This window comes from Bradyrhizobium sp. USDA 10063 (genome assembly GCF_054063735.1).
Genome location: NZ_JBSSGP010000002.1, coordinates 8540200 through 8597870 on the forward strand (window position 1 = coordinate 8540200; position 57671 = coordinate 8597870).

37 protein-coding genes and 10 pseudogenes (3 of these 47 cut by a window edge) are annotated in these 57671 nt (G+C 58.3%); 20 read left to right on the forward strand and 27 right to left on the reverse strand.

Annotated features, from left to right (window positions below; translation table 11 throughout):
- Positions 1-15 (reverse strand): annotated as a pseudogene (locus ACVJGD_RS41990) (transposase); its annotated part reaches 562 nt to the left of the window's first position; the annotation flags it as partial.
- Between ACVJGD_RS41990 and ACVJGD_RS41995 the strand changes: the two are divergent.
- From ACVJGD_RS41995 to ACVJGD_RS42010, 4 genes and pseudogenes are all read left to right on the forward strand, one after another.
- A protein-coding gene (locus ACVJGD_RS41995) for a hypothetical protein (protein ID WP_456640612.1) crosses the window boundary here: on the forward strand, positions 1-313 show its 3' portion. 8 nt of this gene lie to the left of the window's left edge; 313 of the gene's 321 nt are visible here — the last part of the coding sequence; its start codon lies beyond the left edge, outside the window; its stop codon occupies positions 311-313. The pseudogene ACVJGD_RS41990 and the gene ACVJGD_RS41995 overlap by 23 nt on opposite strands.
- Before the next feature lie 1546 nt (positions 314-1859).
- Positions 1860-8345 (forward strand): amino acid adenylation domain-containing protein, encoded by a 6486-nt coding sequence (locus ACVJGD_RS42000; protein ID WP_456639573.1) that lies wholly within the window; start codon positions 1860-1862, stop codon positions 8343-8345.
- Positions 8338-9765 (forward strand): MATE family efflux transporter, encoded by a 1428-nt coding sequence (locus ACVJGD_RS42005; RefSeq protein WP_456639574.1) that lies wholly within the window; start codon positions 8338-8340, stop codon positions 9763-9765. The genes ACVJGD_RS42000 and ACVJGD_RS42005 overlap by 8 nt, the downstream gene beginning before the upstream one ends.
- A gap of 208 nt (positions 9766-9973) precedes the next feature.
- Positions 9974-10099, forward strand: a pseudogene (locus tag ACVJGD_RS42010) (transposase); the annotation flags it as partial.
- Positions 10100-10251: 152 nt separating this feature from the next.
- On the opposite strand, the gene ACVJGD_RS42015 reads toward ACVJGD_RS42010, so the two are convergent.
- From ACVJGD_RS42015 to ACVJGD_RS42030, 4 genes and pseudogenes are all read right to left on the reverse strand, one after another.
- A complete protein-coding gene (locus tag ACVJGD_RS42015) occupies positions 10252-13344 on the reverse strand; it encodes an efflux RND transporter permease subunit (protein WP_456639575.1) in 3093 nt (1030 codons plus the stop codon).
- A gap of 622 nt (positions 13345-13966) precedes the next feature.
- Positions 13967-15346, reverse strand: coding sequence for an ISNCY family transposase (locus ACVJGD_RS42020; RefSeq protein ID WP_456639576.1), 1380 nt, complete (start codon positions 15344-15346; stop codon positions 13967-13969).
- A 41-nt stretch (positions 15347-15387) separates the two neighbouring features.
- On the reverse strand, positions 15388-15747 hold the full coding sequence (locus tag ACVJGD_RS42025; RefSeq protein WP_456639577.1) for a DUF6788 family protein: 360 nt from the start codon (positions 15745-15747) through the stop codon (positions 15388-15390).
- Positions 15748-16829: 1082 nt separating this feature from the next.
- Positions 16830-17162, reverse strand: a pseudogene (locus tag ACVJGD_RS42030) (outer membrane protein); the annotation flags it as partial.
- Between the two features lie 65 nt (positions 17163-17227).
- On the opposite strand from ACVJGD_RS42030, the gene ACVJGD_RS42035 reads away from it, so the two are divergent.
- Positions 17228-17587 (forward strand): hypothetical protein, encoded by a 360-nt coding sequence (locus ACVJGD_RS42035; RefSeq protein ID WP_456639578.1) that lies wholly within the window; start codon positions 17228-17230, stop codon positions 17585-17587.
- Positions 17588-17751: 164 nt separating this feature from the next.
- Here ACVJGD_RS42035 and ACVJGD_RS42040 read toward each other — a convergent pair.
- From ACVJGD_RS42040 to ACVJGD_RS42060, 5 genes and pseudogenes are all read right to left on the reverse strand, one after another.
- Positions 17752-17875: pseudogene (locus ACVJGD_RS42040) on the reverse strand (SOS response-associated peptidase); the annotation flags it as partial.
- 9 nt (positions 17876-17884) lie between these two features.
- Complete coding sequence (locus tag ACVJGD_RS42045; RefSeq protein WP_456639579.1) at positions 17885-18040, reverse strand: hypothetical protein; 156 nt, start codon at positions 18038-18040, stop codon at positions 17885-17887.
- Positions 18041-18081: 41 nt separating this feature from the next.
- Positions 18082-18204, reverse strand: a complete 123-nt coding sequence (locus ACVJGD_RS42050; protein WP_456640613.1) for a hypothetical protein — start codon at positions 18202-18204, stop codon at positions 18082-18084.
- Positions 18205-18821: 617 nt separating this feature from the next.
- The gene (locus ACVJGD_RS42055; protein ID WP_456639580.1) at positions 18822-19013 is read right to left on the reverse strand and encodes a hypothetical protein; all 192 of its coding nucleotides are present in this window, start codon (positions 19011-19013) and stop codon (positions 18822-18824) included.
- 1053 nt (positions 19014-20066) lie between these two features.
- On the reverse strand, positions 20067-20429 hold the full coding sequence (locus ACVJGD_RS42060) for an H-NS histone family protein (protein WP_456639581.1): 363 nt from the start codon (positions 20427-20429) through the stop codon (positions 20067-20069).
- A gap of 479 nt (positions 20430-20908) precedes the next feature.
- On the opposite strand from ACVJGD_RS42060, the gene ACVJGD_RS42065 reads away from it, so the two are divergent.
- The 5 genes from ACVJGD_RS42065 (at position 20909) to ACVJGD_RS42085 (ending at position 24890) form a co-directional block, all read left to right on the forward strand.
- Positions 20909-21160 carry a DUF3551 domain-containing protein gene (locus ACVJGD_RS42065; protein WP_456639582.1) on the forward strand — a complete coding sequence of 84 codons (252 nt, stop codon included), beginning with the start codon at positions 20909-20911 and terminating at the stop codon, positions 21158-21160.
- A gap of 893 nt (positions 21161-22053) precedes the next feature.
- Positions 22054-22233, forward strand: a complete 180-nt coding sequence (locus ACVJGD_RS42070; protein ID WP_456639583.1) for a hypothetical protein — start codon at positions 22054-22056, stop codon at positions 22231-22233.
- A gap of 539 nt (positions 22234-22772) precedes the next feature.
- A protein-coding gene (locus ACVJGD_RS42075; RefSeq protein ID WP_456640512.1) for an IS630 family transposase occupies positions 22773-23757 on the forward strand; the annotation gives its coding sequence in 2 pieces (ribosomal slippage) (positions 22773-23167 and positions 23166-23757; 987 coding nt in all).
- A gap of 48 nt (positions 23758-23805) precedes the next feature.
- A complete protein-coding gene (locus tag ACVJGD_RS42080; RefSeq protein ID WP_456639584.1) occupies positions 23806-24081 on the forward strand; it encodes a globin domain-containing protein in 276 nt (91 codons plus the stop codon).
- A 245-nt stretch (positions 24082-24326) separates the two neighbouring features.
- Complete coding sequence (locus ACVJGD_RS42085; protein ID WP_456639585.1) at positions 24327-24890, forward strand: hemerythrin domain-containing protein; 564 nt, start codon at positions 24327-24329, stop codon at positions 24888-24890.
- A gap of 1741 nt (positions 24891-26631) precedes the next feature.
- On the opposite strand, the gene ACVJGD_RS42090 is transcribed toward ACVJGD_RS42085, so the two are convergent.
- The 3 genes from ACVJGD_RS42090 to hemN form a co-directional block, all read right to left on the reverse strand.
- Complete coding sequence (locus ACVJGD_RS42090; protein ID WP_456639586.1) at positions 26632-27375, reverse strand: carbonic anhydrase; 744 nt, start codon at positions 27373-27375, stop codon at positions 26632-26634.
- Positions 27376-27385: 10 nt separating this feature from the next.
- Complete coding sequence (locus tag ACVJGD_RS42095; protein ID WP_456639587.1) at positions 27386-27520, reverse strand: sunset domain-containing protein; 135 nt, start codon at positions 27518-27520, stop codon at positions 27386-27388.
- A gap of 2186 nt (positions 27521-29706) precedes the next feature.
- Positions 29707-31059, reverse strand: coding sequence for an oxygen-independent coproporphyrinogen III oxidase (gene hemN / locus ACVJGD_RS42100; RefSeq protein ID WP_456639588.1), 1353 nt, complete (start codon positions 31057-31059; stop codon positions 29707-29709).
- Positions 31060-31370: 311 nt separating this feature from the next.
- Between hemN and ACVJGD_RS42105 the strand changes: the two genes are divergently transcribed.
- The 3 genes from ACVJGD_RS42105 to gmd all read left to right on the forward strand — a co-directional run bounded on the left by ACVJGD_RS42105 (position 31371) and on the right by gmd (position 34956).
- Entirely contained in the window at positions 31371-31901 is a 531-nt protein-coding gene (locus ACVJGD_RS42105) for a hypothetical protein (protein ID WP_456639589.1), read from the forward strand.
- A 384-nt stretch (positions 31902-32285) separates the two neighbouring features.
- On the forward strand, positions 32286-33551 hold the full coding sequence (locus tag ACVJGD_RS42110) for an IS256 family transposase (RefSeq protein WP_456639464.1): 1266 nt from the start codon (positions 32286-32288) through the stop codon (positions 33549-33551).
- 319 nt (positions 33552-33870) lie between these two features.
- A complete protein-coding gene (gene gmd, locus ACVJGD_RS42115) occupies positions 33871-34956 on the forward strand; it encodes a GDP-mannose 4,6-dehydratase (protein ID WP_456639590.1) in 1086 nt (361 codons plus the stop codon).
- 539 nt (positions 34957-35495) lie between these two features.
- On the opposite strand, the gene ACVJGD_RS42120 is transcribed toward gmd, so the two are convergent.
- Positions 35496-35933, reverse strand: coding sequence for a hypothetical protein (locus ACVJGD_RS42120; protein ID WP_456639591.1), 438 nt, complete (start codon positions 35931-35933; stop codon positions 35496-35498).
- A gap of 857 nt (positions 35934-36790) precedes the next feature.
- On the opposite strand from ACVJGD_RS42120, the gene ACVJGD_RS42125 reads away from it, so the two are divergent.
- The gene (locus ACVJGD_RS42125) at positions 36791-37018 is read left to right on the forward strand and encodes a phasin family protein (RefSeq protein ID WP_456640560.1); all 228 of its coding nucleotides are present in this window, start codon (positions 36791-36793) and stop codon (positions 37016-37018) included.
- Between the two features lie 70 nt (positions 37019-37088).
- On the opposite strand, the gene ACVJGD_RS42130 is transcribed toward ACVJGD_RS42125, so the two are convergent.
- From ACVJGD_RS42130 to ACVJGD_RS42140, 3 genes are all read right to left on the reverse strand, one after another.
- On the reverse strand, positions 37089-38171 hold the full coding sequence (locus ACVJGD_RS42130) for an IS630 family transposase (protein WP_456639308.1): 1083 nt from the start codon (positions 38169-38171) through the stop codon (positions 37089-37091).
- Positions 38172-39171: 1000 nt separating this feature from the next.
- Entirely contained in the window at positions 39172-39408 is a 237-nt protein-coding gene (locus tag ACVJGD_RS42135; RefSeq protein WP_456639592.1) for a hypothetical protein, read from the reverse strand.
- A 171-nt stretch (positions 39409-39579) separates the two neighbouring features.
- Positions 39580-39813 (reverse strand): hypothetical protein, encoded by a 234-nt coding sequence (locus tag ACVJGD_RS42140; RefSeq protein ID WP_456639593.1) that lies wholly within the window; start codon positions 39811-39813, stop codon positions 39580-39582.
- A gap of 653 nt (positions 39814-40466) precedes the next feature.
- Between ACVJGD_RS42140 and ACVJGD_RS42145 the strand changes: the two are divergent.
- Positions 40467-40702 (forward strand): annotated as a pseudogene (locus ACVJGD_RS42145) (transposase); the annotation flags it as partial.
- 368 nt (positions 40703-41070) lie between these two features.
- Here ACVJGD_RS42145 and ACVJGD_RS42150 read toward each other — a convergent pair.
- The 6 genes and pseudogenes from ACVJGD_RS42150 to ACVJGD_RS42175 form a co-directional block, all read right to left on the reverse strand.
- Complete coding sequence (locus tag ACVJGD_RS42150) at positions 41071-41412, reverse strand: XRE family transcriptional regulator (RefSeq protein WP_456639594.1); 342 nt, start codon at positions 41410-41412, stop codon at positions 41071-41073.
- 217 nt (positions 41413-41629) lie between these two features.
- Entirely contained in the window at positions 41630-42544 is a 915-nt protein-coding gene (locus tag ACVJGD_RS42155) for an SWIM zinc finger family protein (protein ID WP_456639595.1), read from the reverse strand.
- Positions 42545-45253 (reverse strand): DEAD/DEAH box helicase, encoded by a 2709-nt coding sequence (locus ACVJGD_RS42160; protein WP_456639596.1) that lies wholly within the window; start codon positions 45251-45253, stop codon positions 42545-42547. It lies immediately after the preceding gene.
- Positions 45254-45334: 81 nt separating this feature from the next.
- Entirely contained in the window at positions 45335-45712 is a 378-nt protein-coding gene (locus ACVJGD_RS42165; RefSeq protein WP_456639597.1) for a hypothetical protein, read from the reverse strand.
- A gap of 9 nt (positions 45713-45721) precedes the next feature.
- A pseudogene (locus ACVJGD_RS42170) lies at positions 45722-46091 on the reverse strand (ATP-binding domain-containing protein); the annotation flags it as partial.
- Positions 46092-47346: 1255 nt separating this feature from the next.
- Positions 47347-47557, reverse strand: a pseudogene (locus ACVJGD_RS42175) (GCG_CRPN prefix-to-repeats domain-containing protein); the annotation flags it as partial.
- A 1946-nt stretch (positions 47558-49503) separates the two neighbouring features.
- On the opposite strand from ACVJGD_RS42175, the pseudogene ACVJGD_RS42180 reads away from it, so the two are divergent.
- The 3 genes and pseudogenes from ACVJGD_RS42180 to ACVJGD_RS42190 all read left to right on the forward strand — a co-directional run bounded on the left by ACVJGD_RS42180 (position 49504) and on the right by ACVJGD_RS42190 (position 52741).
- Positions 49504-50459: pseudogene (locus tag ACVJGD_RS42180) on the forward strand (amino acid ABC transporter substrate-binding protein).
- Between the two features lie 12 nt (positions 50460-50471).
- Complete coding sequence (locus ACVJGD_RS42185; RefSeq protein ID WP_456639598.1) at positions 50472-51665, forward strand: amino acid ABC transporter permease; 1194 nt, start codon at positions 50472-50474, stop codon at positions 51663-51665.
- A 92-nt stretch (positions 51666-51757) separates the two neighbouring features.
- A complete protein-coding gene (locus ACVJGD_RS42190) occupies positions 51758-52741 on the forward strand; it encodes an amino acid ABC transporter permease (RefSeq protein ID WP_456639599.1) in 984 nt (327 codons plus the stop codon).
- Between the two features lie 89 nt (positions 52742-52830).
- On the opposite strand, the gene ACVJGD_RS42195 is transcribed toward ACVJGD_RS42190, so the two are convergent.
- Entirely contained in the window at positions 52831-53991 is a 1161-nt protein-coding gene (locus tag ACVJGD_RS42195) for a group II intron reverse transcriptase/maturase (protein ID WP_456639600.1), read from the reverse strand.
- Positions 53925-54317: a hypothetical protein gene (locus ACVJGD_RS42200; protein WP_456639601.1), complete on the reverse strand. Its 393-nt coding sequence runs from the start codon at positions 54315-54317 to the stop codon at positions 53925-53927. Before ACVJGD_RS42200 ends, ACVJGD_RS42195 begins: the two co-directional genes overlap by 67 nt.
- A gap of 580 nt (positions 54318-54897) precedes the next feature.
- Here ACVJGD_RS42200 and ACVJGD_RS42205 point away from each other — a divergent pair.
- A complete protein-coding gene (locus ACVJGD_RS42205) occupies positions 54898-55650 on the forward strand; it encodes a phage integrase N-terminal SAM-like domain-containing protein (RefSeq protein ID WP_456639602.1) in 753 nt (250 codons plus the stop codon).
- A gap of 394 nt (positions 55651-56044) precedes the next feature.
- On the opposite strand, the pseudogene ACVJGD_RS42210 reads toward ACVJGD_RS42205, so the two are convergent.
- Positions 56045-56419: pseudogene (locus tag ACVJGD_RS42210) on the reverse strand (IS3 family transposase); the annotation flags it as partial.
- A gap of 199 nt (positions 56420-56618) precedes the next feature.
- Positions 56619-56741, reverse strand: a pseudogene (locus ACVJGD_RS42215) (IS6 family transposase); the annotation flags it as partial.
- A gap of 338 nt (positions 56742-57079) precedes the next feature.
- On the opposite strand from ACVJGD_RS42215, the gene exbB reads away from it, so the two are divergent.
- Positions 57080-57671: the 5' portion of a tonB-system energizer ExbB gene (gene exbB / locus ACVJGD_RS42220; RefSeq protein ID WP_456639603.1), read on the forward strand. Its footprint extends 230 nt past the window's final position; 592 of the gene's 822 nt are visible here — the first part of the coding sequence; it begins with the start codon at positions 57080-57082; its stop codon lies beyond the right edge, outside the window.

Consider the following 57671-nt stretch of genomic DNA (forward strand, 5'->3'; position numbering starts at 1 on the left):
ACTCGTTGTTATTGATGACGTCGCCTCGATTGTTTTGCCAAGCCACGCCTTCCTTGACGTAGGCCAGCGTGAGGCCCTGCGCGCCAAAAGCGTAACCGAGGCGACCGTCTCCGGTGACAAAGACGTTTGGACTCGCCTTGCAGTTTGCGCAGAGTACTATGCCGGAGGCGGTGAGGCAGGTATTTGTGCCGTTGGAGACAGCGCTGCTGGCATCGAGTTTGAGGCCAAACACCCAGCTATTCTTCTGCCAGTTGTAGCCGATCTGGCCGCCTGCCCGGACCATGGGAGTATCGACGCCGCCGCCATAGACTGACGGAACGTGGAGATTACTGAAGGACTTTTGGCCGTAACCACCGCCGGCGTGCCCGCCAATATATCGTCCGGACCCGCTCCACAGGGCCGGTTGCAGTTGTACTGCTGGCTCAAGGTCCGCCGGATTGGCTGCACCCCTTGCGACCAGCTCAATCGTTGTCGCTCCCCGAAAACGAACTCCAGATCGCATCAAACACTCCGCGCCGCTTTCCCGATCCACAACCGAGCGCCTTCGAGCTGGCATCGGTGATGGCACCGCGAATGAAGCAAGCACCGTGCCGCTTGGAAATTGCGGGGTCTTCAGTTGCTTCGTACCGGGTACATGCGTCAAGTTGTGGACAATGGTCTTAAAGCTGACAATCGCGCTGCAGCGTCCGACAGTATGCTGCGCACCCGGAAGCCGCCTTTTTCGGTGCAGAAGGAGAGTCTTGTTGACCTCGACAGAATTTCGATCTCACCTATCGAGGCTCATGCGAAACCGTGAAAGCCAATGAATATTACCGACGAGCGGCGTCGGCCTGGACGCTGAACCCGTCTACCCGCACAGGGATCGCACCGACTACGCCGCGGTTATCGAAGTCCGGCTTGTGAGAAAAATCGTCACGAGCGATCAGTCACGCAACGCGGCACGCGCGGAAGGGCTCATCATCAGCGTCTTCCAGCTTACCGTGAACACCCCGCGATAATAACAGTCCGGCTCCGGCTTCGCCGCAGTGCTAAGCGGCTTTGCCGCAACATTATTCGTATCGGCTCTGCTGTAGGCGGCGAGACGGAAGCTTCTTTGACGCGCGAAAAGGGGTTGCCGAGCATGCATCTCGTGGAGGCTAAGCGAAGGCGCTACCCCCGCAATTCAATTTCGGTTCGGAAGGCCGTATCGGAGCGCGCTTTCGGTTAGACTGGACGTCGCCTGCGCGTCCAGAGCCAAACGTTTCTGAGCGCGTTTTCGTGCGCACCAAGGCGGACGACTGCGAACATCAGCAAACCAAGGACCTCGCGACGGATGGTTCGGCACGCCCACGACTCGTTACGCTGCCCATAGCTATCTCGTTATAGCCAAGAGCGTCAAAATCTTTGAGCGCTTAACGACTGCCCTTCAGCGGCTATGCATACAACGCCGGCCTCGTGGAAAACGGCAACACGCCTCTGGGTTGGTTCTTGCACAATCGATGTCATCGCTTGGGCGCCGCAGGCGACCTGCGCCCCGGCGAGCGCCAAGTCCGCTTCCATGAGGAGAGCCCAACCATAGTCCGGGCGTCTACAAATGTAAGAAATCACAAGCCGGAACGAGTTTCTGGACACGTTGTTTGCGGGTGCCATGCAGACTATCGCGTGTCTACTACAAGATCCGGTAGATGCGAACGCCAACTTGAGGCCCTAGCGTCCGGCCGTGTTCCCCTGCCGATCATCGAGGAAACAGAAGTGAACGGAAAGGACGAGAAGCTAACAAACGGGCAAAACGGCACTATGACTGGCAGAACCAGGGTGGCTACGCAATGCACACCTCAATCAGGATCCTCGGTGTTCTGATTTAAGGGCCGCAGAAGGCGATGAATGGCGGGACGCGTATGCCTACGGAAAATCGATCAGGCAAAAATCAGCTTGTGGAACGTCAACCGATCGACGCGATTACGGCGATCGATCGCCTTGCAAGATCGGATCCGGAGAGGGTAGCGCTGAGGTACGGCGCAGACGAACTTACCTACAAGGCGCTGCGTTTAAGATCGGATGCTCTCGCAAGGATGTTACGAGAGCAGGGCGCTCACGGCGCGGTGGTCGGCTATTGGGGTGAGCGGGACCTCGACTGGGCAACGGCGGTAGTCGCAATTTTGAAGGCTGGATCAACGTACCTACCGCTCGATCCATCGTTACCGGCTTCGCGCACATTGTTCATGATCGAGCAGAGTCGCTGTGCTCTGATTATTGGCCAAGACCAGCTGGATTCGGTCAGCTTATTCCAGGCGAACAGCAAAGGCACCACGCAATTCGTGGCGATAGAGGCAGCGCTGCGCGAGGCCCAGACGTCGTCTGTTGTGCCATCATCGAGCGAGGATGGACTCGCCTACATTCTGTTCACGTCTGGTTCGACGGGCCAGCCCAAGGGCGCAATGATCGAGCGCGCAGCCCTAAACAATCATTTGGTGGCAAAGATTGATGCTCTAACACTCACTCGGACGGATTGCGTCGCGCAGACGGCATCGCACTGCTTTGACATCTCGCTGTGGCAGCTTCTGGCAGGGCTTTGCGTCGGAGGCTGTATCGCGATCATTGACGATGCGACACTGAAATCGCCAGTATCCCTTCTCCAAGCAATTCAAGGATACGGCGTGACGGTTGTTCAATTCGTTCCGTCGATGCTTGCAGCATTTGTTGAATATCTGCAGTCGCTTGCAGCGGCCGAGCGAGCTCTGGACAGTTTGCGGATTATTTCTACGGTCGGAGAACCTCTAACACCCGGACTAGCGCGCGCGTGGCTTGCCTTATATCCCCAGGTCCCCATTCTCAACCACTACGGGCCGACCGAGTGCGCGGACGGCGTTACGCATCATCTGGTTTCCGTACCGCCTGCGCTGGCTGCCCCCTATGTGCCGATCGGCAAACCGATTTCTAACCTTGAGGTTTATATCGCCGACGGACCGCGGCTGTGCAACACGGGAGAGGTTGGCGAAATCTGTGTTAGCGGCGTTGGTGTCGCTGCTGGTTACGTCAATGACGATGTCCGCACCAAGGATGCCTTTGGGCCGAACCCGTTCTCAAACGACCCGTCGTTCCAGTGCCTATACAGGACAGGTGATCTCGGGCGCGTTCGTTCCGATGGCCTCTTGGAATGTCTCGGTCGACGGGACCGTCAGGTCAAAATCCGCGGGCACAGAATTGAGCTGGGAGAAATCGAGGCCCGCCTCTCCGCTCATCAATTGGTACGTGGCGCCGTCGCGGTCGCCTCCGTCTGCGCAGGCGTAAAGCTTACGGCGAGAGACATAACCAGGGCCGACGGGGAAACTGGATCGAGACGACTCATCGTGTATGTGTCAGCTCCGGCTGAAGTGGGGGAAGGCGAGCTTCAGAACTTTCTTGCCGAAGCGCTTCCCACCTACATGCTCCCAGAAAGGATCATCCACGTCGCCGGTATTCCACTGACCAGAAACGGAAAGGTCGATTTTGGAGCATTGCCGGACCCGACCAGTGTTCGACCTCCATTGCCGACGCCATTCGAGGAGCCGCAAACAGAGCTCGAAGCCAAGCTGTGTCAAATTTGGTCCGGCGCTCTGCGTATTGAGAACATTGGCGTGAATGACCAGTTCATAAGCCTCGGCGGAGACTCGCTCCGGGCAATGCGCATATTGGGCCAGTTGCAGACCCTGCTCGGAGTGAGAACGGATTTCAGGCTGGTCCTGAATGGAACGATCCGATCTCTTGCGGCTTCGATCTCGGCCCGAGTCGAAACCAAACCGTGCACAGCCCCGACGTACGGAAAGCTTACGCGATCGCCTCTGACTCGAGTTCAGGAGCACCTATGGTTTCTCTCGCAGCTCGATCCGTCTGCCAGGAACTACATCATTCAAGGCGGCCTGCGAATAAGGGGCATCATCGATCTGGCCGCGTTCAGTCGCGCCTGGACCGATGTCGTTCAGTCCCATCAGGCACTTTCGGCACGCTTTATCGACGAGGACGGTCCGGTTCAGCTTTTTGATGCTCCGCAATGCGCAAGTCTTGAATTGGCTGATGCATCTCATCTCACGGCGCAGGAAGCTGAGGAGCTGATCGCAGAGTTACGGCGAACAGAGCTGAACGGCAGCTTTGATCTCAGCCAAGGCCATCTGTTTCGCGCGCGCATGATCCGTTTTGGCCCTGACAACCATCTCATACTGATCACCGCTCACGAAATTATCATCGATGCTTGGTCGATTTCTGTTCTAATCAGGGACCTTCGACGAAGGTACGTAGATGCCGCGGCGTTTTTGCCAGAGAGCCGCGCGTCGCTCTCGACCTACGCGGCCTGGGAAGCACAACACACTACTCCAGAGGCGCTGGCCAACCAACGCAGCTATTGGCGTCGTCAGATTGGTGATGATCCGCCGTTGCTTTCGCTAGGAACGGGACGAGCGCGGCCGCAGACAAATTCCTACCGCGGCGCGTCCCATGCGGTGCTGCTTGGCAGCGAGCTCTCCAATCAGGTACGGGAGTTTGCGCGCCGACATAGGTGCACCACGTCGACGACACTCCTCGCATGCTTCAAGCTGCTGCTGCGGATGTATAGCGGTCAGGACGATATTATCGTTGGCATACCGCACGTTGTACGGGATCAACCTGGCAGTGCCGAAATTGTCGGCTTTTTCCTGAATATGCTGCCAATCCGCACCGCGCTCGATGTCGGCCAGTCCTTTGCGGTTCATGCCTTGCGCATCCAGGGCCTGGTCAGCGATGCCATCGCAAATTCGGCATATCCGTTCGGCTGGATGGTAAGGGATACCCGGCTATATCGCGAAGCGGGACGATCACCGATCTTCCAGGTCATGTTCAACATGTACTCCGAGGCCGCGGAGCCACTTGCCGAACATGAGTTGGATCTGACATTCCGCGAATATGAGACCGGCTATGTAAAGTTCGATCTGACATTGTACGCACAAGATCAGGGCGATGAAATTGCCCTCCAGCTAGCGTATGCGGAAGACATATTTTCCAGCGATCTGATTGTCCGCATGGCCGACAATCTGCGCTGTCTGATTGCTGCCTGCATTGAGAAGCCGCTTGCGCCCATCAAAGATCTGAGCTACCTCAGCGCGTCAGACGTCACTATGCTGGACTCGCTGGATGGCTCGGCGCCGCCATATGAGACTGAATGTCCGCTTGTCGAAGCGTTCGAGCAAATCAGCGTTTCTAATCGCAGCCAGGTGGCATATTTTGGTGATTTCGGTGAGATCACATTCGGCCAACTGCGTGAGCGCGTAACAGCTATCAGGTCGCTACTGCGGGCTTCGCACGTGGGGGCTGGCGATATGATCGCCATGCTGGTCGACCGGTCGCCTGACGTGGCCGCTGTTATTCTTGCGGCACGAGCCTTGCAGTCCATTGTTGTCCCTATATCGCCGGATTATCCGCGTGATCGGATCGAACATATCCTGCGAGATAGTCAGGCAAAGCTTTTGGTTCACGCAAATACCTCTGACCTTGTTTTTGACATGCCGTCGATTTGTCTATTGACCCTAGAAGGGTGCGGCGCGCCTGCGCACGATTTCGAGTGCAGCGACAAACTATCAGATCAGGGAATTGCGAGCCTTATGTACACGTCGTCCTCAACCGGGATGGCGAAGGGGGTTCTTATACCGGAATCGGCAATTCTCAATCGACTGAACTGGATGTGGCGACGCTTTCCCTTCGCCAATACCGACGTGATGGTTGTCCAGAAGTCCGCATCACTTGTTGCGTCCGCTTGGGAGTACTTTGGGGGGCTTCTGAAAGGTGTGCCCGCGCTGATCCTAACCCAAGAGCAGTTGCTGGATCCAGATCTGTTGTTGTGCACGTTGGCGAGACGTCGCGTGACACACTTATTTGCCTCGCCGCCACTCCTGTCCGGCGTCATTGCTTCCCAAGAACGGCACCCGCGACCGACCGCGTTGCGGTTGGTCACAAGCAGCGCCGAACCGATGCCTTCCTCGCTCCCCGTTCGCTGGCGTGCGCATTTCCCGGAGGTGCCGTTGTGGAACTTCTATGGTGCTACGGAATGTGCATCCAATGCAGCAGTCTACGAAACATCGGATGGCTACGACGGCCCGTCGCTCGTCCCCGTTGGGCGCCCAATCGATAACGTCAAACTCTACGTGCTCGATGCCCAGTTAAAGAGAGTCCCTGTCGGAGCCGCCGGCGAACTGTGCATCGCGGGACGCTGCGTGAGCGCTGGGTACTGGCGGGATCAAGATCGGACCAACCGCTGTTTCGTGCCGAATCCGTATGATGACGGACAATACAGCATTCTTTATCGAAGTGGCGATATCGCACGCATCTCAACCAGGGGCCTTCTCGAGATTTACGGCCGATCGGACAACCAGATCAAAGTACGGGGCTTTCGCATCGAGCTGGAGGAGGTCGAAACGGCCCTTGAGTCTCATCCGGCAATCGCAAAGGCCGCGGTCGTCGCAGAAGGCATGGATAACCCTCGTCGCTTGACCGCTAGCGTGGTTCCGGCTCGCGACAGTCTAAGCTCTGGAGATATTGTCACCCACCTGCGCCACACATTGCCGTCCTACATGATTCCCGCCGCTTTCCGTTTGGTGGAGAGTATCCCCCTTACGGCGAGCGGAAAGATAGATCGTGCTCGCCTGTCGTCCGTTCCTTACCGGGAGGTCGGGTCTGTTCCATCTGCTGAGCCTCGCACGAGGAAGGAGCGTATTCTTGCTGAGATCTGGCAGGATCTATTAGGTGCCAAGTGGGTTGAACTCGATCAGAGCTTCTTTGATATCGGCGGAGACTCTCTTCTGAGCGTGCGCTGCGTCACGCTGGCGCGCAAAGCCGGGCTGAATCTTACTGTCGACCAACTCTACCGAACACCGACCATCAGGGAATTGGCGGCAGACGAAGCGGCGGTTACACTCCATACCTTCCCTTCCGCGGATGGCTCATTGCCAGTGACCCCCGCAATCTCATCTTGGAACCGTCTTGTCGGCTTCGATGAGCATTTCAACATCGGTGATCTCTTCTTCTTGCCCGGCGGCGTCTTGAATATCCGAATGCTGGAGCGCGCCCTTGCCCACGTCATGGAAAGGCACGAGGGCCTCAGACTCCGTATTGCCCGAACCGACGATGGTCTACGTCCGACAATCGGACCTTGCGTGGCCGAACGGCTCGTGGAGGAGATCGATCTTGTCGGAATGACCGGCCTACAGCAGCGTAAGGCAATCGAGAGCACCTCAGCAAGACGTCAACATATGTTTCGGTTCGACGGCCAGACGCCTCTTGTTAACGTCACGGTGTTCCGCACATCGGAAAGCGACGATTACTATCTGCTGATCCTGATGCATCATTTTGTAGCGGACGGGATAGGCTATCGATTGTTCCTGGAAGCATTGGATGCGGCGTACAACGCCCTTGCCTCAGGCCATGCCGTGAGTGGTCCCGAGAACATACAAATGCTCTCTCCATGGTTGAAGCGCCTTGAGCACTACGCGAACAGCGAAGCGCCAGCCGAACTCGAATACTGGGAAAGGATTGACTACCATCAGTTCAATTTGCACATCAGCGACACTTCATCGCGCGGCCCGAGCTTTTCGAAGGTGACCGCGAGAGCGCTTCACTATGCGCGCGTTGAAGGTGGCATGGATGAAGCGAATTGCCTATCCCTTTGGGAAGATCAGGCCAAGTACCATCTTGAGATTGACAAAGAAGCGACAGCTGATCTCCTCAATATTGCAGCGAGATTGGCGCATTGTCAGGACTTTGATGTGTTTCTTGCCGCCATATCTGGCGCCTTTGGACGCGTTTTCGGCAACTATTCGCTCTGGATTGATAGCCTTACTTCAACCCGAGGTCGGCTGTTTGACGATCTCGATCCATCTCAGATCATCGGCCATATCAGCGAGCTCGTTCCGCTTCCCTTGAGTCTCACCGGAACGGAGACCCGTCCCGATCGTGCTCGTGCAATATACCGCCAGCGCAATGCTCTGCCGCGCAGGGGAATAGGCTTTCGGGCCATGAAATTCCTAAACCGAGATCCAGCCGTGCGGAGCCGGATCGATCGCCTGCCCTTACCCAGAATTGGATTGAATTATCGAGCGGGTTTGCAGCGCCATTTTCCACGCCGTCTCCTAGCCAAGGAACCTTCTCCACTCTGGATCGGCGAAGACATGGATGAAGCGGCCGCGATTCACCTCTTCTGGTTCGATGTCGGATATCAAGCCGGCCATCTACAGATCGAAACGAGGTATGATCCAAACCAGGTCGGTTATGAGGTGACCCGTAATCTTTGCACGGTGTTGCAACAGGAGCTGTTGCAGACGATCAGCGAATTCGGAAGAGCTCGCGACACTTTAATCCATGAATAAGCCCGATGCGGAATTCGCCGTCGAGAGCAATCGCGATGTGATGCCAAAGAAAAAACAGCACGTCGATCTGTCGGACCCCAATCTCTCAAGCCTTATCCTGCGGCTCGCCATTCCGTCTGTTGTTGGCTTATCGATCAACGCGTTACAGCAGGTCGTCAACGCGATCTTTGTTGGCGCACTTGGCGCGCAGGCGATCGCAGCGGTCAGCATGACCTTGCCGATCGTGGTCCTGCTCGCGGCAGCCGGACAGGGGATCGGTGTTGGAACAGCGTCGTTCATATCTCGTCATCTTGGCGCTGGTGAGTACCTGGAGGCGAGTCGAGGCGCGAGCACCGCACTCGCGCTCGCCGCTCCGATCGGTATCATGATTACCGTCGCTCTGCTTCTAAGTCTGCGAGAGATCTTCGTAACGCTCGGGGCAACTCCAACCATCATGCCCATGGCGCTCGACTACGCGGCGACGCTTTTGTTCGGGTACACCCTGATGCTTCTAAACATCGTCAACGGCTTCATCGTCAGAGCCGAAGGCAACACACGATTCAGCATGTGGACGATGATTACCGCCTTCATACTGAACGCTGTGCTTGATCCCGTCTTCATACTCCTACTGGACCTCGGTGTGCGAGGCGCAGCCCTCGCAACGCTGGCATCTCAGATCGCTGCTATTAGCCTCTATATCGCGTATTTTACGAAGCTTCGCGGGATAGTCCTCGTCAGGATATCTCACATCTCGTTGCGAGCAGATCGCATCGGACAGCTCGCGTTCATAGGAGCGCCGGCGACCATGACCAGTATTTTATCTGCTATTGCCGTTATGCTCTTGTACGGAGCTGCTGCGCCGTTCGGCGACGAGTCCATCGCGGCCGTGGGGATAGCTGTGCGAATCTTGACGATCGGCGCACTGCCTATCACCGGCTTCTGTATTGGCTCTCAAGCTGTCCTGGGTTTCGGTTGGGGCGCACGCGACTTTGCTCGTGTACTGAAAGCTGCGAAGTTCATGCTCTCTATGACTGTCGCTCTTTCCGTTGCGTATTCTGCGGCCGTTGTGATTTTTGCCCGGCCTTTGGTCAGGCTGTTCAGCGATAGCGATAAGGTCACGGAAATTGCCGTCTCGACCTGCATCGTCTTCCATCTCTTCTTTGGACTTTTTGGTATTGAGAGTTTCGTGACGACGATGCTTCAGTCGTTCGGCAGAGCTCGCCTCAGTGCGGTAGTGTCCTTCGCGAGGCAGGGCTATCTCTTCGTACCGGCCATACTGTTATTCCCGGTCATATCGGGTTTCAACGGACTGTTGGCCAGTCAAGCAATCGCTGAGCTGGGTGCCGGAATGATTGCGCTGTTGGTCATGTTCCACCAGTTCGCTGAGCTCAGACGAGCGCTCCGGCACCCTACTTCACGAGCGACCGAAATCGCGGGTTGACCTGGCAACGGACATCATCGAAGCCCAGAGCATTAGGCCTACTAGCCGGGGAGGTGTTGCGCTTCAAGAAAATGACGAGCGTAACGTGCAAGAGCCATGCGCTATAGTAGGGTCTTGAGCGGCGGCGCTCGCGATGAAGCAAACGCAGGTGTTGCAGGCCACCGCCACGGCAGTCGGAAGCGGACGCTGACCGGGACCTGGCCTTGACGTCGATGACCCTTCGCGCTTTCGATCGGGCTCAACAGTTGGCGCCTAGCTGGCCCTTACACCGCGGCGCAACCAATCCGGCGAAACCGACACCAATGGCAAGATATCTCGATTGAGTATGCGTTTAGATCAACTATAGTGTTGACCAACACATGACAGCAACCCGCGTTCGCGTGATCTGGTTGACCCGGCTAGGCTAGGCGGATTTCGGACACTACCTTTGAAGCCTGTCGCCACACCAAGATAGCTCCTCGGCAGATACCAGTTGCTGCATATCCTTCAGTGAGCGCCGGTCGCCTCGGACCTTCTCCGCAGTCCATCGATAAAAAGGTAGATCACGGGCGTCGTGTAGAGGGTCAGCATCTGCGAGACCAAGAGCCCGCCGATAATGGAGATGCCGAGCGGACGCCCGAGCTCGGTGCCGGGGCCGGTGGCAATGACTAGTGGGATGCCGGCGAACACCGCCGCGATTGTCGTCATGAGGATCGGTCGGAAGCGCGCCCGGCAGGCTTCGAAGATCGCATCCGTCGAAGACATGCCGCGCTGGCGCTCGGCCTCGAGCGCAAAGTCGACCACCATGATGCCGTTCTTCTTGACGATGCCGATTAAGAGGATGATCCCGACGAAGGCGGTCACGGTCAGCGGCGTGTTGGTGATCTGCAAGGCCAGAAGCGCGCCCAGTCCCGCCGACGGCAGGGTCGAGATGATGGTCAAGGGATGGGCCAGATTTTCATAGAGCATGCCGAGCACAATATATGTCGCAACCAGCGCGCTCAGAATCAGGAGCGGCTGCCGTCCGCTGGTCCTGGCAAAATCGCGGGCATCGCCATCAAAGCCGCCGCGAATACCCTCGGGCATGTGCAGCTCCTCGACCGCTCGCTGGATGTTCGCCAAGGCGACCTGAAGCGGCACGTCCGGCAGGAGGTTGAACGAGACCGTGGTCGAGGGAAACGACTGCGAATGGTACACTGCCAGCGCCGCCAGTCCGCGCTGTTGGCGCACTACCGCCGACAATGGCACCTGCGCGCCATTGGCGCCGGCAACGTAGATGCGATCTAGATTGGACGGATCGTGCTGGAGTTTTGGGTCTATTTCCAGCACGATGGCATACTGGTTCCGCTCGGTATAGATGACGGAGATCTGCCGCTGCGAGAATGCGTTGTTGAGCGCGTTGTCGATGTCCTGGATACGGATGCCGAGTTGTGACGCCATCTGGCGATCGATCGTGAGATTGAGCTGTAATCCGCCGGGCTCGCGATCGGCGGAGACATCCGTGATTCCCTCGACGGTCTTCATACGCTCGTACACGATCGGCGCCCATTCGTGCAACAGATCGAGATCGGTGCTGGACAGCGTATACTGGTAGTCGGAATTGCTCTGTCGTCCGCCAGCGCCGACGTCCTGGACTGCGAACATGAAGAGGCGAACGCCGGCAATGCCTTGAAGCTTGTGGCGCAGCCGGTCGATCACAAGCTGGGTCGAAATGCAATCGCGCTCTTCCGACGGTTTCAGGCTGATAAACATCGAGCCGGCGTTGGACCCTTGACCACCAGGCCCGCTCCCTCCATCCATGAACGATCCAATGCCGGCGACCGCGTGATCTGTCATCACGACGTCGGCGAGTTGCCGGTGCAAACCCAGCATGGCTTGGAAGGAGGTATCGGGGGAGGCACGCGTCGCGCCGATGATGATGCCAGAATCGTCGCTCGGAAAATAGCCCTTGGGCGTCTGGATGTAGAGTATCACCGTCAATGCGATCGTCGCGAAGAATATCAACAATATCAGAATCGGGAACCTCATTACGGCGCGCAACGACTTGACATAGGCATCGACGATGCGCGACAGCGCGCCTTCGATGACGCGGTAGAATAGGGTGGCGGTGCTTGAGGTCGTCTGCCGGATGTAATGCGCGCAGATCATCGGCGTGACCGTGAGCGAGACCAGCGTTGAGATCAGGATGGCAAAGGTGAGGGTTATCGAGAACTCGCGTAACATGCGGCCGAGGATGCCATCCATGAATATCAATGGCGTGAAGGCGGCGATCAACGACAGCGAGATCGTTACAACCGTGAAGCCGATCTGCTTTGCGCCCTCCTGAGCCGCCCGGAACGGCAGCATGCCTTGCTCCAGATTGCGAAACATGTTTTCGATCATGACGATGGTGTCATCGATCACGAAGCCGATCGAGATGGCGAGCGCCATCAGCGACAGGTTGTCGATGGAGAAGCCTGCACCCCACATGCCGACGCAGGAGCCGGCGAGCGTTAGCGGCACTGAGATGCCGGCGGCAACCATCAGCATGATCCGACGCAGAAACACGAAAACAACGACCATTACCAGAACGGCAGTCGTCAGCAGGGTCAGGTGCATGTCGCGTACGCTGGCGCGGATCGTGCCGGTGCGATCGACCAGCGTCGAGATTTCCACGCCGGCCGGGATCCATTGCTTCAGCTCTGGGATCAATGCCTTGATCCCGTCGACCGTGTCGATGACATTGGCGTCGGCTTGCTTTCTAATATAAATCAACACCGCGGGTTGGTTGTTGAACCAAGCGACCGACCGAACGTTGCGGACGGAGTCCTCGACTTCGGCGACGTCGGATAGGCGCACGAAATTGCCGTTCGAGCTCTTGACTACGATACCGCGGAACTCCTGCGCACGGCGCATCTGCGGGTTCAACCCCAGCATTTCGCTCTGCCGCTCGCCGTTGAAGATGCCGACTGGCCCGAGCGGATTGGCGTTAATGATCGCGGCTCGAACTGCTTCAGTTGAAAGGCCCGCGCTGGAAAGCGCCACCGGATTCAACTGGATGCGCACCGCCGGCTGCTCGGCGCCGCTGACCGCGACGTTTCCCACGCCTGGCACCTGTGCCATTCGTTGCAAGAGCACGGTGTCAGCGACGTCGTAGATCGCGCTAGTCGACAGCGTCTTGGAGGTGAGAGCGAGGACGTAAACGGGGGCGCCGGAGGTGTTCGACTTGTAAAAGCGAGGGATTGACGGCAGATCGCTCGGCATGTCCGGCAGCGACGCGTTGATCGCGCCTTGCACATCGCGTGCAGCGCGGTCCAGATTGCGGCCAATATCGAACTGCAATGAAACGTAGGTGGACCCGAGTGTGCTCGTTGATGTGATTTGGTTAACACCCGCGATTTCGCCAAGCCGTCGCTCCAGCGGCGCGGCGACAGTCGCTGCCATCACCGATGGTCCAGCTCCAGGTCGAAAAGCGTAGACAAAGATCGTTGGGAAATCGACGTTTGGGACAGAAGCCAGAGGCAAAGACCCGTAAGCCAGGGCTCCCAGCAGAAGTAGGCCGATCGACAGTAAAGTGGTGCCGACCGGCCTACGAATAAAGGGCTCCGAGATTGAGACCATCGCCAGGCTAAGGTCGCGCGACGCGTTTGCGTGAATGAAGCTAGACTGGTCGGCACCAAGGTAGTGTCTCGACGGCAGGTCTCTTGTGTCCGGTGAAGTACGGAATCGAACACAAGAGAACAAAGCGAACCAAGGCTTCGACAGGAGTAACCAGTACACAAACGTGGTTATGACCGAACCTACTCAATCTTGGTGTTGACACGTTATTTTGTGAATTTGCAGATCAGAGCTTTCTGAAGTTGAGCCGAGGCCTTCGACCTGCGCTGACAACTGTCCTGCCGACAGGCGCATCACACCATCTTCGATTGTCGGCCAATGGAAGCTGCCTTCTCGACCCCAGAATCCCGTTCGTTCCCAAACGATCACCCGGTCCGCCTACTTGTGAAATGGATCCCGACTCCGGGCCATGTGCTTAGCTAGTTTCCGTCGCGAAACGGCTGAACTTAGGGAGTCCGATTGAAGTTATGTTGATAGATTGGGCATAAAGTGACGGAGAGTGGCGGAATCGGCAAGCTCGTAACGGGCGATTTTTTCGGTGCGGTTCGGAGTTGCGCGCCGTTTGTCAGCTTGGGAAGTGCTGAGCCGCGGCCACTTTGAGTGACCGGGCGGGCCGTCGTGTCGATCAAGCAGCTTTTCGCTTGCGTGACGGTCGCGCCACCATCGCCGCGATCCTCATGAGATTGTTGGCGAGCACGGCGGCGCCGACCCACAGCTCGAAACGGTCGCGTCCTTCGGCGAGGCAGCGCTTCATGCCGCGGCCTCGAAACAACACGGAGATGCGTCCCTCGATGCCGGCGCGAAAGCGCTGACCATCCTTGAAGACCGCGCTCTTCTCGTACGCTTCACGTCGTCTCGTCCGCTTGCCGCCACGTTGTGGAATGCAGACCACCTTGACGCCGGCGTGCTTGCACGAGGCGAGGTTCTGCTCGCTGAAGAAGCCACGATCCGAGCCATACAACTGCGGGGCGCGGCCAAAGGCCTGCCTGTGGCGCTGGAGGGAAGATGCCACGTGAACCTCGTCGGGCGGATTGCCTTTGAGCACCTCGTATTGCGTAATCAGGCCCTGAGCGCTTTCGGCGAGGAAGACCTTGTGGCCAAACTCGACCGGCGTGCGCACCTTGCCGCGCTTGATCAGGTCGGTTTGAGGCTCGAAGATGGAATAAATCTTCTCGTCGGTAGCGAGCTGCTCACCAAGGAGCACACGACGACGTGACTGATCGATGACACGATCTCCCAGGTGGCAGAAGTGCTCGATCTGTCCGCGCAGTTGCTCGATGGCCATGGCGGTGAGCACGTCCTTGCCGCGGATCGTGCGGGTTCTCTCGAGCCCCGCGCGTGCGTTGCCTACGACCTCCCCGGCGATGTCGATGAGCACTCGGTATGTGCGGGCCTGCTGCTCGTGACGTTGCCTCGTCGTCATGCGCTGGATCTCGTACATCCGGCGCCGCGCCGCCCGCGTGCGGTCGCAAAAGCCCTTGATTCTTCGCAATTCCAGCGCTTTGGCCAGACGGCGGACCAAGCGTGTGACGACGCGGACCACATCCCATAGCAACGTGTTGTCGGTCGGATGATGAATGTCGGTCTGCACGACCGTGGTGTCGACCCGCAACTTCGCGCCGTCCTCCAATCCGAGCTCGACCGCTGCCCGAACCACCAAATCGTTGACCGCTCTCAGGGTTTGTGGGGTCAGACGGATGAAGCCACGCTGAAAGGCGTCATGCTTCGCCACCGGCGCGCAGTAGAAGTCGGTGAACTGACGAAGCGTCAATCCATCTGCGATGCGTTCACGCAACTCGCGATAGTCCCAGTTCTTGAGCCGCATCAAAACCAGCGAGCGCAGAACCTGCGTCGCCGTTAATCCGTGACGACCGCTATCGGGCTGCTTCAGGCCACGCACCAAGTCCCGCCGGACGCGCTCGATGACGTCCCGCTGGTCGTCGAGAAAGCCGGATATCGCCTCCAGCAGCGGTTCCAGGCGAATGCCCTGATCGCGTTGTCGCATCAGCTCCCAATCGGCAAAGCTGATCTGTCGCGCCGTCGCTCTCACATCGCTCGGCTCTTCTTGCTCTTGGATGCTTCGGCGCGTTCTCGCTTCAACGCTTTGATGTATCGCGGTGCCGCCTGGTGCAGCAGATCCTGCAGAGCGCGCCCGTTGTCCAGGCTGTGCTGAACCTCCGGCACAAGCTCTTCCGGCACGTAGACGGCAACGCGACGCCCGTTCGCGCGACCGTAAAGCACATAACTTTGATGCTGTTCGCCAGACCGGCACGCCGGGCAATTCTTGCGGATGCACCGGCTCCGACGCAGGCTCAGCGAACCCAGAAGCGCAGGCCAGAGATTCGTCGATTCGCTTCGCAGCCAGCGCGCGACATCCGAAGGCGATTCCGAATCAACATGCTTCATACCAAAAATGTGATACTATGCACATGTACGGCGCAAGAAAAAACGTGCGCGAAAATCGCGCGATAACCCATATTTTTAAAGGGCGAAATGCGTTTCGCGACACAAACTAGCTAGTCGGAAGGGGCTGTTCCGTTTGATAGTCGGAGCGGATGACGATGACGAGACGCAAGACCGGCCGTAAATGTCGTCTCGCCCATCTTCTTTTGACGTTTGTGAGGAGGTTCGGGATCTCCGTAAAGAGATCGTTTGGTGTCTATGCTTGACCATACGCTTAAGTCGGATGTGACGACGTGACGGCTGGAAGTGATCACGGAGACGAGACGACGTCGCTGATAGGGGGCCGGGTGCATGGTATTGCTTGTGCAGGCATAGCTTAGAAGGTCATAGCACGGGGTATCTTCGACTTGAAGGTGATCCTGCTACCATCTCGGCCAGCTCGAACGGGCGAAGGGCAGATCGTCGGCGCAACCGCTCGATCTCCTGGCGCTCCGGCGTTTCTGGCCGTGGCCTGGAAGGGCCTGCGCCGACTTCGCAGGCGTGCCCGCGAGCCTTGCAGACGGTCCAGCCGCTCGATCCGGCGGCCACAGTCCGCCGACCAGCCAGATCCTCGGGTGATTCCCGACACAGGCGAACTTCGTGTCGCGCTGGATCGGCTCAAACTCCTTGACCCGCTTGCGCAAGATGTTCTCGTGCACGTTCGGATCGCTGCCGCTTGCGCCACCAACACGCCGCGTCCCTGACCAACGCTTCGATCCTGAACTCACGACCAAACTTTTCTCGTTCATTGCAGACGCCATTCTCGGTGTCCAGCAGTTGCTCACTTCAGGTCAAACTTGTAGGAGGCCTGTAAGAACGTGCCCATCGCTCCATGCTGTATTTCACAAGCGCAAGGTCCTGAATTAGGATGCCTGGGTCGCTGCAGCCGCTGCAGTTGTACGTGACATTGCTGTCGTCTTTGGTCCACATTGCCCAATACCGCGCGCCAATGCCAATGCTGAAATTTCTGCTGAGGAAGTAGGACAACGTGCCTTCCACCTGAACACCCCCTCCACCTGTCCCGCGCTGATCATAGAAAGTTGTTTTCAGGCCGGAGCAGATGGTTGTCGCGACCACTGAAGTCGGTCCACGGCAGGTAAGCAACTGGCGGGGATGATTGCAAGGGGCGGGAACTGCACAGTGGGAGGGGTTGCCAGACGGGTCCCGTCGTACTCAAATTTGACAGACCAAGCAGGCGTGAGCGCTTGCTCAAGGCCGACTCCGACAGTCCAACCGAAACGATCGAACTGCGTTCTATGCCACGGGAACCCAGCAAAGCGCCCCCCGAATTCGTTGTTGTTGGCGATGTCGCCCCGATTGTTATGCCAGGCCACGCCAGCCTTGACGTAGGCCAGCGTTTGACCCCGCGGGCCATAGGTGTGACCGACACGAGGGCAAGCACGGCAGGACGGTCGCCGAGATCATCGAAGCCCGCATCACATGGATGCAGCAACTGGAACGGAAGGCCGATGGCGAGATGCGCCCCCGGATCGAGAGCTGGAAGAACGTCGCAGGCCACCTGCGGCGCTTGGTCAAGCCGAAGCTCGGCAAGATGATCGCCAGCGAGGTGACGCGGCAGGATATCGCCGAGCTGTCGAACGACAGCGGCCGCTACAGTGCCTTGGCCTCATCCCATGGTGCGCGCATCCAGACGTCGCGCTCCTCGTCGGTGGTCAATATCACGGGCATGCCTTCGGGTGGATCGGCGCGAGGCAGCAATCTTGCAGAAATTGTGAACTGGTTCACAAAGATGGGAACCCGTGAGGCGCACACTTTCCGCGTCGAAATGGGAGACCCGCGATGAATTCCATTTTGCGTAAACTAACGATGATGTCAGCCTTCGTGCTGGTGATTGCTGGCACCAGCGATATCAGTCGGTCGTCCGCAGTCGGTGTCTGAGCCCAGGTTGGGAGCGGAATGGCAATGCAGCCGCACCGCATTCTTCATCACCACTTGCGCGCAAGTTCAGACTGGTGCCGGATAGTCGGGGAAGCGCGCCGGCATCGGCGGCAGATTGCCAAGATAGCGGTTGATCACGCGGAACAGGGCGCGGATCGCTCTGGTTGGTCGTCACGCTGTACAGATTGCACATCGGCGAAGGCTACGACCCGAACAGTGCGAAGTAGATCACGTACAGCCAGCCCAGAATGCCGTGGATGATCGCCCAGATGATCGACTTGTTGGTGGTGTAGCTGATGGCGATAGCGAGCGCACTGCCAAAGCCTATGCCGTATTTCGTACCCTCTGATCGCACCACGTAGTAGCGGCTTCCGTTCATCGTCGCACCCTCATCATCATTCACCGCTCGCCCGGCCACCATGACGACGGCGGATCGCTCGCCGTGACCTTGGTGGTGCGCAGCGCCACCAGATGGCTCCGCTTGAATGCCGAGATGATTGCAGCCGAGGCGCGGGCTGGCAAGATTGTGGTGCAGGACGCTGAGATTTGGCCCCGGCTTGACCGACCTGCCGGCGAGCTACGCGAGCGGATCAGGAAAGCGCAACTATTGGCCCGAAGAGTACGGCGGATCAAACGTAGAGATACTCACTGAACGCAGACTTGATCGAAGAATGTCTCTTGCCACGGTCGAATTTAATCCTGCCGTGAGTTCTCCCGATCTGTCATCGCCGTTCTTACTTGCTCCATACCACACCGTTGCCGGTCAACGATCACGCTACCAGCAGCGCGACCGCGACCATCATGGCGACCAGCGCGATGAAGAGCAGGGCCTAGTGCGGAGGTGGTCGGCTTTAAGGTCGAGCGCCATAAACCTTCGTATCGTATCCGTGACCCCTTTAGATGCACGATGTTTACCTACGTTCAATTGAGCCGCTGATCGCGATCATCTTAGATAGCGTATGCGGTAGCGACCCTCAGCTCCCCCGACCCGCTATCGCTGCCCTCCTTGGGCGTTTCCTCCCTAGACTTGGGCCGCTTATCATTCAAGCCGCCTTTCTTTTGGTGGATGCCGTCACGCCCAAGGCCGCAGGCCGCAGGCGCGCAGCAGTATGAGGCCGAGCGCGGCTCTGCTCGTAAGGTTACGAATACATATCGCGCTCGATCTCGTCCCACGTTTCGCAGAACATTTTAACGGCTCTGTCCTTCGGAACGCGGCAGATCATCGGCACGTGGATCAGCAGCGGCCAAACGACGCCATGCCCATCGATACTTGCCATCTGATCAATCGGCGGGTGGTTGCGTGCATGCAACCCCGCGGTGTCGGCCGCCATTGCGCCATGCAACGTCTTTCATTTTTTGGCCGATGACGATCATTGGGAAGCGCAGGACATTTTGGCGGGGTCGCCATTGACCGCTGTAGTCGTTCCTGTAGGCGCATCCAGCGCGCTACAACCTTATTGTTAATGCCATCCCGCCACAACTTACGCCGCGCTGCGCAAAGCGTCAACAAACGCTGCAGATCCGTCGATCAGTTCGGGTCCCCTGGAATGTAACCGCGGGGAACGCCCGCACCCTTCAGCATGTTTCGAATTTTCGTTTTCGATTTTTGTTTCAACCATTCAGTGCAAATGTTGGACCGATGTCGACGATTACGCGAGTTAAAAATGGGGACAGGGAACAGAACCAATCTCCGGCGCGGGCAGCTTCCGCCCGTATTCGCCGCGTGGTTGGCGATCCGATCGCGCGGCCCCGTCTGCGAGCGCTGGCGATCATTTGCGAGCTTCTATCTCGACGTTGGCAAGCGACCGTCGTGGTGGCATCTGGTGATCATTGAGCCACGTCCTTGACCGCCCACTGGCGACAGGGCGCATCCGTCCGCCTCGACAAGATGCCCTCCAGCCCATCCGGCAGATATGGGCGAACACGTTACGCCTAAAGTATTGAGGGGAGCTTCCCGGATGCATGCTACTCTAGATTGCTAGCATTGCGTAGGAGTTGGGGAGTGGGGCGGAAGCGAATTTCGAAGAGGCAACGGTTATTGTTGAAGCAATTTTCGCCTGATCTATTCGAACAGCTTGTCGAGCTACTCTGGTTAAGAGAGCAAGTTAGGCAAGCGGAAGCGTTAGTTCCCAAAAAGGTCCTGGCACAATTCAAAGCTCGCCGGAAACGGAAAACGACCAAAGCCAGACGGGATTAGCCCGAGCTTCGTTGGCGAATTAAATCAACTTTATAGCGCGTGATCACAATTGGCTGCGCACGAGCTTTGCCAACGTGAACGTCGGACAACGAGCACTAAACTCTAACTGCCGACCGCGATCGAGGGGCGGCAACGTCACGCCAGCATCTGATCAATGTTCTCGCAGAAGCGGATGGAAGCTTTGTGTTCAGGACCTGTCGATCAAGAACTCATCCAGCCTTCTGCCAGCTTGAATGAGCGCCCCAAGCCACCGGGGTTGGTTCCCCCGGCCGGACCAAGTCTCCGTTGGGTTCTTCGGATTTCGATACTTCGGAGAAACGGGAGGGTAAGGGCGTTTGTCGGCCGCATGAAGCAGACGTTGACGTTGTTCGAGCTTGGTTTTTTCCGCCTTTAGTTTTCGATCGAGCTCAAAGATCACCTCTTCATGGAATTTCCACAGTTCGTCTGTGGACATAGATTTTAAGTCGTTGCGTCTCACGAACGCCTCCGATGATTTTCCTTTATTAATGGACGTCGGTATTTCGGAGCCAAGCAAATATTGAACAATCATCAGTTCAACGCATGGCCGTTCTCCGAGTATTAAGTATAACGTTAAACCAAAGCGTGTGGAAGGGACATGACCGGAAAGGGCCCGACAATGCGGCGTCCCGCCCATCGGACGATCGAATTTCTCGATGGCTGGGTTGCCCGCGGCGCTCCTCCTCTGATGCGTTCGATGACGGTGCCTCACGTCATCGAACACATCGCGCACCGCCTTTCTATACTGAACGGTACGTAATTTAGGCCGGAATGCGCGATGGCAAATATCCTCAAAGGCCGCCGTCGCGCGGCCCCCGCATTAACTCACACCCTCAGAAGGACCCTGAATGCGTGATGGGGTGGTCGTGCCGCTGCCTCTGCTAAACCCGCCTGTTTCAGGTTAGCTGGCGCGTTAGCTCCCGTTACCCACCCGTGCCTTGCGCCTCCCCCTTCGCCTCCGGTTGGATGCTCCCCGGGGCGAGGGCGCAAATAGTCCCAAAGGAGGTTCTGATGCGCATTCTGGCCTTGGCGATTTTGACGATCACGACGCTTTTGACAACGGCACCGGCTCAGGCCCAGACGTACGATCCGGCTTATCCGGTTTGCCTGCGTGCGCACGGCCACTATTACGAATGCCGCTACACGTCGTTGCCTCAGTGCAAGGCGTCGGCATCGGGCCGCGCAGCAGTGTGCGTCATCAATCCATATTTCGCGAATGCCGAAGAGCCCACGGGTTATCGGCGGCATCGCCGCGTCGACTAAAGCTTATTTTGGCGCAGACAAGCTCAATGACAGCGGCGGCCCCACGATGTTCGCCCGGCTCGGCTAGTGGACCCAGAGGGCTACGACGGCACAGGCGAAGCCCACCACTAGGATGCCAGAGGCTGCTATGGTGACTAGGTCAATTGACCAGTGGTGGCCGACGAAATCGAAGTGTCTGGAGTGATTTTCGTCCCGATATGTCTGAAGGCGCATGGCAGCACCTCCTTGTGCGCGTTGGCACCTAATTCAATCGGCTGTTGCCAAAATAGTTCCCTGCCTCTCGGATGGACCCGGACGACCCATCACCACGACAGGCACGCGAAAAGCCCGGAGCGGCGTGCCGGGCTTTCCGAAGTATAATCACGTGATGAAGTGCGAGGATCAATGCTTTGGCGCGGCCCAGCGTCTGTTCACTTCGTAACACTGGCTTTGTTTATTTAGGAGTTGTGCAGCAGACGGTCAGGCGACAGGCAGGCGACCGATAGTGGACGGCATCACGCCATCGCGTCACGGCTCGACCATCGATCAGCGTCAAGCGTGTCACCCCGTCACCAAGAAAGGACGGCACCGTCCTTTTCATGTGATCGCCGCGAGCGTAGGCACCGCGGCAATCGCCATGTGTTGGTCAAGCCCCATGTCGAGGACAGCCTTACGTCCATATCTGGGGCGCGATCAACGACGAGCGACCGTCCGCTCCCTGAAGCGGCACCTCCGGGACTCTACTTAGGGGCTTGCCACTAAGGCATCGAGCGGAATTTCCGAGTTTGTTTGCTCCATTTACCAATGGATCGTCCGCCGCAGAGGAGATGGCCCACATGCGTACCAAATCATTATTGGCGGTAGGCCGCCCGCTTCCCTCAGGCATGCGGTCCAGTAATCTTTGGAGGTTGATCATGGCAATCTTCTACGATGCTAACGTCAATCCTCCCCGTCCTGCTTCGGGCCATGAACATAAGAATGCGATGCCATGGCTTAACGACGAAACGCAATTTGCCTGCGAGGGCTGCGGTGATCTCGTTACGCTTGAGAAGGCGAAGCTGCGGGACCAGCCAGCCGCAATCGTGAACTCTTGATCTAAATCAAATGCACAAGCGAAGTCGTTCGACCGGATGTCGATCTTTAAGTGCGCGGCACTTGCCGCGCCGCTCATCCCTCAAAACGAGCAATCTTGATACAGATCATTTCCGAAACTACCAGGAATGGCATGCTGGACATGGGAAACGAGGGAGGTTCCACATGGCATCGATCTCAAAACCACCTCACGAAAAGTGTCCTCGGTGTGGTTCTGGGTTAGTCCACCTCGAGTGGCATGAACGCGCCAGCGCGCAGGAAGTCCAGGATCTTTGGCACTGCTGGAACTGCAGGAACGAATTTGTCACCGTCGTCACTTCTGACGAGAAGGAGCCGTCGGTCAGTGAGATCACCGAACCATTCTTTACGAGCCTGCTAGTCTGATCAATGACGGCTGAGCAGGTCGACCTTATAAGGAAATCGTTCGAAGCGATGTGGCCGATGCGTCGCGACATCGCCGACCTGTGTTACAGCCGGTTCTTCGAACTATAGCGGTTTTCGCCCGATTTGAATCTGGGGGATTCCCAAACGGTTAGCGATGATGGAGACTGTGTGCATTGATTCTCCTTGCCGGCGGGGGCGGGCGGTGCCGAAGGCCTATTCTTGTGACCTGCGGGAACGCGTTATCGAGGCCGTGGCTGCGGGCGCGTCGCGGCGCGAGGCGGCCGAACGCTTCGAGGTGAGTGTAGCATCGGCGGTCAAGTGGGTGCAGCGCTGGCGGGACGATAACAGCGCCGCTGCGAAGCCGCGCGGCGGAAGCGTTTCGCCGCTCGAAGAGTTCGCAACCGAGATTTTGGCTGTGGTTGCTGAGCATCCAGACCTGACCCTGGTGGAGACGCTTGCAGAGCTGCGCAAGCGGAGAATTCGAACCAGCCGCAGCGCGCTCTGGCGCTTTCTCGACCGTCACAACATCACCTTTAAAAAAAAGCCTGCAGGCTACTGAACGGCAGCGAGAGGACGTTGCGCGAGCTCGCCGACGTTGGATACGAGAGCAAGGTTTTCTTGATCCCGCCCGGCTCGTTTTTATCGACGAGACTGCGGTCAGCACAAATCTGGCGCGGCTCCGGGGGCGTGCGCCAAGGGGTGTCAGGGTGATCGGCGCCGTTCCGCTGGGGTCATGGGAGACCATCACTTTCGTGGCGGCCTTGCGCCACAATAAAATGACTGCCCCGATGGTGATCGAGGGAGCTATGACCGGAGAAATGTTCCTCGCCTATGTTGAGCAGTGCTTGGTTCCAACCCTTCGGCGCAACGACATCGTCGTGATGGACAACTGCCGAGTTCACATGGCGCCTGCCGTTAGGCACGCGATTGAGAAGGCAAAGGCGAGCGTGCGGTATCTCCCGAAATACTCGCCTGATCTTAATCCGATCGAGCTGCCCTACAGCAAATTTAAGGCATACTTGCGTAAGGTCGCGGCACGAACAGTTCCGCATCTCACGCGCGCGATCCGTTCGTTCATCCCACAACTAAGCCCACGCGAATGCACCAACTATTTCGCTCACGCAGGCTATGCTTCTAAATGACAGGAATCCGCTTTAGCCCCCGATGCAAGAGACCTGTTTGCAGGCGACATGGAGCGACAGCGGATGAAGCTGATGGACATGATCGCGGCGCTGGTCGGCTCGCTCGACGAGCGTCCGCTGTTCCAATCGATGGCCACGAATTCAGGTCGCGCGCACGCCAGATTTGGCGTTCAGCCATCGCAATATGTCGCAATGGGGGAGGCCTTGATGTGGAGCCTTGAGTGCAAGTTCGGTGCGTCGTTCACCCCGGAGCTGCGGGAAGCCTGGAGGGCACTCTACGCCACCGTGCAGATTGAGATGCAGCGCGCGGCGGTAGAGACCTAGATCGTCAGGGAGGTTACTGCTTAGCCCCAACAGCGGCGCGATTGCGGACAATCCGGGACCGCCGCTTTGGGCCAACGACGACGTCCAGAACCGAACGGGAGTGCGGGTGCATCAGGAAAGACATCTCGACCCATTGATCCGTTCGACGACATCGCCTCTTTGGACCAGGGTTTGATCTAGCGCAAGAAGCCTGGATGATTTCACGCTAATTTTGGCTATCTCTCAGTGCTTCATCAGAGGCTGCAATGATCATTGAGCGCTTATCCCGAGAGCATCGCAATGTTGAGACGCTGCTCGCCGTCCTCGAGCACGAACTAGAGATTTTCGATCGCGGGGACCGCCCCGACTATCAGGTCATTCGCGGGATCATTTACTATTTCGAACTCTATCCTGAGTTGTATCACCATCCGCTAGAAGAGTTGGTGTTTGCCAAGCTAAAACTTCGCGATCCCGCCGCGGCTGCAAAGGTCGGTAATCTCACACTCGAGCACCAAAAAGCGGCCGAGCGTTTGCGCCGCGTTGGTCAAGCAGTCCATCGTGTCCTCGCGGATCGTGAAATCCCGTGGCAAAATGTCGACCACGTCGTTCGCGATTTCATAGAGAGCGAGCGGCGTCACATTGTGATGGAAGATCGTGATTTCTTTCCTGTCGCCTTCAGGGCTTTAGAGGCTCAAGATTGGACGGAGATCGCTTCGGCCTCAATCGATCCTGAGGATCCGCTGTTCCACGAGGCTGCCGAAGAAACCTTCAGCGCGCTACGAGCGCGCATTTTGCAGTTGGAACGAGAGGCTGAAGCCGGACGACATTAGTCGAAACTTGCACCCGCGACAGTTCGACCCCACGGGACGGCAGGGCAGCGCGCACGGGAGCGGCGGCGCAAGGCGTCAGGGGCAAGGCCGTAGGAAGGCCGTAGAGCGGCCCGGCAGCGCAGGGCACAGGACACCGGGCCAGCCCTCGCTAGCGCATACGGTGAAATAGGGCCTATCGGGGCCCGGCAGGTTCGGGCGGGCCTTCTATTCGTCCAGCAGAAATCGGGAAATACCTTTATTCTCCGGCGCTTCCGCCGTTTTCAAACAGGCCGAAAAAGCAACTAGACATCAAGTCGTTTGGACCTGCCTTGCAGGTAACGATCACAACAATGCCTGAGAAGGCAAGACAGCTGTTCGTGCCATCGGAGACAGCATGGCTCGCGTCTAGTTCGGCGCCAAAAATCCACCCATTCGTTTGCCGGTTGTAACCGATCTGGCCTCCGGCCAGGAACACTGGGGTACTGACGATGTCGCCGTAGATCGATGGGCCATAGGGGTCACTGAAGGATGTCCGGCCATAGCCGCCGCCACCGTGCTCACCAATATATCCTCCGGTCCAGCTCCAGAGTTACGGCGAGACCTTCATCATCGCATCGAGATCCGCCGAATTAGCGACGCCGCATGCGAGAAGCGCAACTGCTAGCAGCTGCGCTGTAGGCTTACTTCCGCTGGCAAATCGGCGGCCAGGATCGCGCAAAGCGGGTGAAAGCATGCCGATCGGCCGAGATAGACACCGTCACGTGCTACATCGCTTCCTGTCGGTACAGCGGAAGACCGGTCTTGCTCGCCGATGGCAAGTACGTCCTCGCGCGGATTGAACTGGCACGAGATTGTCTGGCGCACGATCGAGCGCAGATAATCCCTAGCCAGCGTCGCGCCCCTTGGCAAGAACTCGAATCGGAAAGTGCCACGGTCGATAGGATCTGACCGACGTCGCGATTCATCCGCAGCTCACCAGGCCAGTACGGCAGGCCCAAGCCTGTCAGTGCCTGTTTGCCGCATACGGTAGGTCAGGAAAGATGTCGGGCGCGAGGTCATCCCATCGCAGAAAGGTCGAATTCGATTCGCGACGGAACCATTCCGCGCAACAGGCGACGAAAATTGCGCCGGCGTGACGGTCAGGATCGGTCAAGTACCGCCGGCCGCTAAGCGACGCACAATCATTCGCGCCTACCGTATTCTCCACCGGCCATGCGTACCGATAAAGACCGCGACGGTTGCGTCTCGCCAATCTTCTGCCAATTAGAAAAGAGGTGGGCCGATTACGAACGGCACTCGGGTTCACTGAACCGCTCACTCGCGCGTGAAATTTTTCGCTCGACCGCGAATCGTGAACTTTGAGTATACCGCCGCCACTGGCGGGGCATGTAAGTCAGGTAGGCGTGCGCCGCGGGCGTATCGTCTCATTGGAATAGCATGTCAGAGGGAGGGCCGAGATGAACCCGCGGGCGCCGAAACCGGCAAAAGGTGGACCAACGGACAGTGATAGCGCCGCCAGCAGGGAATAACGGTGGGACCAGCAAGCGACGCCGTCGGCGAGGCGTTCAATAGCCCTCGCGCGCGACCAAACGCCTTAAGCTGTCGCACGTGTCTCCCACGTATGAAGGAAATCGCCCAAGCTATCCCGGATCCGAAATAGGGACTGGAACGGCTGATGCGCAGGATGGGGATTGCGGCGCTTGGGCCGAAGCCCCCGCACTACGAAGCCCGCGCCAGGGTACAAGATCTTGCCCTATCTGCGTCAGCTCAGCAGATCGACCCTGCCGGTGTCGAGCCGATAAAGGCCACCTACGACCTTCAGTCTGTTCTGCTCAACTGCCGCGTTCAAGATCGGGCTCGCTGATTTGAACTTGTTGACGTTATCGAGCACATTTTGCCGTGTCGCATTAGCGAGTGCATCCCCGCTCTGGTGGGAAGATGCCTTTACCGCAGGCGCAAGTGCGGCGACGAGCGATGGAATATGCCCCGGCGGCCGAGAGCCGTCTCTGAGCGACTTAATCGTGGCATCGACAGCGCCGCAACGATCATGACCGAGTACCAGGATTAGCGGGGTGTTTAGTACGGCCACCGCATATTCCATACTGGCGATCGTTTCATCGTTGGCGAAATTGCCTGCGACGCGACAGACGAACAGATCACCAAGTCCGCTGTCGAAAGCAAGTTCGGGTGCTACACGCGAATCGGCGCAACTTAGGACCGCCGCATATGGATTTTGCCCACCGACTAAAGCTTCGCGCTCGCGCTTGAAATCCTCGCATCGCGACACGCCCTTGACATAGCGCGCGTTGCCTTCCATTAATCGCTTCAGCGATTCATCCGGCGAGAGCAGGTTATCCGGCTTGGGCGGCGCTTTTGTCACCCCCGCCTTAGCAATCCCGTCGCCAACCAGCATGCCAACCGCCGAAGCAGCGAACAGCATCACGGAACGGCGGGACCGCGCGAACGCGTTCGGATGAGGTTTGTTCGGAGGAGGGTCTGCACGCATGTTTTTCATCTTAGCGCGCGGCCTTACGCCATCCTGTGGCTTCGGCCTCCGCTTCGCTGCGGAACCAGCGCTCACCCAGTCCCTTCGTCATATCGATGTGCCTGTAGCCGGGTTGCCCGGGCAGGTGGTAAATGCGCTCGCCCATGCGGTCCGCGCGGCCCTTGATCAGACACTCGGGTGAAGGCGGGTCTCATACCAAAGTGGCCCCGAGCAAAAGTTCTTGAGCGTTGATTGGCGTCGAGCTAGCGCCAACAATGATCGTAGCCTTGTTGCGGTGACGCCAATCCCATGGCGCGACGAACGCTCCCGACCATAGGCCCGCATACGCATCCTCGCCACAACCTCATAGATGTCGTAGGGGTGGGAATATCGACCCAATGATATAGTGCCCAGCCCGAACGTACCATCCACGCGCTCACGTCCTCGCCCGCGATGAAGCAGTTGTCGAGTGAACTTCCGTACTGGTCGATCCCTGTAGTATGACAATCCCACGTTTGTCCGTTCGAATGCTTGATCAGATCATCGCGAGCAGTTATGCCGCAAACCCATTTCTGTCCATGGGCGTCGAGGCAAATCTGATCTGTTTCTGGCGCGCGATGCCGGCGAGCCGAATTTTGATCTGCTCGATCTCGACGGTGTTGCCGTCGAGGATGTGCGGGGACCGCTGAGCTTAGCCGCGCAAACCGGAGACGCGATGGCGGCGAGCAATGCGGCCATAATAACATTCCAATAACCTTTTGCTTTTGGTCCATCCTGCGGGCCATCCACTGAAAAACACGTACAATCCGGCCCCCGCAGATTCTGCCGCTTGATCGCACCATTCCTGCTTTCTGGTTCGTGCTACATCCCCATCCGGCGTCTTGCCTTGTGGCTTGACGATGATTCAAACCTACGCCCTAACGCCGCGTCAGGTTCAAGGGATTTCTTGTGGTGTTGCTGTTGCGCAGTGTGCTCTAACCTCGGCCTCTCTCAATTGGCCAGCGACGCACCGTGGTTCGACCCGAGAAGAAAATTACCTCATGCTCAGCTTTGCCGAACGCACCAAGGAGGAGGAAGTCGAGCCGCCGGGCGCCGTATCTCACCCGCTTGGCAAACAAAAAAAGCCCGGCCGCCTTTCGGCGGCCGGGCGGAAGTCAACCCGGGAGGAACGACGCTGCTACGCATCGCACCAACTTCCATCGGTAGAGGGAGGGCTACCGGCGGTTTGACTACGGCGAGGGCATTCGCCGTAAGCTCTGGCCACGAAAGACCGATATCGAACGAATCTGGTGTCGCTTCCGTGGGCCCTATTGGGCACAAGGTTCACGAAATTCAGCCTAAGGCTCGCTTGCAGCAAGATTGGTAGTGTGGTCGGTGTCTCCTCGCGTAACCCGAAGATGGCCGTCGAACGTCGTGCTATTCGAGTAAGCGCCGACGAAAAGAGCTGTTCGTCAACGTTTCACGAACCGGCCGAACCCATCCGGACCAGAAAAGATGTCGAATGAGCGGGCGATGTTCATCAGATCTTCCAAGGACGTCATCTGCATCTCCCGTGCGACAGCAATGGGCATTCGATCCAGTGAGCCCGGCTGCACGACCACTTGGTGCCCTGCAAATCGCTGCTCCGATAGTGGCGCAGCCTAAGCACAGTCGAGGCGTGACTCAATTACGCCGTAATATGCGGCCGATATCGCAAGGGTTTTGGGAACATATACGAACGTTTGCCGTTGATGAGCACCGACGCAACCCGCGGGGTGTCGAGCTGGACTGTGCTCGCCACCACGTTGACTCTTGCGCATTTCTGTCTTCTGTCGATGTAATGTGGACGGCCCGCTCCATGTTCTTTGCCTGAGTATTGCGCCCGTACGTGAATGTGTGGCGTCAATGATGCGAGTTGTCGCGGTATGTACGGACATCGAGCGCAGATTTGCTTCTTGCGTTCGATTTCTTTTGGCGAAGTGGCGCCCTCCATCAAGGCTTCGCCGACATTGCTGGCCGCAATTAATCTGGATCCCGCAATGAGCGCCTTGTCGAGATTGAAATCAACGCTATGTCGTCTCGCGCGACTGAGCTCGACCGGTCGGGAGACTAACCTTTCCTTCGGTACCTCTTTTTTTGAGACATCTGGGGAGCAGCTCACGGCGCGGTGACCGTTGAGGGGGCGGGCTCGAAAGAGGAGCCAATCAATTCTTAAATAGATTGCGATTGTCGTGCGCCCAGGGCCTAGGGTCGTATTGGATTTAGGCCTTGAGACTGAAACGCCGAGCCCCTGCATGCCAACAGGACATAGGGGCTCAATCCTTAGCGACCATCGTCCGGTGGTACTTCTGGATTCGCAAGTGACGAGCCGGATCAGACCGCCCGACTGTGTGAAGCCTCGGAGCGAGGAAGATGAGCGTCGAACGCCGACGCGACGCTTCTGACAAGGAACTGTGCGTCGTCGCTGACGGTAAGCCGGTCATCATCCATCATTACGACGCCATCCGCGACAAGCCTGCCAATCAAAGAACGATCGACGATGGCCGATCTCGGATCCAGGCCATGAACGCGGGATATCTGTGAAAGATCAACGGCCATGTCGCACATGATCCTTTCGATGATTTCGGCGCGACAACGATCGTCTTCCGAAAGCGAATAACCCTTGATAGTGGCGAGCCGATCGTCGGTGATGCGAGTGAGGTAGTCTTGCGTCGCGGCAGCGTTCTGCACAAATCCTCGGGGCGTGTGGCCGATCGCACTGGCGCCGAGACCAATGAGGGTGTCCGCGGAATCGTCCGTATAACCTTGGAAGTTGCGCCTCAGCCTGCCTTCCTGCCTCGCCAAGGCCAGATTGTCGCCCGGGAGGGCGAAGTGATCGAGGCCAATCCGCACGTATCCCGCATCGACCAATGCTTCCGCGATTGTCTCGGATTGCAGATGCCGCGCGACGCTGTCGGGCAGAGAGGTCTCGTCGATCCCGCGCTGATGCTTCTTGAATGAGGGAACATGACCGTAGCCGAAAACCGAAAACCGGTCCGGATGCAGCTCGATGCATTTGGCGACGGTATTCAGGCACGAAGCGACGGTCTGCTGGGGCAGGCCGTACAGCAGGTCGAAATTGATCCGGCCGACCCCGGCGCGGCGCAGCCGCTCGACCGAAGTCGCTGTCTCTTCGAAGCTCTGCTGGCGATTGATAGCTCGCTGGACAACCGGATCAAAGCTCTGAACGCCAAGGCTCGCTCGATTGACCCCACAATAGCCCAGTGCCTCCGTCATCGGCTCCGTCAACGTGCGCGGATCGATCTCAACGGCGATCTCAGCGTTGGGCTGCACAAGGAACGAATAACGCAACGCGCCGACGAGATCAGCGAACGTTTCGGACGTCATGATCGTCGGAGTTCCGCCTCCGAAGTGGATATGAGAGATCGATAGTCGTTGTCCGATGGTTTCTGCGACGAGGTAGGCTTCAGTACGCAGCCCCGCCGCATAGATCGCGATCTGTTCATCCCGCTTCATGACAGACGTATGGCAGCCGCAGTAACGGCACATGGATCGACAGAACGGCACGTGCAAGTAGATCGAGGCTGGCTGGAGGCCACGCAACGACTTAAGCCATGTTCGGTAGTCGGCTTCGCCAACCGACGATGAGAAATGCGGGGCCGTAGGATAACTGGTGTAGCACGGTAGACGGTCTTGCTCGTATGATTTTGCCAGATCCGGTCGCATTTTGAGTCCTTTCTTCCTCTCCGGCGCGATTATCCGGCCCGCGACGGACAAGCATTGCGCTGTCTCAAAATGTCCGGCGTGGGTGTCTAGGACGAGTCTCAAGCCGAGATTGGTAGGGGATGCCCGCGGCGCATAAATCCGACGTGGGTTCGTGGACGAACTGGTCATGGACGAGCGATGGGCGGAAGACGGGCTAGCTGAGCAATCGTCTTGTCGGTGAGGGGAATTCGAATATCAGCCATAAGCGAGAGTCCCACGCCCGCTAAACCGGTTTTCAAACGGTGTTAGCGGATTGAGTAGTTCGGAGATCCGTGTACTCGGTCCTTGAAGTAGTCGATGAGCGAGCTGAACGTTTCTGCGCTCTTCCTTTTGTACGACGCAACGGCATCGCTGTAGAGCCGGATGAACTCTGGCGTGCCTGGCTCGGCGTCGATGCGCGGGCCGCCCTTCCAAGCGGACCAGTAAGTCTTCGACGTTCCGTCAGCGAGCTTTTTGATTGGTCAATTGATTCCTTTCAGCCGCATTCGCATTATGGGATGTCTTCCATGTGTCGTATGGTGATGTTGCCGCTCAATTCTAGGCTGAAGTCCGGACAGCCGGTCAAGGGCTGCATCGATGGCCTTTCGCATTTGTGTGTTCCGGGGATCGGTCCCGGCATGATCCCGCGTCGAATCCAGTCGTTGGAACGTCTCGCAGCCAGCATAGGCCGCAGCCTGTTGTTTTCGACATGCCGCGGGGCGGGATCATTTGTCTGCATCGCCAGCGTTGCGCGCGACAAACCATTGGTCAGCCGCAATTGCAGTTGTGGCCAGTACTTGGATCGAGCTGAACGTTTGGGATGAAAGACCGAAAAGCCTGCAGACCGAAGGGCAACGAGGCGTCCGTCGGGCATTCGGCTAGTTTAAAGTGGAATCGGGACGGATCACTCGGACTGATCTAGGCTTCGATCCAGTTGCATTAACAATTCGCAACGGCTCGTTCACCCGTTTTCTGTAAGCAAGCTCCGTTTCGATCGAACTGTTCCATGCTTGCCTGTAGGACTTCCCGCACATGGGCGTTTCTGATGTCCGAAACGACATTCAACCACCAAAATGATTATGAGCGGCTAAATAAAAATCGACGACGTCCTGAGCTATGCGGGAAAGTGGGTGATGACGGGTTGAGAGAGGCGGCGTATCGAGGCGGGTGTCGAGCCTGCCAGAACCTCTCGAGGAGAGCGATACGCCATGAACGAGACTACCAACATCCTGGCCTTCCGTCAGCCGTCTGCGGTTGACGATCCACTGACAGAAATCCTGCGCAATGGAGCCCGTGACCTGCTCGCCAGGGCGGTCGAAATCGAACTGCAGACGTTTCTGGAGACGACGGCTGAGTTGAAGCTGCCGGATGGCCGCGCCCGGGTGGTCCGGCATGGCCATGGCCCAGCGCGCCAGATTGCCACCGGGATCGGCGCGGTGGAGGTCGCCCGGCCCAAGGTGAGGGACCGCGGCGCGACCGGGGCCGACCGGATCCGCTTCACTTCGGCGATCCTGCCGCTGTGGGCGCGGCGGACGAAGAGCCTTGATGCCCTGCTGCCGATCCTCTATCTGCGCGGCATCTCGACCGGCGATTTCCAGGAGGCGCTCTCGGCGCTGCTCGGCAAGGATGCGCCGAACCTGTCGCCGTCGGTGATATCGGGCCTGAAGGCGCAATGGCAGGGCGAGTACGAGCGCTGGCAGAAGCGCGATCTGTCGGCACGGCACTATGTCTACGTCTGGGCCGACGGCGTATTCCTGCAGGCCCGGATGGAGGACCACAGCGAGTGCATGCTGGTTTTGATCGGCGCGACGCCCGAGGGCAAGAAAGAACTGATCGGCTTTCAGGTCGGCGTCCGCGAAAGCGCCCAGAGCTGGCGCGAACTTCTGATCGACATTCGCCGGCGCGGACTGCAGATCGCGCCTGAGCTTGCGGTCGGCGACGGTGCCCTTGGCTTCTGGAAGGCGCTGGACGAAGTCTTCCCCGGCACGCGGCGGCAGCGCTGCTGGCAACACAAGACAGTCAACGTGCTCAACAAGGTTCCGAGCTCCGTGCAGAGCGGCATGAAGAAAGCCCTGCAGGACATCTCGATGGCGCCGAGCCGGGCTGTCGCGGAGCTTGCACTCCAAGCCTTCGCCGAAAAATACGGTGCCAAATATGCGCGCGCCGTGGATTGCTTGAACAAGGATCGCGACGATCTGCTGGCGTTCTATGACTTTCCTGCCGAGCACTGGGTCCACTTGCGGACCACCAATCCGATCGAGAGCGTGTTCGCCACGGTGCGGCACAGGACTGTGCGGACCAAGGGATCGTTGTCGCCGCAGACCGCCAGGCTGATGGTGTTCAAACTGATCGATGCCGCGTCCAAGACCTGGCGACGACTAAAAGGCACAAATCAGTTGCCGAAGATCATCGCTGGTGTCAGATTCGCCGACGGCATCGAGGTCGTTCCGACCCAGCAAAGCCACGCCGCCTGATCGGCCACATCACCCAAATTCAGGCATAGCTCCGACGTCCTTGCTATTGTCGTTTCGTCCGAATGCATGGTGGCCGCCAAGGCTGTCACTCGGGGAGTAAAACTCGTAGTGGGTCTTCGCATCGCCGCCCTAGAGCGCCAGCGGAACGCTCACATGCAATGTTCCGTCGCGAGGATTTGTCAAGGAACTCGTTCCTAAGATCACCGACGGGCGCCCACAGACTGCTAAAAGGCAGTATCGCGAGCGACAGCACATAAGTTTGCGGCGCTGGTAAGGGGCGTGTAAATAGAAATCCCGCATATCAAAAAGGGGATATCAGTTGCATCCTCAGGCTTCAAAGCAGCGCGTTGCGCTGATCACCGGCGTCACCGGCCAGGACGGCGCTTACCTGGCCGAATATCTGCTCGGCCTCGGCTATATCGTCCACGGCGTCAAGCGCCGTTCGTCCTCGTTCAACACCGCCCGCGTCGACCACCTCTATCATGACCGCCACGAAGGCAACGTGCCGTTCCTGCTGCATTACGGCGACATGACCGACTCCACCAACCTGATCCGGCTGATGCAGCAGATTAGGCCGGCGGAGATCTATAATCTCGCGGCTCAGAGCCATGTTGGGGTCAGCTTCGAGAGTGCCGAATATACTGCGAATGCCGACGCCATCGGCGTGCTCCGCCTGTTGGAGGCGATCCGTATCCTCGGCATGGAAAAGGAGACGCGATTCTATCAGGCCTCGACCTCGGAGCTTTACGGCCTAGTCCAGGAGGTACCGCAGAAGGAAACCACGCCGTTTTACCCGCGCTCACCTTACGGCGTGGCAAAGCTTTACGGCTATTGGATCACGGTCAACTATCGCGAGGCCTACGGCATGTATGCCTCCAACGGCATCTTGTTCAACCATGAGAGCCCGATCCGCGGCGAAACCTTCGTCACCCGCAAGATCACCCGCGGCGTCGCCCGCATCGAGGCCGGTCTTGAAGAAACGCTTTATCTCGGAAATCTCGAGGCTAGGCGCGACTGGGGTCATGCACGCGACTACGTCGAGGGCATGCATATGATCCTACAGGCCGATGCGCCCGATGATTTCGTCCTGGCGACGGGGGAGATGCGCTCGGTCCGCGAATTCGTCGAGCTCGCCTTTACCGAGGTCGGCCGCGCGATCGAGTGGCGCGGCAAGGGAGCGGACGAAACCGGCATCGATGCAAAGTCCGGCACGACAGTCGTCCGCATCGATCCGACCTATTTCCGTCCGACTGAAGTCGACCAGCTTGTCGGCGATGCCAGCAAGGCGCGCGATAAGCTCGGCTGGAAGCCGAAAACCAGCTTTGCACAGCTCGTCAAGGAAATGGTTGCAAGCGATCTCGCCGCGGCCAGGCAGGAGACCGCCAATTGCAAACACGCCGTTTGAGCTGAAAGGCAGAACGGCCTTCGTCGCCGTACCGCCGACGGCACCGACTCCTATGCCGGAGACCCCTCGAAGGAGCTTGATGTGTTGGACGCCGTTATCCGCGATCTGACGTGATGCGGCTGTCCGGACTTGGTCACTCCGAGCACCAAGTTCGAACGACAACACTGAGTCAGACCAACGGCGCGCTTTTGCTCAGGCGGCATAATGCAGAAGCGGCGGGTCATCCAAGCTTTGCGAGTGGCATGCCCAGTTTTGACGCGGGCATCTACGATGGGCCGCGGTCAGTTGTCCGGTTCCGACAATTGCCTGCACTGTCCCGCAGCCAAGAGCGTTCGCCGCATCTCCTACGCCTCGGTGATCATGTGCACCGGCTGCTCTCGATGTCTCGGCAATCGCCTTGTCAAGCTGGGCAATCAGACAGATGCGCTTGAAATTCCTTGAAAGTCCCGAAAGACCTACGGTGCGTGACCTGTTCCAAAATCGACAGAACGCTCGCGACGTCTTCCAAACGACAGTAGGACTTAGGCTGGCGCAGGAGGTCATAGTTTGCCCTCGCTCTGTTGGGCTGACCCGGCTGTCGCCTGATCGGCATTGCTGCCAGAGCTCTCGCGCGTCTCGTGCTCACGAATGAATGTGTTATAGCGCGCGGGGTTAACGGCCTTCAGGCGGTTCAACGCGCGCTCAGCTTCCAGGCCGGCGGCCGCGCTGTAACGCTCTTTGATCTTGTTCACCTTGCCTACCATCTTTTCGAGCTCCGCTATTGCGTTTCCGTCCCCTTTGACACCTTTCGTCAGGGGTGCCTTTTTGAGTTCCATAATAGCTCGGGAAAGGGTGTCGAACTGTTCGACTAAGCCAACCTCTTTGATCATCTCCTTATCTTCACTGCGAAAATGCGTTTCAATGTCCTGAGTCACTGCCCCGCTGAGTGGCGCAAAGAAGGGAAAAGCGAACCATGAGAACCAATTAGGGTTTGACATTGATATCCTCTGGACAATCGGGAGGGGGCGTTCTCTCGCAGCCATGTTCCAGCAATCGACATGCCAATCGACGGGTGTCGATACCACTCCAAAGACGAATATATCGCGCCCATTGGGACAACGAACTGAGCGCGCCCCTCGGAATCTTGATTGTTTTGGTGAAGCCCTTGAGGTGCTGCGACCCCTCTTTGGGGGCCGCGGTGCCCCCAAGAGCTTGCGGCAAAGCGTCGGGATCGGGTGGCTTGAAAGCGCGGGTTCGAGAGGGCTCTCCGGTGGCCAGGCGGCGTTGCACGATCTGCTCGGGTGAAGCGCGCTTGACGCGCTGGCGCTCCTGCCTTGATGCAAATGCTGGAGGACTTTATGCCCCATCCAGATATAGCCGCGCGACTGCCGTTCCGCTCGTGACTGCAGTCCGGGCCGAAGCTGTTCTGTCGGATTTCACGCAGCGCCGATTGTCGGTCTTGGGACAATTCGTACAAACGGGCGCGACGCACGATTCAAGCCTCTTGAAGACACTTGTATCAAGCGCTTGCAGAAGCGCCGCAATTCAGTTCGGCACGCTGTTTGCTTCATTGAAGTCAGCATCACCAAGCAACCGGTGATGTCGGTACCCAGCGCATGATGCCCTGCGTTGGGCCGCCTTGTACTCTCTGAGCGCGACCGGCACGAGCCGGCGTAAAATCGCATGCTGGGGCGGGTGCCACTGCGATCGCATTCGCTCACTTAGGAGCATCCGCTGCGCCCCTAAAGCAGGCGGCAATCAGATTTCGATCGTGAGGACTAGCTCTATGAGTGAAACGGAAGCTCCTTCGAAGGCCTGGTTCTCGATTCCCGAATGGCTCGAATCACTCAGGGAGATGCCAAGCAAGCTATTCGTATGGACATCAAAGGAAGCCTTGAGATTTTCGGCTTCGTGTCTGCAGGACCAGGCCACTTACCTCAAGGATCTTGCCGACTGCACAACTCCTTCGGAAGCGCTGAAGTGCCAATTGGATTTTGCGCAGCAATCGTGGTCGAGATCGTTCAGCCACGGGTCGAAGATACTTGAGGGCCTCAACACACACTCGCCATTGAGTAATAGATAATCCACGCGCGACAGGAGGTCCTCACTTATCACCTAGCTAGTGTCCCGACTCTCAAATGCCCTGTAATAACTCATGCTGCCTCGACTTTGACGAGTGCGCCACGGACGCGGTTGATTTTTTCAAGGATCGCGGTGCCTTCGGCCTTCCAGGTGTAGGGTCTTGGGGCGGCATTGCGATCGGAGAGATAGGCTTCGATGTCACGGACGAGTTCGCCGATCGAGGCGAAGCTCCCGGAGCGGATCACGTCCGCGGTCAGATCAGCAAAGAAGCGTTCGACGAGGTTCATCCACGACGAAGATGTCGGCGTGAAGTGGGACTTGAAGCGCGGATGGCGTTCAAGCCACGCCTTGACCTTCGGGTGCTTATGAGTGGCATAGTTGTCCTGGATCAGATGGACGTCGAGTTCCTTGGGCGTTTCGCGGTCGATCTGCTTCAGGAATCTCAGCCATTCGACATGGGTGTGGCGTTCCTCGGTACGCGTGATCAGCTTGCCTTTCATCGCATCGAGTGCGGCAAACAATGTGATCGTGCCGTGCCGGATGTAGTCGTGGGTCATCGTGCGGGGGCGTTTCGGCGCAAGCGGCAGACCGAGCTGAGTACGCTCCAGAGCCTGGCATTGGCTTTTCTCGTCGCAACATAACACCAGAGCCTTGGCCGGTGGATCGAGATAGAGCCCGATCACGTCCCAGAACTTTTCTTCGAATTTTGGATCGTTCGAGAGCTTGAACGTCTTCACGACATGCGGCTTCAAACCGTTCTTCGACCAGATACGCTGCACGGTGCTGTGCGATATACCGGCATGGCGGCCCATGCTGCGCACGCTCCAGCGCTTGCGGCTTTTCGGCGGACGCGTGACTTCGGCGACAACACGTTCGATTTTCTTCTGTGGTATCGACGGCTTGCGCCCGCGACCGACCTTGTCATTGAGACCGTCGAGGCCGTGTGTCTCGAAGCGCGCGGACCATGTCGACACCGTGGGCATCGATGTCTTCAACCGCTCGGCGACACTCTCGATCTTCAGTCCTTCCAGACGCAGCAGGATGATGTTCGCTCGGAAGCGGTCACGATGCGCACTTGTCGACGCCTTGGTCCTGCGCTGCAATTCCGCCCGCACCTCCTCACTCGCAGTGATCATCTTGACTGGCCGCGCCATCCCTCAGCTCCCCGCTTGCCTGCAGCAACCACATTTATTTAAACTGATTTGCGAGACAGAACACTAGATTGGCTTGGTCGGAGCTGCTGCCGCCAACGGATCTCCGAACGGGGGGGCGCCGGTATCCTCGGCAGCAAGCAGGCGGCTCCGGCCCGCAGGTCCTCCGAAGCCGCGGCGCCGGAGCCGTCCCCTTCTCTTGGTCGCACGAAAGCACGACAACTCACCGCCTCAAGCTGACGTAAATCCCGCAAAGCCATATGACGGATGCAGAGCCGGCGACAAATAGGAGGACATATGAGCGGGCAACCATTCCCTCACGAAGACACGGATTTTCCTTGCCAAACAAGACGGAAGATCTCAGCGCGGACTGACATACCTTCTGGCATCCGCATTTCAGCGAGGATTTCCAGCTCGCACTGACCGCCGGAAATGTCGCTCGATGCGCCCGAATCACAAGCGCATGCACGGACTGGAGGTGACACGGCGCCTCTGGTGGCTACTGCTCCGCCGCTCAACGCCGCCCAGCCTCAGCGGTGGGGCGGATAGTCGCTTCCTAGATCCAGAGCACTCACCGGGAGCAGACAGGGACCAAAGCGAGCCCAGCGATACGTTAGCATCGTCGCTGGGTTCGGACGTGATGAATATCGAAGCATGATCAGGAAGATCGGTGCTGCTCTTCGGACGAGGCACGCCCTACGTTGCTGGAAACAGCGGATCACTTCCGATTTTCGGCCGCGCCCATGAGCCGTGATTGTATGCGAACCAGTCCGTCGCTCAGCGTTGCGGCTTCTTCAAACCGCGTCTCCCGGTAGCGCGCGCTGGATGTGGGATCGTGCACGAAAGCCTTAGCCGGTTCACAGAGCCGGCGGAGCGGCGTCCTTACCATTGGGCTGCAAGGTGGACAGCGTCAACGCGGTGAGGGCACCGGCGCCGAGAACCACTTAGAAAGATCGGATCAATTGCCGGATTGGTGCCATCGCCTCGCTCGCATTGTGGCGGATCAGGAGCGGCAGCCAAAGCTCGGGAGGTCTGCAAAGCCAACGGTCGGAACAACGTTGGTAAAGTAGTCTTTGCCGTCAGGCCACCGCTCGCTCAGAAACGCCGACGTGACCCGATTGGCGGCCTGCGCAGAGCCAACATTCAGAGGCTTGTTGACCAGATCGGGTGGTCCAAACAGAACGGTTCGATCGCGCGAAAGCAGCAGCACCTCGATAGCGGGTGCCTGCAAGGCGACCATGCCCTCTGCCACCCAGTTCCAATTCAGGTGAGCTCCGATCACTCCGGCAACGGAACCGGCGTGGGTGCAGCCAAGTCGATGAAGCGATACGGTTCAGGAGAGGCAGGTAACAGGCTCGCGAGGAGTTCTGCCTCATGTACGTCGATAGCCGTCGGCCCGTGAAGGCCGCGCCTAAAGCCACGGTCGCTGCCCGACCGTTGCGCCCGCGAGCATTCCATATGTGACTGCCAGAACCTTGCCGTTGAGATCCGCAATGCCGAGCCAGGTGTAGTGGCTATTGAGGCGGCTCATGAACTGGATCTGCTCGCGCGCGCTCGCCGGGTCGGTTGGATCGATCATGGTGGCGAGCCGTGCCACGTCCATCCAGGCGCCGTAAAGCCGGCGCGCCAGGAGACTGGCGCTCAATTCGCCCCTGGTCTTCAGTTTCTCAACTGCAGAGTTCCTGGCCGCGCTGCCGCAGGGCAGCCGTATAGAATGTTGCGGTCACGATGGTTGTGCACCAATCTTCCAGCGGCGCGCATCGCTTTGATGTAACGATCCTTTTTTCCGAAGTAACGGCTATTAGGGTATGGACCTGGATCGGTCCCCGGTGATCCAACGTGAACATCATACTCGCGACCCTCTGCGCATGGCTCTTTTGCTTAGAGCACGCTGGATCACGAACGAGTCTACACCACGTTCTGCGAACTCTCGAAAACAGACATAAATTGAAGATGCCAGGACTCACGTCGACGCGAGTGCTCAGCTCAACGTGGTGCCGTCGCTGAGTTCGTTGGAAATGAGGGGGGCGTAGTGTCCGGGGTGATCAACCTTGAATCATCCGGCGTTAGCGTGTCGGACTGGAGACCACGCCATGACGAGCACTACCACGAAGCCCGATTCTTCGCTGCCTGCAGCCGAGGTGGCTGTTGATCTTTTCGACAACTGGTTCTCTCCGCTCGAGACCGGAGCTGCGGGCTCGGGCTCGCGGGTTCATCGAAGAGCTGATCGCGGCGAGCTCGACGCTGGGGCCGCTGCAGCCCGCGCCGGACGAGATCGTCGATCACACTGCGCCAGGCCGCGGCGCTCTCGCCGCCCACTTCCTCATCGTCGACGGGGCGCTGGGCCTCGACAAGGCCATCGCCGCCGTGTGGGACGGCGTGCCGGTCCAGCGCTGCACGGTGCACAAGCACAGGAATCTGCTGGCGCACACCCCGAGCGCCTGCATGAGGAGATCACTGCCGACTACAGCGACATGATCTACGCGACGACCTGCGAAGAGATCGAGGCCCGCCGCAAGGCGTTCATCCGCAAATAGCGGCTCGCGGACGGCATGATCGAGGCCAACAAGGGCTTCCGACGATTGGCGTACAAGCGATTACCGGTTCTGCGTGCGGCCTTCAAGCTCGCCACAATCGCATGACGATCAACCCCCGTTGCCCAACGACTCTTCTTCGACTCGATCAAGCCAGATCGGCACAAATTTGAAGCCTTCGTTGCGAGGCGGCGAGAGCTGCCGACTGGTGTTCTAGTACCCACTTTTCTTGGATCGTGAGTCGTAATTCAAGATATGGATGATACCCGAAGCAAGAGAAGTCCACCTTCCGAGGAAAGATCGCAAAGGTGCTTGAGGCGCAGTGTTGTCGCTCAGCGTGATGTATACGAAGCATTTCGGTGTTGCCTTTAGAAGTCATTGTCTAGCCCCCCGGATTTGCGCGCGCGCTTGCGTTCCCGCGTCGCTTGCAAGGCGATGCCTTCTTTATCCCTTGAAGGTTCGGCAAGTTCTTCGAGAGGTTGGAGCATGTCGTAGAGCCACAGCAACCCTGCATAGACCACGATGCCCGTCGATGCTTTGCCCTTCTCAGCGTCCATGACAGCGCGCAGCCCCGTTCCGATTCTGCTGGCTGCATCCTCAATCGTCATGTTGCGCCGGATTCGTGCGGTACGCAGATCGGCTCCCAATTGCTTGAGGGCCCGCGATACGTGGTAGGGCGGCGCCTTTTGAAGTTTGTTGATTGCTACCATGCTCTTAAAGGCAAACTAGTTTATTTATAGTGCTCTTAAGAGCATATACGGATCTTACGAACTTTTCGAGAATTTGCTTTTAAGGGCTCATAATGTCCGATAATATGCTCTTAAAAGCATAAAAAACTCGCCAAGCGGCTAAAGAAGCCTGAAGCCATTCCGTATGCCGTTGCCTTGGATAAGGCATCAAAGGCGGCCGGCTTCAGTCTCGATGGCGTCACTCTTGTCGCCGCCGAGTGCGCCGTTTCCTGGCACTTGCTCGGGTTGTCTTTTTCGTTCCCGAACTGGCCCGAGTCGCGCGATGTAAGGCGACATCGGTCTTCGCTGCTGGCTTGGTCTTTCCGGCAGATATCTTGCGTTTTTGCGTCTTGGACTGGTGGGGTCGCTTTGGGACTGTGAAGGCAGGATTTGGGGTATCGGGAGTTTCGGCCATCTCTAGCCCGAATAGAGCGGCGACATCGCTTTCATCAAGCACCTTCGCTGCGCCTGGCGCCGTTGTTAGCGGAGAACCTTGTCCAGCGCTGGCGAGCATTTCAGTTTCATCCACATCACGCAGCACGAAAAGAAGCTGAGGCTTTTCATCTAGCCTGGCGCCGACACCATACAGTGCTGCCGCAACGTGCTTGCACATGTCTGCCCAATCTGGACAGCTGCAGGACAGCTTGATTTCCGTCGGCGACGGAAAGAGGCCGTCACCCTCTCGACAGACCCGGTCCATCACGCCTTTCGCCAAGCGGCCCTGCAGGAGCTCAACTAGCGAATCGACGGTCCCGGCGCAGTCCCGACAGATGGATTTCCAGCGTGCCCGCGTAACCGGTGCAATGGAAATCTTGATTTGGTAGAGTTCAGACCCGGCGACCATTGCCGAGATCTCACCCTTGGCAATTTGCAGGTCGATAACGGAGCCGTTTCGGACATAGGTCCGGCCGCGCGGCAAGCGGTTCTCATAGTCGCTGTATCGTTCGAGGTTGACGCACCAAGACTTGCCCCAGAAGCTCTTGGTGATTATGCGTCCCTCGATCGTCACGGGCGCAACGGATCGTCCCTGCTTCTTGAGCTTGGCCAACTTGCGTTCTGCCTGCCGCCGCTTCTCAGCTACCGGCACGTAGGCGTGCCACCCGTAGTAGCTCATTCATTCCCCTTCCTTCATCGCCGCACCCAAATCGAGAGTCACGAGTTTAAGCAACTCCTCATCTTTCATCTCAGTCAACAGGATGTCAGCTCCGCCGCTGAGAAAATCCCCAGCCAATTGTTTCTTCGACTCGATCATATGGTCGATCTTTTCCTCTACGGTGCCGCGACAAAGGAACTTGTGCACAAGCACATTCTTGGTCTGTCCGATTCGGAAGGCACGGTCGGTGGCTTGGTTTTCGACAGCCGGATTCCACCACCTATCGAAATGAATGACATGCGAGGCCGCTGTGAGATTGAGCCCGGTGCCGCCTGCTTTGACCGAGAGCACGAAGAACGGGACGTCTTCGTCTTCCTGAAATTGGCGCACCAGGTCCTTGCGCTTCTTAACTTCTGTCTCGCCATGCAGGACGAGGCCGGGCCTGCCGAATATGGAGCCCAGGAACGCCACTAGTGGCGCCGTTGTCTCCTTGAACTGGGTGAAGACAAGTGCCTTCTCCTGCCGGGCGGCAACCACTTCCGCGATGTCGCGCAGACGCCCAAGCTTACCGCTATCCTCCTCGTTCCACGCGCCGTCGCCGAGCCACTGCGATGGATGGTTGCAGATTTGCTTCAAACGCATGAGAAAAGCTAGGATGATGCCTCTCCGTTTTATTCCATCGACCTCTTCGAGATGGCCGGCTAGCTCTGCCACTGCTTGCTGATAGAGCGCCGCCTGCTTGCGACTCAAGGGGCAGAAGGTTTTCACCTCGGTCTTGTCGGGCAGGTCGGCAATGATGCTCTTGTCGGTCTTCAGCCGTCGCAGGATATAGGGGCGCACCAGGTCGCGGAGCGGACCGTAAGGGTTATGTGGCCGGTCGGCGAGGCGTTTGACCAATGCCGAAAATTCCTTCGACGATCCCAACAGACCAGGATTAATGAAGTCGAAGATCGACCAAAGGTCACCGAGCCGATTCTCGATGGGTGTGCCGGTCAGCGCAATGCGCATTTCTGCCTTGAGCCTCTTGACCGATTTTGTCTGCTTGGCAGCCGGGTTCTTGATGGCCTGTGCTTCATCGAGCACCACAAACCGCCATGAAGTAGTTTCTAGCCAAGGCGTACGCGTCAGAAATCCGTAGCTCGTGGTTACGAGATCGACGTCTGAGAATTTGTCCGCACTGTATGCGTTCAATTTCTCGGACGGCGCAGCTGATGGATGGACCACGACTGTTTTCAGGCTTGGCGCAAATCGGGAAATCTCGGCGGCCCAATTGGCTAACAACGAGGCGGGGGCTACGAGCAGGCAAGGTTTCCGATTTGCCCTGTCCTCATTCTTGACTACCAGCAGCAGCAGCGACAACACCTGGATGGTTTTGCCGAGCCCCATATCGTCGGCAAGGCAAGCCCCAAGCTTGAGCTGCGTTAGCAGATAGAGCCATTGCACACCCGACTGCTGATAGGGTCGCAGCGTACCCTGAAAATATTGACCGGGGTCGACCCGCATGAGCCAATCGGGATGGCGCAAGGTCGCCAGCGTCTCCGCCAGCCAGGGGCCGGCAACGGTCTGGCTCCAATCGATGTCGGCTGGTGCGGCAGTTTTATCTCCGGCAATGCCAGCCCCAGCCAGCATTCGCATCGCCTCACCGAACGAAAGACCATCGGCAGCGGCGCGGCGCTCGATGGCCTCAAATTGCTCGAGTGTGCGATTCAGTCGTTCATGATCGACCTCGACCCACTTGCCACGGATTAAGAGCAATCCATCGGCATGCGCCAGGAGTCGCTTGATCTCGGCCTTCGAGAGGCTTTCGCCCTCGAGCGTCACCTCCATTCGGAAGTCGAGCAGCGCGTCCATCCCCAACTGTGATGGCGCATTGCCCCCGACCGTTGCTTTCACTTGCGGGCGTGCGGGGTGGTTCATACGCCAACTCGCGGGCATTCGCACGACCACCCCGGCGCTTTCGAGCGCGGGAACATCCTTCAGGAATTGCAGAGCCTGTTGTGGGCTCCAGCGCAGCGGGTGAAAGATATCGCCGGCATTGACCATCGTCTTCAACCAAGGGCAACTCTCGGCGGCGCGCTGGACGGGCATCAGCAGCGAGAGCAGGCGTTGGCGGTTCCTCGCACCTGAATACTCCTGCAAGGCTTTGCCGAGCGGCAGATGCTGGGCCTTGGCCTCAACCGAGAGTCGGGTCGTGTAGGTCGCGAGAAACGCGAACGGGGCTTCTTCGTCCTTCCGGTTCTCCGCGAGGTTGAAATGAACGCGCCCAACCAAATTCCATGCCGGATGACGGCTCTTGAGGAACTCCTGCACGGAGAGCTTGGCTTGCACCAACTCGGCATCAAAGGCCGCATCCAAACCACGCCAAAGATTGGCCAGGACAGACGTCGTCAGGTATTCCGCGCCGGTCATAGGCGGAACGGCCGCTGCCATCGTGTCCAACTCGCCGTCGGCGGGGATCGGCACAGGTGGCTTGGTGCGGCCGTCTCCAACACCCGGAAGAGCGCACAGTGCAGTCATGTAGCGTATTCCGAGCTCTCGCCAATACGACAACACCGGTGGGAGAACCGTCGCGACTTCGTCGGCGCCGAGCCACAACAATCCGTGCCCCGAGCCCCTTAAAAATGCTGCCTCCAGCCGCAAGCCCTGATCGGGCTCTAACGCATGAGCTTGCGCCGTTTGACGCAGCGTCAGCAAACCATGCGGGGTAAGAACGAGTTCCAGCGTCATCATGACGGTGAGACCTTACGACCGGGAATGTCCACGATTTTGGAGGTAAGCCGCGCGCCAATCGAAAAGTAATTTGCCATTCTGTCACGAAGTACCGAGCATGGGTGCGGTCAGCAATTCCTTGACCAGCATGAACTGCTGAACGCACTCCGCGACTGCGGCAGGACCCTCACGGAGAAGATCATCCTCCTCCAAAACATCAACGTTCCTTTCGTTACGCGAACGCTCGATGTGCGCTAACTGTGCGCCAATCTCATCCGGCGTAAACATGCGTCTCACCTCGGAAACAAACCGCGGCAGTTCCCGAGCGAAGTCGGGATGTCTGGAGGCAGCACTGGCAAAGCTCATCAACTTCTCACCGACAACGTAGTCGAAGGCCGCCGTGAGCCCGAATCGAACCTTGATCGTTTGAGCCGCCTCGCACTGTTCGATCCAAATATTATGCGCTTTGCGTACATTCATAGTCGGCCCTCATCTTATCGGCATCGACAATGTTCTTGATGCCTGCCACTCGTTCAATTTCGACCACCGCCTTCGCCCCGAAACGTTCCGAACCGCGATGGCGACGGCCTTCTTCTGACCGACCATAACGACCAGCTTCTTGCCCTGGGGTGACGCCGGTATAGAGCAGGTTTCGCTGCAGCATGGTGTAATGCTGCGTCATCACCAGGATCACAACGGCGAAGTATTCCGAACCCTGGCTCTTATCGATGGTTGCGTAGGCCGGCACCAGCGTGTCTAGCTCGCCAAACCCATAAATGACCGTGCGGCCGTCGAATCTTGCAATGAGTTCGCTGTCTTCGAAACTAACATCGTCGATATGGCCGATGTCGCCGTTATAGGCCAGTGCAACCAGATCAAGGTTGGCGATGTAGGCGTCAATTGCCCGCACCGGGTTAGTCGCGTCGATGTATTCCTCGATACGCGGTGGCAGGAGGCTGGTCTGCTCGCGGCATGAACCGCGTTTGAATGCACGAATCGTCATGCGACAAATCGTACACCATCGGCGGCCGAGAATTCTTGCCCAGCCTCTGACGCGTTGACCACGTGTCCACAGCAACAGCAGCGGGCAGAGTCTCTGGCAGCGTGATAGAAAGTAATCAGGAGCGGTCAGTTTCCAACTAACAAACCGGCTCAAGCGGTTCCGCTCCGCAGGTCCATTTCACAGTCACACCGTAGGCTGACATATCGGTCTTCATTGTTGCCTCCTCTCAATGAGGATCAATCAGTGATGCCGGTCGGCAGCTCCTGCCGCGGGGCAGCGAGACACACTCAAGAGTCGTGCCAACTGCCCGGGAAGAGCTCCCGAAAAGCCGTCCTGCATTTTATTCAACGACTTAACCGCGAGCGGGGCAGCCCCGTCGGTCGAGTATCATGTGTCGCGGACGCGACAAAACGGGCAATTGAGAGCAACCCAAATCACCTCGGAAGAGCTGCAACCAGAAGTAGGGGCTGGCGTTGTCACCCGCGAGCCATGTTCTTTCGCAGAGTTCGTTAACGCGCGCCACACCGTCTCCGGAGTGGGGCGCTCTGGACCTTGCGGGTGATCAGCTCTCAAATGGACTTGGTCCTCATGGTTTAGGCGTTACTTGCCGGGCTTCTTCGATGCGCAATCCTTCGCATTCCGGTCGACATCTCACGCAGATAGCGTCCTGACGCTCGAAGATAAAACTCACCACAAACTGACCAGAGAGAAATGACCGGCTAACGTGTAATCGGCGGAAGTCCAGTCTTCGCCTCGGCGTGCGCCACTTTGGATCGATTGGTGTCTCGAGCCGAAGCGGCTTCTGCCTGTCGTGGCGCCCCAATCATGTCTCAAGGTAATCGGCCATCGTCGCTGTCAAGGCCAATCTAGGTCGCAAGGTCAATTTCGCAGTTTCGCGGTAGCACCAAGCGGACGCGATCGCGGATGATGGGTGGGCTAGCATAGAAACTGGAGGATTTGAGTAGCGGGGTCCGCTACATCCCGATACCGAACATCACGGGAACTGTCTTCCTATAGGAGGGCAGGCTAACTCGCCAAGCGGCATCTTCAGAGCACAAACCGTCGTTTATGCACATCCCGACGCTAAACCGTCCATTGGGCGAGTCCCGAGCTATTTCCAGCCGCCGCCCGGCAGACGACCATGATATGGCGTGTCGCGACAACGACCCCACGGCTCCCGCCAGTAGCCCGGAGGGCAGCCGTTCCAACGGGTAAGCGTTGCGATACGGCCCGAAGTAGCCGCGCGGGTAAGGTCCGGTCCCGAACGAGTGACAAGCGCCATTTGGTCCGCGGTATGCGCCACGTCCACATCCGTTGGCGACTTGCGCAGCGCTACCAGGTGCATGTGAACCAGATTTACGCCTGGAAGAAGCAGCTTCAGGATCAAGCGGTTCGGGCGTTCGACGCGGGCGCTGGTCGGGATGGCGAGGCGGCCCACGAACTGGAGGTCGAGAAGCTCCACGCCAAGATCGGACAATTGACGGCAGAGCGAGATTTCTTAGCCAGTGGGTCCGGAAGATGAGCGCGCCGGATCGCCGAGGATTGCTTCAGCGCGATCATGAGAGTCTATCGATCCGCCGGCAATGCCAACTGCTGGGCGTTGCGCGATCGCGCGTATATCGGCCGCCGCGGCCGGCCAACGACAACGACCTTGAGCTGATGCGGCGGATCGACCGGCTGAGCGCGCCTTCGACAGCCTCGACGGCGGTCATTTCGGCTCCGCACGCGCCGCAGAACGCGCGGCGCGGGCGCTCGTCGAGCGGCGCTCGCGGCGACCATCAAGCGCGTTAACAACCAGCTGAGCGTCCGAAAGGAGCAGCCGGCCAAAGGTGCGTGGCGCCGGGCCAGCAGAGCTTGCTCGGGGTGCTTGAATTCGACTCCACGGGTCTCTCTAGACCGTCCCCCGCGTCGCGTTTCCCGCGGGGAATGTCTGTTATCGAAGTGCTGGACGAGCACCTACTCTTGATTGCGCCCGAATTCCCCGGATGGCCAAAGCGCGCTGTATCCTTCATCGCGACAGCGTCGACTTCCCACCGGAATGACGTTGATCAGCATACTGTCAACGGTTGTCGGTCCGGCTCCTCCTGACTTCGAATGCGATGCGTCGGTGCGTGCGGCGTAACATCGTTGGTCGAGACATCTGGTTGACGCATGGGCAAGCTGTGAAAACATCAGTGCAAACCAACGTGTCGGCTTCACACCGCGATCGAAGATGCGCGAGGCAAATTCGGGAGCAGCCCCACCGAACACGATCCCACTTGATCATCGCGCCAACTATCGATGCCGATAGACAAGGTGAATTTCGCTTCGCGATTATTGCTCTGGAATGTTTGCCCGTGCGGCACAATTATTGAAAACACAATCTCGACAATCTGTCGTAATGTTCTCTCCGTCGTCACGGAAGGATGTCTCGACTCGTCGGGAGATGCAAACGCGCGAACTCGTTGTGAGGTTTGTGCGGTCAGGGGGTGAAGGTGGATCTGAGACGCACTGTGGAAATCAGGGCTCCCCTGGTTAGGATTGATGACCGTGCATGGACGGCCGTTGAGAAACACAAGCTCCGGGGACTGGCGAGCAAGAGGGCACCTGTTGGAAAGATCGCACGAGTATTGAAGCGCAGCACCGCTTCGATCGAGACTATGGCAGTTAAGCTCGGTGTCACGCTGGCCGACAATGCCTAGCGCGACGTTCGCAATCCGATCTGGCGACGCTCGGTTAAGGCATTGGTAGAATGCGTGGGTTGACTTTTTTAAAGAGACCCGCGGCGGCGAAACTCCCCATCAAATTGAGTGCCAACTGTGTAGTGTCGCTCCTCGATGCGGCTCGGCGATATCGCTCTACGGGTCGACGACGAGCAAAAAAAGACCGCTGCAGACTTCTCGAAATGCGTCGGCTGCGCAATTGCGCTCGGGAATCTATCCCGCCCAAACATGAGATCAAAGAGCGATGTGACGTTCATTCGTCATTGTCCCGTGGACTTAGAATAGCCGAGCCATGGTGAGCGCGAAATTAGATAGCCATTCCATTGACCGTTCGGATTGCTCATTGGATAGTCGGGTTGTCACGCGGCGCCCACGGGGTTGCTACATGAGATATGACCATCTGGTGGTGATCCGGTATCTGCTCAGGAGCTGAGCCGGTCAGTTAGAACGGAACCGTCTCGAGCGCTTCCGCAGCGACGTGCCGCCACAATCAGGAGACAAGAATGTCCGCCCGCGCCACTTGGTGCAAATTGATTGCAGCGTCGCTTGTCGGCGCCTCTCTTGCCATGTCGACCGCCGCTTCAGCTGGGCCCACTCTCGATAGGATTAAGTCGCGCGGAGTTGTCAAAATCGGCGTCGGTACCACGCCGGGTTTTTCTTCTCCGGACGACAATGGCCGGTGGCAGGGCTTTTTCGTCGACTACGGGCGCGCGCTGGCGATTGCCGTGTTTGGAGATGCCAACAAAGTAGAGTTCACGAGTTCGTCGCCTCAGCAACGCCTTCCTGCACTTCAGGCGGGCGAATTTGACGTGCTGCTGTCCGGCGTAACCGTCACCATCACCCGCGCCTTCAAGCTTGGCTTCCACTTTGGGCCGACCATCTTCTATGATGGGCAAGCAATTCTCGTGCGAAAGGACACTGGCGTGTCGTCAGCATCGCAGCTGGATGGCGCCACGATCGGCATTCAGAGCGGTACGACGGGTGAGCTGAATATGGCAGATTTCGGAAAAACAGGCATAGCTTCAAACCGGTGACGATCGAGGATACAAGCGAGTTCGTCGCGGCGCTCGAGTCCGGCCGCGTCGATGCTATCACGCAGGATGCGTCGGATCTCGCCGGTAAGTTGACTCAACTCAAGAAGCCAAACGACTACGTTCTCCTGCGCGAGCGCCTCTCCAAGGAGCCGCTGGCACCTGCGATTGCTGGCGGAGATGATCGTTGGCTCGAAATCGTCAATTGGACGGTGAATGCCACGATCCAAGCCGAGGAATGGGACATTACCTCGCAAAATATCGACAGCTTCCTCAAGTCTGATGATCCCGCCGTCAAACGGTTTCTCGGTGTCGATACCTCTCTTGCGCAAGCAATCGGGCTTGATCCCAAATGGGCGTACAACATCATTAAGACGGTGGGCAATTACGGCGAGATCTTTGATCGGCACTTGAAGCCGCTCGGCTGGGAGCGCGGCTACAACAAACTTTGGACGAATGGTGGTTTGCTCTATTCCCCACCATTCCGCTGATAAGCCTGGATCATGAATGTCGCGCTCAAACCTGCGTGCGTGAGCAGGAGATCGTGGCTGCGGCGACGGATATCGGCCTGGTTGGGTCCGAGACCCGGGACCCAGATAGCGATTGTCCTTGCGCTTATCGCGATTTTCTTCGTGCTCGGTTCCAATATAGCTGGCACGATGGCCCGGGTCGGGAGCGCTCCGGGGTTCGGGTTCCTGACTCGTGCCGCGAATTTCGAGATCGGTGAAAGCACGATAGCGTTTCACGCAGGAGATACTTATGCACGAGCGATTGTGGTAGGGCTCGTGAACACGGCGAAAATCGCGTTACTAGGGTGCGGTTTGGCAACCATCCTCGGCGTAGCGCTCGGCGTGATGCGACTTTCCGGCAATCTGGCACTGTCCGGCTTGGTCCGCGCGTACGTCGAGATCGTCCGCAACACGCCCCTTCTGCTGCAGCTCTTCTTCTGGATTGCACTCGCTCATGCTCTTCCGGTGCCGCGCCGCGCAATCGTACTGTTCCATTCTGTTTTGTTGACCAATCGCGGGCTGTTTGTCCCCGGACTGATCGTTCATGCTCTTTCCTGGGGGACGATACTGCTTGTCGTTGCCGTTATAGCCGCCTGGATCGGCTTGGTGTGGTGGGGTTGGCGCCAGAAGCCTTTTGGATTTCTATCGCCGATATCAGTGAGCATCCTCGCCATCGTTTTGCTTGCCACAATCGTCTTCGTCACGGACACGAGCGTTGCACTCGAGATTCCAACAATAAGCGGCTTCAATGTTCAGGGCGGATGTAGCTTGACGCCGGAGTTCGCGGCACTTCTTGCGGGACTCACGGTGAAATTCTCTGCAATCATTTCCGAGATCGTGCGCGCCGGCATCCTTTCAGTCCGTGAAGAGCAGTGGGATGCTGCTCGTGCGCTTGGACTTCATCGCGGTAAGATCATCCGGCTGGTCGTCCTGCCGCAGGCTCTGCGCGTTATCACTCCGCTGAGTACGTCCAGCTATCTCGATCTGGTCAAGGATTCTAGCCTTGCCGTCGCGATTGGCTATCCGGACATCATGAACATCGTCAATACGACGGCGAATACGACCGGACAGGCGTTCGAGGCGCTGCTGATCGTCGTCGTGCTCTACTTGAGCTTGAATCTTTTCGTGTCGGTATTGATGGGTGTCTATAACAGCAGGGTCGCGCTGCGCGGTGAGAAGTTGGCATGACGGCGTTTGGGCTCGATCGGATCCGCGCGGGAAAGTCAGCACCGTGCTGGACCAAGTCTCGGGCGAGTCTGTTTAGGACTTGGTTGAACTCGTTGGTCACCCTCCTTGTGTTGTTGCTGGTGGTTTGGACCCTGTCGCCGCTTGTGCGCTGGCTGCTTCTGGATGCAACTTGGCGTGGCACATCAACCGATTGCATGGCGCATGATGGTGCGTGTTGGGCATTCGTGACAGCCAAGATACGCTTCATCATCTTTGCCTTCTATCCGGCTGAACTCTATTGGCGGCCTACGCTGGTCTGCCTGCTGTTGGTTGCCCTGCTAACGGTGACAGCGATACCATGCTTTTGGCGACGACAGCTTCTGATCGGCTGGCCCACCGTCATCATCTTGTGCTGGTTGCTCCTGGCGGGCATCCCTGGTGGATCAGCGGTATCGTCGAACCAGTGGGGCGGATTGCCTGTGACCTTATTGGTCTGGGTAGTCTGCTTCGCTCTTTCGGTTCCTCTGGCTATTTTGGTAGCACTTGCGCGGCGCTCGAAACTGCGCGCCGTACGCATGCTCGCGGTCGCGTATGTCGAGGTCATGCGAGCGGTACCGATGGTCGCAATCCTCTATTTTGCGACGCTCATATTGCCCATGGCACTTCCCGCGGGTCAGTCCCTAGAAAAGATGCCACGCGCGATGATCATGATCACCCTGTTCTGGACCGCCTATGTCGCCGAAGTCGTGCGTGGTGGCCTTCAGACCGTTCATATTGGCCAGGAGGAGGCTGCAGCCGCGCTCGGCTTAGGTTATTGGCGATCCATGCAGCTGATCTTACTGCCTCAGGCGCTGCTTTTCATCATCCCGGGTTTGGTCAACCACGCGATCGGATTTCTGCTCGCGACATCGCTGCTCGCCGTCATCGGGTTAGTCGACATTCTGAGCGCCGCCAAGTCATCGGCGTCCGATCCTAATTGGATCGGATTCTATAGTGAGGCCTACTTGGTCGTCGCTGTCATCTACTTTGCGATCGGCTACGGCGGCTCGCGTTACAGTCTTTGGTTGGAGCGACGGCTTGGCAGATCCAGTCGTTAGTCTCAGAAGCGGAGAAGCTACGCTGCAGTCCTAGGATGGCAGCGGAGGCCGCGTTTACACGCCCGAAGTCAGGGCTAGAGCGGGATGGGTTAGCTTGAATCGATTTGGGATTGATCGGGATAGGGGGACGTCTCGCGACGCCACCCCTCCCACACCACCTGGCATACGGGTCCGTACCGCGGCGGTTCGACTGAGTTAAGCTGGCCCAGAAACCAGTATTCGGGGGAGACCGAGAGCGTCAAAGAAGTGGTTGCGCAGGGCATGCTGGACCGCCGGGTGCCCGGACATTCGCCAGAGCCCCGTTGGTGAACCGGCGGCAATCGATGCGGCGAACTTCGTGATGCCGAGGCGGCGAAGCTCCGTGAATCGCTTGTGCCCGTTCTGCCATTGTCGCCAGAGATACATTCGCAGTCTCCGGCGAATCCAGGCTTCCAGGTTTGTGAGCACGCGAGGAGTCTGGCAGAACGCAAAGTACCCGCGCCATCCGATGAGGTAAGGCGAGAGGTCTTTGATGATCCGTTCCAGATTGGTGCCTCGCGTCCGGCGTTGATGTCCCGGACCCGGTTCTTGAACTTAGCGAGCGCTTTCGGCGCAATGCGTCGTTCGCTCCCGTCGTTCGCAATGCTGAATCCTAGGAACTTGCGCTCTTCTGGTCGTGCCACCGCGCTCTTGGCCTCGTTGACCTTTAGCCGAAGCTTGTCGGTCAGGAACCGAGTGATCGAAGCCATGACCCGCTCGCCGGCGCGATGACTGCGAACATAGATGTTGCAGTCGTCGGCATAGCGACAGAACCGATGGCCACGTCGAGCCAGCTCCTTGTCGAGATCGTCGAGCACGATATTACTGAGGAAGGGCGAGAGCGGCCCAGCCTGAGGGGTCCCCTCATCCACCGGTCTGATCAGGCCGTCCTCCAGCACCCCGGCATTCAGGTACGCCCGGATGAGTTTGAGCACGCGCTTGTCGGTCACCCGTGCGGCGACGCGCGACATCAAGATGTCATGGTTGACTCGGTCGAAGAATCTTTCCAGATCGAGATCCACCACAACGTCGTAGCCCTCGGCGATGTAGCGTTGTGCCTGGGCTACGGCCTGGTGCGCCGACCGTCCCGGCCGGAATCCGTAGCTGTGCTCGGAGAACGTCGAATCCCATTGTTCTTGAAGAACCTGCAGCACGGCTTGCTGAATCAGGCGGTCGACGACACAGGGAACGCCGAGCCTTCTGACCCCACCATCCGGTTTCGGAATTTCCACCCGCTTAACCGGCCGGGCTGATAGTTCCCGTTGAGCAATTCGAGCCGAATTGCTGGCCAGTGCTCACGCAGGAATGCCTTGGCGACGTCGATGGTCATCTCATCGACACCAGGACCTCCCTTGTTTCCTTGAACGCGTTTCCACGCTCTTTGAAGGTTCTCGCGGCTACACACCTCCTCCATCAGATGTTCTGGGAAAGCCGGGCTTTCGGTCGCCGTCATCGCCACAGACGGTTCGGCTCCTCCGGTCGCGGCAGCCGGGGTTTCACCCCGACCCTCCGTGCCTGAGGCCAGTTGTTGCTGGTTTGTCTGCCGCTTTCCGTTCATGAGGTGCCGGTCCTACTTGCCACTCTCATTCGTTCGGGCCTTCAGCCATCGTTTCCGGCTCTGCCTATCCGTTGCTCCGCTTTTCAGCTTTGGAGTGCCTCAATAGCTTCGCCGACAGCATGACCTATTACGCCCTCTGCTGACTTCTGCCAGGTGGTCAGACGACCTCGCGGCCGTCTCAGTCGCCGTACAGCGACGCCGGGCAGATCTCTCGGGGTAAGTTCAATCGCCTTCGATGCACGACCGCCGGATCTACGCTTCGCATCTTTGATGGATATAGACTTCGCGATGTGTTGCCCGCTCGTCCGACACTGGCGCCTCATATCCGGTTCTTGTTCATCGGCCCGCATCTTTGATCCACGCTTCCTTCAACCCCGCCTCGCGGCGGCAGCCCTTGCATTTCTCTATCCCTTCACCTCCATCAGGTTGGGTGGAAGACTTTCACTTCCGAGCTATTGAACATGCCCGGCACACAACGAAGCCGCTGGCGCGGCATTTGAGGAGTGGTAGTAACGGCCGCCTCCTGTCTGAGAGGATCGAGGGTTTTCAGAGCCCAACCCTTTAGACAGGAGGTTTTCCGATGGCCAAGTTGAGCCCTCTCCGCCGACGCATGATCGAGGACATGACTGTCCGCAACTTGTCGCCGGCGACGCAGCGATCATATCTCAACGCCGTATCGAAGTTCAGCCGATATTTTGGCCGATCGCCCGACCATCTGGGCTTGGAGGATGTCCACGCGTTCCAGGTTCATCTGGTGGCGACGGGGATATCATGGCCTGCGCTTAATCAGATTGTCTGTCCGTTGCGCTTTTTTTACGGCGTGACGCTCGGCCACAGCACGATCCCGGAGCGCATCGCCTACGCGCGGCAGCCACGCAAGCTGCCGTTCGTGCTGAGTGCCGACGAAGTGGTGAGCTTTCTGGAGGCGATCCCGAGCCTGAAGAGCCGCATAGCGTTGACGACAGTCTATGCCACCGGATTACGCGTGTCGCAGGTGGTTTCGTTTCAGCGCCGTCGTCCCCTTGAACTTCTTGCGGGTCCAGAACTTGATTGCCGCCAGACCGAGCGGAAGCCCCTCGGTCGTCACGGCGAGGCTCGAATGCATCAGGATGCCGCACTGCGTGCGCCCTGCCGTCTTACCCGTAAAGCCAATCAGATCCGGCTTCTCGCGCTTGACGCCGAATTCCGTCGTGTCGTGGAGGACGAGGATCGGTCCCTCTATCGCCGTTACGCGCCCGCGCGTCGCCTCGAAATGACCGCAAAGAATATCCGCCTCATTGACCCGCTCGTTGGAGAAGAGCGAGAGGAGGCCTTCGTGTTGGCCAAGTCCTGACAAACCAGCGGGATGCTTTGACCCATGTCGCTCTCGATTTGTGCGAGCAGCTTGCCGAACCGGCGGCCAAGCCGCTCATCCTTAAACTTGCATCCCGCAGCTTCCCGATCAACCTACGTCTCGATACCGGTCGTCAATCGCCGAGCACGCGCCTCCGCGCGTTCCCTCACCAAGCCCATCGAACACCCCACGCTTCCGAATCAGGTGCTCAACAATGAATCACAACAGATTCTGCCGATTCAAGATCTCGCCCGCGGCGCGTTGTTCAAATCCGACGTCAAATGTGGGTAATTGAAAGCTACGCCGGACGCTTACGGCGCTGCAGCGGGTCCTCGAGCTTCTGAGACGGCGATAATCCCGATCCCGAACGGTGTTGTCCATCGTCCCGACGCATAATCACCATGCTGCGCAGCAGGTGGGGATAGATCCTGTGGCCGGCCTCCCGTTTCGTGGTCCGGGGACGGCGATAGAGCGCCTCCGTCCCCATCCGCCGCATCAGCGTTTTGACATGCCGGCGGCCGATCTTGCACTCTTTGGCAGCCAGCGGGCCGCTCAACATTCGCGAACCGGCGAAGGGAAACTCCAGGTGCAGCCGGTCGAGACGTTGCATGAACGCGAGATCGGCGTCAGGCACCGGCCGCAACAGGTAGTAAACGCTGCCGCGGCCGATCTGCAAGACTACCGCCTGCCGGGTGATCGACGGATCGTGCTCGCGGTCGATCGTCTCTTTGCGATCAGCAATCCCGCCTTGGTAAGCGCGCCTTCTAAAAACTATCCTGGCGCTGCGCGCCCCTGTGAGGTGAACGGTCAGTGCTAGCCTGCGCCCAGGAAGGGAGGCGGCCGTTGCGTTTTGGTGGCATGAACCCCGAAAAAAATGGTCCATGGGCTGTTGCGCGCTTGAAGTGGTGACGCCATCCGGCGATCCAGTTTTATGGAATCTGATCAATAGAGCAGCCCAGCCTTAAGTGACGGCGAAACTGACGAAGCCGTCTCTCGATCATCGGCGCGTAGGCCAAGACCCAGCGGTTGATCGTGGTGTGATCCACCTCGAAGCCATGCTCGCGAAACATCTCTTCCAGATCCCGATAGCTGAAACCAGGAACCAGACCGTTGTGAGCAACGGAATATCGGTCGGATTCGTTGATCTTGCCGTGCTTTCAATTGATTGCGGTCGCGTTCGTCGCGCTTTGTTGAAATCGTGCTGTCGCGAAACTGGTGCGGTCCGCGGGAAACCGTCATGACAGATAGGCGGGAAAGCGCGGCCGAAGGATGCAACGACGGCCTCAGACCACAAGTAGCACTCCTATCTTAGCATTTACAGCAAGACGTAGCGAGTGCTACATAGTATTGTAGAAGCGTAATTGCTGGAGAGCCGAATTCAATGCAATCATCGATAATCTCGCGCCGTTGCGTCCATCCAGGTGTGCCGATGAGGGCGGCGCCTTCGACCGGCCTTCCTGGCGGCATGTCGGTCGTCTTGCTCTGTTGGGCCGCAGCCACGGGACCGACATACGCGCAGAGCCTGCCCGAAGGCGCGGCAATCGTAAGCGCTGTCTTGCCCCGCGACCTCAGTCCGTGGGGCATGTTCTTGCAGGCCGACATCGTCGTTAAGGCCGTGATGATCGGACTTGCCTTTGCCACGCTTGTGACCTGCACGGTATGGCTGTCCAAGACGATTGAGCTGCTCAATGCGCGCAGAAACGTGAGACGCGCGCTGCGCGAGCTCGCTGCGGCCAGGAGCGTCGAAGACGCGGTGCGGACGGTGCCCGCGGGGGCGGTGGCGCGGCTGCTCGATGGCGCCGTCGCAGAGCTGAAGCTCAGCACCGATCGCATGGACAGGGAAGGGATCAAGGCCCGCATCCTGTCGCGACTGCAGCAGATCGAGGCCGCCGCCGGCCGGCGCATCGCGTTCGGCACGGGAGTGCTGGCGACCATCGGTGCGACCGGACCCTTCGTCGGCCTGTTCGGCACGGTCTGGGGCATCATGAACAGCTTCATCGGCATCTCGAAGTCCCAGACCA

What these genes read in the sequence shown, in the direction of transcription:
- ACVJGD_RS42000 (WP_456639573.1), top strand. Translation starts at nt 1,860, where the DNA reads ATGAATGGCGGGACGCGTATGCCTACGGAAAATCGATCAGGCAAAAAT.
- ACVJGD_RS42005 (WP_456639574.1), top strand. Translation starts at nt 8,338, where the DNA reads ATGAATAAGCCCGATGCGGAATTCGCCGTCGAGAGCAATCGCGATGTG.
- ACVJGD_RS42015 (WP_456639575.1), bottom strand. Translation starts at nt 13,344, where the DNA reads ATGGTCTCAATCTCGGAGCCCTTTATTCGTAGGCCGGTCGGCACCACT.
- ACVJGD_RS42020 (WP_456639576.1), bottom strand. Translation starts at nt 15,346, where the DNA reads ATGCGACAACGCGATCAGGGCATTCGCCTGGAACCGCTGCTGGAGGCG.
- ACVJGD_RS42025 (WP_456639577.1), bottom strand. Translation starts at nt 15,747, where the DNA reads ATGAAGCATGTTGATTCGGAATCGCCTTCGGATGTCGCGCGCTGGCTG.
- ACVJGD_RS42035 (WP_456639578.1), top strand. Translation starts at nt 17,228, where the DNA reads ATGCAGCAACTGGAACGGAAGGCCGATGGCGAGATGCGCCCCCGGATC.
- ACVJGD_RS42055 (WP_456639580.1), bottom strand. Translation starts at nt 19,013, where the DNA reads ATGGCGGCCGACACCGCGGGGTTGCATGCACGCAACCACCCGCCGATT.
- ACVJGD_RS42060 (WP_456639581.1), bottom strand. Translation starts at nt 20,429, where the DNA reads ATGATTGTTCAATATTTGCTTGGCTCCGAAATACCGACGTCCATTAAT.
- ACVJGD_RS42065 (WP_456639582.1), top strand. Translation starts at nt 20,909, where the DNA reads ATGCGCATTCTGGCCTTGGCGATTTTGACGATCACGACGCTTTTGACA.
- ACVJGD_RS42070 (WP_456639583.1), top strand. Translation starts at nt 22,054, where the DNA reads ATGGCAATCTTCTACGATGCTAACGTCAATCCTCCCCGTCCTGCTTCG.
- ACVJGD_RS42080 (WP_456639584.1), top strand. Translation starts at nt 23,806, where the DNA reads ATGGAGCGACAGCGGATGAAGCTGATGGACATGATCGCGGCGCTGGTC.
- ACVJGD_RS42085 (WP_456639585.1), top strand. Translation starts at nt 24,327, where the DNA reads ATGATCATTGAGCGCTTATCCCGAGAGCATCGCAATGTTGAGACGCTG.
- ACVJGD_RS42090 (WP_456639586.1), bottom strand. Translation starts at nt 27,375, where the DNA reads ATGCGTGCAGACCCTCCTCCGAACAAACCTCATCCGAACGCGTTCGCG.
- ACVJGD_RS42095 (WP_456639587.1), bottom strand. Translation starts at nt 27,520, where the DNA reads ATGGGCGAGCGCATTTACCACCTGCCCGGGCAACCCGGCTACAGGCAC.
- hemN (WP_456639588.1), bottom strand. Translation starts at nt 31,059, where the DNA reads ATGCGACCGGATCTGGCAAAATCATACGAGCAAGACCGTCTACCGTGC.
- ACVJGD_RS42110 (WP_456639464.1), top strand. Translation starts at nt 32,286, where the DNA reads ATGAACGAGACTACCAACATCCTGGCCTTCCGTCAGCCGTCTGCGGTT.
- ACVJGD_RS42120 (WP_456639591.1), bottom strand. Translation starts at nt 35,933, where the DNA reads ATGTCAAACCCTAATTGGTTCTCATGGTTCGCTTTTCCCTTCTTTGCG.
- ACVJGD_RS42125 (WP_456640560.1), top strand. Translation starts at nt 36,791, where the DNA reads ATGCCAAGCAAGCTATTCGTATGGACATCAAAGGAAGCCTTGAGATTT.
- ACVJGD_RS42130 (WP_456639308.1), bottom strand. Translation starts at nt 38,171, where the DNA reads ATGGCGCGGCCAGTCAAGATGATCACTGCGAGTGAGGAGGTGCGGGCG.
- ACVJGD_RS42135 (WP_456639592.1), bottom strand. Translation starts at nt 39,408, where the DNA reads ATGGTCGCCTTGCAGGCACCCGCTATCGAGGTGCTGCTGCTTTCGCGC.
- ACVJGD_RS42150 (WP_456639594.1), bottom strand. Translation starts at nt 41,412, where the DNA reads ATGGTAGCAATCAACAAACTTCAAAAGGCGCCGCCCTACCACGTATCG.
- ACVJGD_RS42155 (WP_456639595.1), bottom strand. Translation starts at nt 42,544, where the DNA reads ATGAGCTACTACGGGTGGCACGCCTACGTGCCGGTAGCTGAGAAGCGG.
- ACVJGD_RS42160 (WP_456639596.1), bottom strand. Translation starts at nt 45,253, where the DNA reads ATGATGACGCTGGAACTCGTTCTTACCCCGCATGGTTTGCTGACGCTG.
- ACVJGD_RS42165 (WP_456639597.1), bottom strand. Translation starts at nt 45,712, where the DNA reads ATGAATGTACGCAAAGCGCATAATATTTGGATCGAACAGTGCGAGGCG.
- ACVJGD_RS42185 (WP_456639598.1), top strand. Translation starts at nt 50,472, where the DNA reads ATGAATGTCGCGCTCAAACCTGCGTGCGTGAGCAGGAGATCGTGGCTG.
- ACVJGD_RS42200 (WP_456639601.1), bottom strand. Translation starts at nt 54,317, where the DNA reads ATGAACGGAAAGCGGCAGACAAACCAGCAACAACTGGCCTCAGGCACG.
- ACVJGD_RS42205 (WP_456639602.1), top strand. Translation starts at nt 54,898, where the DNA reads ATGGCCAAGTTGAGCCCTCTCCGCCGACGCATGATCGAGGACATGACT.